This is a genomic window from Clostridioides sp. ES-S-0048-02 (assembly GCF_020658495.1).
In the GTDB taxonomy this organism is placed as follows: Bacteria; Bacillota; Clostridia; order Peptostreptococcales; family Peptostreptococcaceae; genus Clostridioides.
In genome coordinates this window covers 1-51,913 of the sequence record NZ_JACVWH010000018.1, presented here as the reverse complement: position 1 = coordinate 51,913, position 51,913 = coordinate 1, and the positions used below count along the sequence as shown (strand labels likewise).

Here is a 51,913-nt window from a genome sequence, read left to right as displayed (position 1 = left end):
AAATAATAAGTTTATTAGCAAGCATAGAAGGAGTGCATGATATAAAAAATCTACTTATCAATGAAGATATTAAAAACATAATAGTTGATGAAGAAAAAGTTCCTGCTGTTTCAAATGTTACATTTAATATCGAGGTGAGTTAAATTGAAGTTAATTGACCATTTACCAAGTTTTGCAAACAATGAAATTGATATACAAATTCAAGATGCACTTGAAAATGAACTTCTAACATTACTTGATGAAAAGAATGATTTATTAGATCAGTTTTTTATAGATACAGCAACTTGGGGACTTGACGATTGGGAAGATCTATTAAAAATAAAAACAAATTCTAAGTTGGATTTTGATACTAGAAGAAGTAATGTAAAAGCTAAATTAAGAGGTAAGGGTACAACTACAATAGAAGTTATAAAGGCAATCTCAGAGGCTTACGCAAAAACCAATGTTGATGTAGAAGTATTTAGTAATCTATTTAGTTTTACACTTAGTTTTATAACAAATAATTGTAATTATAACACTATCTTGGAGTTAGACAAGAAAATAGAAGAAATAAAACCATGTCATCTTGAACATAAATTCGAGATGATTTTATTCAATAAAAATGACATGTTTGCGGGTTCTACAATGAATACAGGTGAAACAGTTACTATATATCCTTACAGTCCAACAAACTTTGAAAGTTTTGGAGAATTAACTATAGCTACAGGTAATGATAGGAGTATGGAAAAAGTAACTTTATACCCAAAGCAGGAGGTGATATAATTGGCAGAACAAAAATATTATACCCTTTCAACAAAGGTAGGTAAGGCATCTATTGCAAATGCTACAGCACTTGGCAATAAAGTAGATTTAGTTAAATTACAACTTGGCGATGGAGCAGGAACAGAATATAATCCAACAGAAGAACAGACAACACTTAAAAAAGTAGTTTGGGAAGGTTCTGTAAACAATGTAAAAGTAGATGAAGAAAATCCAAACTGGATAGTAATAGAAACTGTAATACCAGGTAGCGTTGGTGGATTTATGATAAGGGAAGTAGGTATATTTGACTCGTTAAATCAATTAATTGCAGTATCTAAATATCCTGAAACATATAAACCAACTGCTGATAGTGGAAGTGTAAAAGACTTAGTTATAAAAATTATTTTAGTAGTATCTAATACTTCAAGTGTAAATTTAAAAGTAGACCCAACTGTTATACTAGCAACACTTAAAGATATACAAGAGTTAGACACTAAAATAGATACAACTAAAACAGAGTTAACAAGCAACATAGAAACTGCTAAGACGGAGATTAACACTAAGATAGGTGATACAACACTACTTGAAACAACAGATAAAACAAATATAGTTAGTGCAATTAATGAGGTAAAAACTAGTGTAGATAGCATAGAAACAACAGCAGAGAAAACAAGCATAAAAGATATAGATAACTTATTTGAAAGTGATAATGTTGAGGAAGCATTAAAAGAAGTTATGCAAGACGTAAAAGGTAATAGAACTAGTATTATATCAAGTATAAATAATAATTTGATACCAATGTAGAAAGGAAGGTGATTTAAATCGGAGATTATAATATTTATAGAACCGTTAGAAAAAGAAAAGGTTATTACTCTGAAGATGATATTCATTCGACTACTTGCTCCTATACAAGAGAAAGTCCTTATAATACTACTTATTATGGTAGTTATAATTTAAGTAAATATAAAACTATTTCTATAAATGAAACTAAAGAATTTAGAATTAAGTCATATGAAGTTTATGTTTATATAAATAACAATAGAGTTGTGTATGAAGGTTATAATATGTACCAGTACACCACTGTTCAAATTGTACCAAATCCATCTATATCCATAAATAATGATTTAGGTATAATTGGCAATGCTTGCAGTATAAAATATAATATTTATGATAGTAATCCTGATGTTAGTTTTAAAATAACTGTAAAATTGAATGATGTTGTAATAAGCGAAAAAGATAATACAGTAGATTCTAATTATACTATAGATTTAACTGATGAACATTTATCCAATCTGGTATTTAATTCTATAAATAATATAACTATTGAGCTTGGTACTGTTGCTGGTGGTAAAATGTTAGATAAAACTGTTACATTTACAAAAGGAAACACTAAGCCAAAATTAAATATATTCTCTTACAATTCAACTACTGCAATATTTACAGCAATAGACACAGATAATAATTTAAGTAAAATAGATTGGTTCATTGATGATGTATTAAAGGAAACAATAACAACAGATTTAACAACAGAAAAAACAATAAACTATGAACTTACAGACAATGCAATACACACATTAAAAATAGTAGCTACAGATGCAGAGAATGCAACTGCTGAGAAGATTCTAAGTATAAGTAAAGAAATAATGCCACTACAAACAGATGCAACTCTGCAAGATATATCTTCTAAATTAGTAGAAATTGGAGAAGGATTTAAGAATGGAAAAACAAGCATTATAAACACTTTAGCACTTAAAAATATAGATGCAAATTTAAATAATACACTTGTTGAGTTATCAGAGAAGATTAAAACGAGCTTTGATAGTGGGGACGCTAGTTTACAAGATTTAATGAAGCAATTAACACAAGCTAATAATACTATAACACAGTTGAACTCTCAATTTAAAGTTGCGAGTGGCACCTCTGCTGTACAAAATAATGATGGAACTAAAGTTGCTTATGAGTATAAAAAATCTACAACCACTAAATTCGGAGGATGGCTTAAAATCAACAGTTTGGCTTTTAAGCCTAATATTTTTGTAGCTGATTGTGAGTACTGGGATAGCGACTATAGAGTGAACTATAAACTTTTTACATTTGCCTGTTGTGGTTTTACTACAAGTGGAGGAAAAGATTTTGTTGCTGTATCAGTCTATGCTTGCCCTAGTGGTAGTGACAAGTACACTGCTGATGGTTTTCTTTATAGCAATAATGAAGGGGATGTATGGTTTAGTACTAATGGAGTTCAAGTTCCTGCGTATTTACCAGGCACAAGCAGAAGCTATAATTATACCTGGAGTGCTATCAAATTTATGAAAGATTAAAGGAGATTATAAAATGAATAGAGCAAATAGAATAATCTATGACCAAACAGGAAAAATATTGTTGCAGACAGGAGAAGCAACAGGAGACGTATTAGAACATAATGAAATAACTGAATTGAATTGGATTGATATAGATTATGGAAGTGTAGATTACACTAAGAATAGAATTACAGGTATAAATATAGAAACTAAACAACCAATCTTAGAAGAAATACCAGTATATATAACAGATGAAGAAAAAAGAATACAAGAATTAGAAAATCAGATTTTATTAAATGAAAATGAAAAAGTAGGAGGATTATTATAATGAATATAAATAATGTTGTAGTAAGAATATTGTCAGAGAGAATACTAAACAAGGGATTAAATCCTTTAAAAAACAGACCTTTTGAATTAGATGATGTTACTAACACAGAGTATAGAAAAGCAGTAGAAGATTATATAATTAAAGAAAGTGGAGTAGTAGAAGGAACAGAACCTACAAAATAGGTAATGTTCTTTTTTTATTCCCAAAAATATATAAATTAATTTACATTTTGCCTACACTTCATCTACACTTTGCAGACGTTTATGGTTTTAAAATTAGGTACAATAAAATCATAAAATTAGAAAGGAGTATTGTAAATTGAAATTTAATGATTTAGTAAGTAAAATAAATAAGATATTAAAAGAAATGATGCAAGAAGTAAAAGGAAATAGAAGTAGTATTATATCTAGTATAAACAGTAATTTGATATCGATATAGAAAGTGAGGTGAAATAATTGGCATTTTATGTTATTGAAAGAACTATTAAAAAAAGAAGGGGTTGTTATTCTGAATCTGACATACACATTAGTCCTTGTTATCTTGAGTCTAGAAATTATTATGCTAGATATAATTTTAGTGATGTTAAAAATATAAATATTCCCGAGACAACTAAGAATGTTATTAATTCATTTGAAGCGTATTATTTAGCAGGTGGAGAATATAATGAAAAAATTATTATAAAGGATTGCACGATTAGACAAGACACAACTATTGAACTTATACCAGACCCTATAATTTCTATAAGTAATGACTTAGGTTATATTAGCTATGCTCGCAGTATAAATTATAAAATAACAGACAGTGACCCTACTACGAGGTTTAAAATAGTTTATAAATTAAATGACATTGTTATAGGCGAAAAGTATAATACAACTGATTCAAACTATACTATAGATTTAACAGAAGAACATTTGTCAAAATTAAGTTTTAAATCTAAAAACAATATAACTATAGAACTTAGCACTAGTGATGGAGGAGTATTTTTAACTAAAATAGTTTCATTTACAAAAGGAAATACTAAACCAAAATTAAATATATCCTCTTATAATTCCACTTCTGCAACATTTAAAGTAATAGACATAGATAATAATTTAAGTAAAATAGAGTGGTTCATTGATGATATGTTAAAAGAAACAATAACAACAGATTTAACATCAGAAAAAACAATAAACTATGAACTTACAGACAATGCAATACACACACTTAAAATAGTAGTTACAGATGCAGAGAATGCAACTGCTGAGAAGATATTAAGTGTAAGTAAAAGTGTAATGCCATTAGAGGATGATTCTAGTTTAGAAGATATAGCAAATAAGATTGATGAAATGAAAGAAGTCTTAAGTAATGGAAAAACTTCAATAGTAAATGTATTGGCATTAAAGAATGTAGAAGCAAATTTGAATAATACACTAGTGGAGTTGTCAGAGAAAATTAAAACTTCTTTTGATAGTTCAGATGCTAGTGTTCAAGAATTGCAGAACCAATTAACAGAGAAAAATAATACTATAAGTCAGTTAAATAATGCTATAACTGATTTAAATAGACAGCTTGGGAACAAATATAATGTTTATACACGTACTATACGTTACAGTACAACAAGTAGTTATGCTACTCCTATTTCAGAAGGAGGTTATAGTGGTAGTGGTTCAAACTATTATATTCTTCTGCCATTTGAGCCTAAGTTCCTTTTTATTATTTCTTCTTCTGCAACTGACTTAGGGAAATATGAACATAATTTCTCTTATGATTTTGATTATAATTATCTTATTCATGGATCTTTTACTAATAATAATGATTATACCACTATTGGTAAATTAACTTATGATCATAGTTCTATCAATAATTGGGCTAAATGCTGCTTGTTTATTAGTACTAATTCTGTAAGTAAAGGTAAGACAATACTTCGTATAGCAACTAGTGATTCTAGTAGTAATTCTTTTGGATGTGTTCTTAATATTTGTGCAATTGGTAAATGATTTATTATCTTTAATATGAACTTATAACTTAGAGATGTTTGAAGTGTAATTAATTTTATGTAAATTAAAATTAATAATATAAATTTCTTATAAGACTTAGATAATTTCTAAGTCTTATTTTAATACAAATAAGGAGGTTTTCATGAATGAAGAACTTTTCAAAGACAATTTGAAACGACATGAGGTAACAATAAATAAACATAATGACGAAATAGACGAATTAAAAGTGGCAAATATAGAATCTAAGGCAGAATTAAAAGCACTATGTGAGAATCTAAACTCACTTACAAGTATGTTAAAGTGGCTAATTGGAACAATGATTACAACATTAGTAGGCTTCTTTATATTTGCAATACAGAGAGGAATATTTTGATTAGGAGGATAAAAGATGGATAATTTAATAAGTTTTATACCAGAGCAGTTACTAATTTTGGTTGCTGCTCTTTATGTTATAGGAGCAGGTTGTAAGAAATATAAACAACTAGATAATAAATATATTACAGTTGTATTACTAGCACTTGGTATAGGTTTCTCAATATGGATGTTAGGACTAAATCCGATTGCAGTCTTACAAGGAGTGATTTGTTGGGGAATATCAATAGGTATAAATCAAACTTACAAACAATTAAAGGATGGTGACAAATAATGAAGGTAGTGATAGTTCCAGGACATACTCTAACAGGAAAAGGAACAGGAGCAGTTGGATATATAGATGAAGGAAAAGAAAATAGAATCCTAACTGATTTAATTGTTAAATGGTTAAAACGAGGAGGAGCAACTGTATATACTGATAAAGTAGACAATTCTAACAACTACTTATCAGAACAATGTCAAATAGCAAACAAGCAAGATGTAGATTTAGCAGTGCAAGTTCATTTCAATGCAAATAGTACAACCCTAAACCCAATGGGTACAGAAACAATATATAAAACTAGTAATGGCAAAATGTATGCAGATAGAGTAAATGATAAATTAGCAACTGTATTTAAAAATAGAGGTGCAAAATCAGATGTAAGAGGCCTCTATTGGCTTAAACATACCAAGGCACCAGCAATATTAATAGAAGTATGCTTTGTAGACAGTAAAGCGGATACAGATTATTATATTAGACATAAAGATATAGTTGCAAAATTAATAGCAGAGGGTATTATAAATAAGAAAATAGATAGCGAAGAGGTAAATAAAATGTATAAACATACAATAGTTTATGATGGAGAAATTGATAAAATACCTGCAACTGTGGTTGGTTGGGGATATAATAATGGAAAAATATCAATATGTGATATAAAAGATTATATTCCAGGAAGAACAGAAAATTTATATGTTATAGGAGGAGAAGCATGTAATAAAATAATGAATATAACTAAAGAAAAATATACTATCATAAAGGGAAATGATAGATTTGATACTCTTTATAAAGCACTGGAATTTATAAAGAAATAACAATGTTAAATTAATATAAAATGTATTATATTAGCTATATTATACATTTTATATTAAAGTAAATAATAACTTATTTTTTAAGTTATTATTTACTTTAATATATATATTATATAGTAACTTATTTTTTGGGTCCTTTATTTCTATTTCTTTTATCATATTCTTTTGAGATTTTATCTATGTTTAATTCTTCTGGTAAATGACTTTTAGTTGCCCTTACATTAGCTCTAATAAATTCATTTATTACTTTATTTAAGGTAGTTTTCTTAAGATGTGCTATAGTTTTCAAAACTTTTAAATCTTCATCATCAATATATAATGTAACTTGTCCTTTTTTAGTCTTTTTATTTTCTTTTAAATCTAGCAAGTTTATCCCTTGAAGTTCTGTGTGTTCATTAAATTTATTTTCAATTTCTTTATTGATTTCATTTTTATAGTCTTTTTTAGGTATAGATATTTCTTCTTCTTCTAATTCAAATTTACTCATTATAATACCCCCTTATTAGTAAGCTCTTCTATTAAATCATTCAATTCTTCTCTAACTTTATGAGCCTTTTTTATCTTCCTACAATAGTCATCTATACTTAATTTATTTAGCACACAATTTTTTACTATAGTGCTTTCACTTATTTTTACATCTGATAAATCTTTTTTTATACTATCAAACCTATCTAAATAATCCATAAATATATCTCCAGAAGTTAACTTTCTTGAAGTAAAAGAATTTATTACAACTGCTCTTTTTGCCTCATTAGTTTCTCCCATATCTTCTAGATCTTCATTGTATTTTTGATAAAATAGTTCACAACCTCTTATACTTGCTATATCTTGAAATTCAAGAGGAGTAATAATACTATCTGAAATGAATAAGAAATTTCTAGCAATCAAATCATATGAAGGAGATAAATCTATTAATATATAATCATAATTTTTAAGAGTAGAAATATTTTTCTTAAACCACTTAAAAGCAACTTTCTCTCTACTAGTTTTTATAGTTAAATACTCTGATAAAACAGATAAAGATAAATCACTTGGTATTAAGTCTACATTTGGATAATCTTTTAATGGAGATTTTATTATTAATTCTTCTGCACTTATATCATCCTTAAATGCATCTAGAATTGTTTTTTTATTATGTACTATTTTATATATGAATTGTGTAAAGTTTGCTTGGGTATCTCCATCAAGTATAAGTATTTTTTTGTCTTTTTTTGATAAATTAAGAGCCATTAGATATGCTAATGTCGTTTTCCCAACCCCACCTTTTACATTAAATAAACTTACTATTTTCATTTTAATCCTCCTGTGAGTTCTATTGATATATGATATTATATCACACTTCCGCCTACATTCGGGTTTTTTGTAAAAAAATTATATAAAACTTATAAATAATTTATCATATAATTTATCATATAATTTATCATATAATTTATAAAACAATTTATTTATAAGTTTTACTCAATTACTCAAAGATAACACAAATATAAAAGGAATAGATAATATCTATTCCTTTTATATTTGTGTTATATGTAAAATTACCTGAAGTTTATTACTTTTTAAAAATATCAATTACAAGTATAAGTATTATTATTAATAATAGAAAATTAGCAGACTGAATTAATATAATTGGCCATTCAAGATATATTATTTATAGTCACCTCATCTTATGTATGCAATATTTTTTTAATATCTTTTTTCACTACTTACTATATTTTTGCTTTCAGAATTTGCTTTTATTGTAGAATGAACTCTGTAGTATCCTCTTCCTATAGTTTTTGATTTAGAAAGAGTACATGAACTATTTCCTGAAGCATTCCAAGTTTGAATTGTTGACCATGTTTTTCCATTGTCATTACTTTTCTGTAACCTAGCAATAATTGATGTACTTTTCACATTTGATGAACCTCTAATGGAACAGATTACTCTCGCTGTGTTTCCTGAAATATTTAAAGTACAAGTACCAGACTTAATATAAGACATTTTTACCATAGTATCATCTATATAGTCTACAGCTGAATATTGTTCAATATTCTTGTCTTTATATTCATCAGCAAATATAGGCATCGCAATTGCTGATGAACATATTAAAGCGCACATACTACTTATAATCATTTTTTTCCAAACCATAAAATCACCCCTTCATTTGCTTTTTATTATTTTTTACTTAATATATAACGAATAAAGAAGTGATTTCTGGACACTTATATAAAATTTTTTATTAAATTTTTATCATAATTACAAAATAGATATTCATAGCTATAATAGTTATAAATACCTAGAATACTATATATTGTAACTATCCCCCAATAAACATATATAAACTTGTAATTATATTAATAAATCATAAATACCCAATTTAGATCAGGTTTTACTAATAAATAGGTTCTTTGAGTTTTAAATCATTTTTCTAATATAAAAGGCTTATTGCTTTGTCTTGTCTTAGTTATAATAGCTAAGATATATTTGTATTTGACTTACATTCCATTTTTTAAACTATAAAAACCACCTCTTTTTCTTATAAATTTTTATAACATCAAATATATAACGAATAAAGAGATGGTTTTTGGACACTTAAGAAATTATTTTATGCTTTTAGCCATTTTTAATAAAATATTTTTATATAATTCTAAATCCTTATTATTTTGATAATCTACATTTAACAGATATATAAAGTTGTTGTCATTCCAAAATACTTGTAAGAAAGTTTCTTTTTCTATATATTTTGCCTTATACCCATTTATAAATATATCTTTAACTTTTGCATTTTCTGTATCTAATATAATAGAATTCGTATCAATTTCAGTACTTGTATATTCTATTCTTATACCTTTTTCATTTTCATATGCAATCATAAAATTATCAACCCTATCTGCTTCTTTGAATCCTTCTGGGATGTATCCTGGTTCTTTAATCTTAAGGTTTTTGATTTCAATATTTTCCTTATTTGAAAATACAAAAGAAGTTAAATCTTCATATACTCTTATTACCAATTCATATAAACGTGTACGCAATGCCTCACTACTCATAGTAATAGTAAATAAACTAGCTAAAACTATTAAAAATACAATAGCTGTTCGTTTTGAATAAAAAATAATCTTATTTGTAAGACTACTTCTTTTTTGCTGCTTAATAAGTTTTTTCATCTTTCGTTCAAAACCTTTTGAAAAAACATGATTTAATTCATCATCTGAAGGAAGGCTGTCAAGAATAATTTTTGTCGCGATTGGGATACTTTCTTGAAGCATATCATCTGTAATATCAAAATCATCTTTTTTATTACTCAATATTTCCAACCTCCATTTCTTCTAATATTTCTTTTAATTTTTTCCTAGCACGTTGAATCCTCTTATATACATTCTCCTCCCCTAAATTTAATGCATTTGCTATTTCTTTATTTGAAAAACCATACTGGAACTTTAAAGAAAGTACTTGAAAGTAACTTTCATTAAGTTTTGCAAGTGCTATAGCTAAATTACTTTCACATACTTTATCTTCTATAGAAAAATTTATCGCCCTGTTTTTATACTCTTCTTCAATATCAGATACTTTTTCCCTTTTTCTTTTTCTGTAAAAGTCTATAGCAATCCTTTCTACTATTATAACGATAAAAGCCTTCGTTCTTGGACTATCTACTTCATCAATTTTATCTATATTTTTAATTATTCTTAGAAAAGCATTATGTACAGCATCTTCTGCTAAATGATCATCCTTTAATATTTTATTGGCCACATAAAACATTATCTGTCTATATTTTTCATATATCTTTTCAAACTTGATTTTATCTTCTTCAAACTCAAGCATTGATAAATAAATTAACATTTATAATTCCTCCAAAGTAAATATCTCGAATCAATATTTTAGAGTCTAATTATAACATATATGCATATATAATTCTATTTAAATAGAGTATTGTTATACCTGTATTTAGAACTAATATTACATGTTTTAAATTATATATTAACTTATAAAATAATTTATTTTTTATATTACTTTATAAATTCTATTATTCTATAAAAAAATAGGTGTTTATTTTTTTATAGAATCTATAGATTGAATTTAAAGTAATGATATTATATAAATATAAATAATTTTATTTAAAGGAGAATCTATATGTTGGAAGTTATAAAAAATAGACGTTCAATAAGAACCTATATAGGTAAAAAAGTAGAAGAAAGCAAAGTAACTGAAATACTAAAATCAGCTATGCAAGCACCATCATCAAAAAACGCTCAACCATGGGAATTTATTGTAGTAGATGATAAATACCTCTTAAAGGAACTATCAGAGTCACAGCATAGAGCAAAGCATATAGAATTCGCACCACTATGTATAGTAGTACTTGGAAATAGAGATAGATTCTTGAAGCCTGGTAAATGGATGCAAGATTTAGGTGCTTGTACACAGAATTTATTGTTAGAAGCTACAAATCAAGGATTAGCTGCTTGTTGGATAGGTGTTTTTCCTAAAAATAAAGTAGTAAATAAGGTTAGACAAACTCTAGATTTACCAGCAAAATTAGTACCTTATGCCATAGTATCTATAGGATATAGCGAAGAAAAAAATGAATTTATAGATAGATTTGATAAAGATAAAATACATATAAATATATATAAAGATAGATAATATTTAGTAATATAAATGAAAATACATAGTAAAAATACCCTTAAAATCTATTTCTTTGGATTTTAAGGGCATTAACTTTATCTGGAATGAGTAAGTACCTAAACATCCATTTTAGGATTAGTTACTTTTTACATTTATTACATAAATTTAATTCTATAAAAAATCAATCTTTTTTTATTTTAATATAATAATATATAAATAAAAGTACATATGCTAAAGGTATTAAAAGTAATATTTTTAAATCAATGTCAAATGTATTAGTATAAAATGATAATGCAAGTGATAATAATACAATTATCAAATTCGGAATTGTTTTTAAAAAAACTTTATAAAGCCTTTTTTTCATATTATTCCTCCTAAAAAAGCATATTTTTTAAGTCTGATAGAACCAATGATCATATCTATAAGTATATGTTGCACCTTGGAAATTCCACTTATCCTCTATATATGATAAAACAATTCCATAATTAGTATTTATACCATTCATGTTAGTAGTTATTATCTTTCCAATAACTACTACAGCAAGCCCTACCCAAAGTTTTGGTAAAAAGCCTCCAAAAGTAGATGCAATATCTGCGCCAGCTTTTATTTTCTTTAAAGTTTTCCCACTTACATAAATATATAAATAGTTTTTACCATTTTTGACAAAGGTTCTGTACTTGTTGTATCCATTTATATACTTTACACGAGAATTTTGATTGATTTTCTTAACATAATCATCAACTTCTTGATTGATTTTATCCAATTTCTCTTGAGTAAATTGACCAGTTTTAATTAACATTTCATCAATTTTTTCATCTGAAAAAATTTTATCTTCAGGCCAGTAATTATGTAACTCCTCTACTTCTTTGTCAGACAACTCTATTTTTACATTATTATCTGATTCTGTCTTTTCCATTGCATTTGCTGTAGTGACAAGCGGTAAAGATATTATCACAGTTGCCATTGTTGTGGATAAAATACGATTAATTCTTTTATTCTTCATTTAAATCCCCCTAACTATAGTGACTTTAAGGTTTTAAAATTAAACCTTTGCATATATAACGTATCCAAACTCAATTTTTGGACAAAAATATTTATATTTTTAAAATTAAATCTTCTAGAAACCTTAATGGTACAGTAATTTAAATGCAAATGGATACAAGACTTTAGTTCTTGTACACAAAATTTATTATTAGAAGCTACTAATCAAGATCTAGCTGCTTGTTGGGCAGGAGTGTTTCCTAAAAATAAAGTGGTAAATAAAGTTACACAAGCTTTAGACTTACCAGTAAGACTAGTGCCTTATGCCCTTATATCTATAGGATACAGTGAAGAAAAAAATGAATTTATAGATAGATTTGATAAAAATAAAATACATAGAAATGTATATAAAAATAGATAATATTTAGTTGGAAAATTATTCATTCATATTTACAATATAAGAAAGTTACTAGTTATACACTGTGAATTGTATAATAAAAAGGGGGGCATTTTATGAAGAAAACACTGTCTATAATATTACCAAGTATGATAATACTTGTAATAACTCTATGGGGCAGAGCTGAAAAAAACATATTACTTGGATTATTTTTACTGTTTCCAATCATCTTTGTTATACAAGGGATAATGTATTCAGATTTCAAAAATGAATTGCTTCTAGGGTTCATTTTATCATCTATAGCATTTATAGTACCTGTAAATTTAATGTATAACATAGGAAATTGTATAGATTTATTAATAGTTTATAATATGTTGGGTATTGGAAGTTTCTTAGTTAAAAAGAAAATATCTTCTAGGCATAGTTAATCCTTTTTAAATTGATTTTTACTAATTTTAACAATAGTCTTTCATGCATGAATTTCACTTTTATAGATTGTATTTTTTATCTTATCTATAAAATTAATTCTAATATTGTTCAGTTTTTAATTGACTTCATAAAAAATAGAATACAACTTATTATATAAGTTATATTCTATTTTTTATAATAATTTGTTTTATAATTTTAATTATAAATTGTTTTTAAATTCATAATATCTTCTTTCATCACATTCAATTACTATTTTTTCTTTAAATTTATAGTTTCTTCATTTCCATTCCAAGATATAATTACTTTATAACTAGATTCTCTATTTGAATAAAGACCTGGTCTTTGTATTTTATTTCCAATTCTGATCGTTCTTCAGTAGTCACAAACTTAGCTGTCCAATGTTCAGACTCTCCAATAAAAATATTTTCATCATCTGTTTTACTAAATATAAAAAATAGAGAGATTGCAAAAACTATAAAAATACCTAAAAAAAGTTTTTTACAATGTCAATCCCTCCTTTAAATAATTACTTGTATTATATCATTAAAATGACTTATTTTTAATATTTTTCTTAATATTCTAAATATTTGTACTTTTTTTATTTTATTACAATGAAGTCTATGATATAATTTTAAAAAGGGGTATTTTCCAATAAAAAAGTTATTTTAAACCTATTATTAAAATTTTGAAAGTTGTTGATGATTATGAATAAAAAAAATATATTCAACGATATGTTTCTTATTATTTATCCAATTATAATATTAATAGCTATGTTCTTTAACTCATTATTACATAAGCAGATAATAAGATTTAATATTAATAAACTTCAATTTATGGTTTTTATATTAGTTTATTTTTTAATATTTGCATTATTTATATATAAGTTTTTTATAAAAAAAGAGAGTTTTCATATAGTATCTTTGATTATAGGCATGTTTTTGATAATAATCATACAAATCCCACAAGTTTTATTAATGATTTCACATAATTTATTCAGTATTGTTTATGGTCAACTTCAATTAGAGATATTTATGTTTGGAACACTTTTAACTTTGTATATAGTTATGATTATAATGTATCATAAAAAAATCATAAAAAAACAAGAGGTTAATACCTCTTGTTTTTTGTTAGATACAAAAACGAACTCTATTATAATTTATGTTATATTAAAGTTACAATTATTATAAGTAATCTTGATTTTTTTGTGTGAATTTTAAAATTATGTAAAATTGTATCTTATTATTAATTTTGTGATATAATAAAAGCAAGAAGAACTACAATCTATTTCGCAGTAGAGTGGAGTTCATAATTTTAAAATTAAAACTATTTTTTGCGGAATTTGATTTTTAAATCAAATTCCCAGCCACTCTTTCGCACAGAGTGGCTTTTTACTTTCGCAAATATTTTACTAGTTAAGTAAAATATCCAACTAGCAATAATGCCAGCAATTACATTAAGTAAAAATTCATTCATACCAACACCTCCTTTCTTCTGGAGGCTATATCTTTCGTTCGTATGAACTCCACTCTATAGATTATATATTTTCTTCTTGCTAAAATTTATTATACCATAATTTGGTACATAACTAACTTCATTTTAATAATGATTAATAAGTTATATATCAATTATATTTTAATTTATTATATAATTTAATTAATAAATTAAAATATAACTTGTTTAAAAAGTTATTCTATCTTTTTCTTTTTCACATTTATCATAGACTACTTTGAATGCCTTGTATTTTTTCTCATCAGGTTTAATTATTCTTTCAAGAAAAGTAACAGGATTCATATCAAGTATTTGCATTTCTTCTAACTGTTCCTCGGTTAAACTCATTTCTATAAGTTCTACTTCAATTGCATTTTCTTTTGCTTTTAAGTAAGATATTTTATTTCTTAAAATCGAAGAAAATAACTCATAATTTGTTGCAACTATTTTAGAAGAGTTGTCCTTTTTTAAAGCAATTTCTTCTGCTTCTAATAATAGTTTATAATATTTTGGTTCACTAAAATTGTATTCTCCAAATTCTATCTTAAACAGATTTTTCAGTTTATCACTCAGAGAGATTTCTTCTGGTATAAAAAACTCTTTTTTATTTAAGTTTATATTTTTATTTTCAAGCCTTTTTTCAATAACATCTTCTTTATTTTCATATGATGTTTCTATATTTTCCTTTTTCTCTCTTATGGAAAATTCTATTGATTCAACACTTCTACCTTTTCTTATTGGTTTATATTCAACAAATATATCTGATTTCTCATTAATCTGTTCTGTACTCTTTTTTAATACATATTTATCAAGATCATAATATCTTTTGTATTTATCTTGTATTTCTAGAAGTTCTTTAAAGTAATCTAATTTAAAAACTATTCCTTGCCTTGTCCCACTCCACTGTTTCAATAATTCATAAATTCTCATAGCAAAAAAGGTTGTGAAGGAATAAATACTAGCAAAATCTAATTTAGTGAAATTTTCTTCTATTGCTTGTATGTATTTAAATATGTGCTCATCTATTATTAAAGTTATTTCATTATAATCCAAATCCCCTTTTATAGCGTACCACTGTGTCCTTATAAACTGATTTCCTATAATTACACGAGGTTGATTATTCTGTATTCCTTCAATTAAATTTTTAAACTCCTGTTTAGTTATATTCTTATCTACTATTCCACTATAGTCTTTGTATATAGTATCAAATTTAAAAGAGATCTCTCTTGAAGAATAATTCCTCTTTTGAATTATTTCAAAAAGCTTATAAACAAATTTCTGTTCAGAAGCAGAAAGAGTATATTTTCCTTGTATAAGATTATTATGTTTTACAAGACTATTGTAGTCTTTAAATATTTCTTTTTTATCATATTTATTATAAATGACTCTTTTTACATTACCCATATATCTTAATGTATTAATCTAAAAGTTAATACATGCCTCCTTCTTTAGTTTCTAATAAAACAATAATACATTTTTAGTTACAGTTATATATTAACCTATTTTTCACGAAAAATATATTATTTTTCGTTTTTAGTTTCCCAAATGCTCGTTTCTTCATTTTTTGAAATAATTTTCTCTAAATTAATTATTAAAAGTTTATCTTAAAATATACCAAAATATTGAAATTTAAAGGTTTTATAAGACTTTTTATTTTTTATATCTACAAAGATTTTATTTTTTACGCTTTTATCTCAAATTAATAAATTCCCAAACACTCGTCATTAAAAACTCCCAAATGCTCGTTGTTAAATTCCCAAACACTCGTCGTTAAACTCCCAAACACTCGTCGTTAAATTCCCAAATACTCGTCGTAAATTCCCAAACACTCGTCGTTAAACTCCCAAATACTCGTCGTAAATTCCCAAACACTCGTCGTTCGACCTCTGTACATAAGTAATTTCAATGCGTCCAAATCGCCTAAAATAATAAAATATAAAATAAATAAAATGTTTTTAAAATAGAATAGAATAGTAAAAGGGAAAACGTGAATACTTTTCTATTCTGTGCTGCTTATAAAAAATATAAATACCTTTCTTTTATAAATTATCAAGTTATATAAATAATATCTAAATTCTTATTACTTATAAAAATATTTTAGATAAAAGGTGCATCTCTCGAATAAATTTAAAAGGGCTTTTTAAAGAGTTTAAAAACGTCTGTAACGTTTTTAAATAATAAATACAATCATTTACTTTATGATAAGGACAAACTACCTTAAAATGGAATACATAATCTATTAGAAAATTCAAAACTATATTTAATTAATTTAATTAGTCTATTAATGAAATAGTTAATAATTTTAAAAAAGGATATGTAATTGAAAAATATTAAAAGATATAATAGTATTTTATCTAAGGATAACTTGAAAAGAGAGGGGAAAAGTAATGCATGGATTATTTGGGGGATTCATTAAGATATATAAATATCAAATGATTTTGGTTATTTTAGTTTATATTTTATTTTTTATACAAAGTAGATTTAAGTTTAAAAATAAATCTTTAAGATTTCTAAAAGATAATAATAATGTATTAAGTTTGATGAATTCATGGGAATGTTTTTTTACATTTTGTATCCCATTTATAGGATATTTAGGTTTTGCATTAGCTATTTTAGGAATGCTTCTTAACTTAGGAGGAGATTTTGAAAAAGAACATGCTAAATATTTGTTAGATGTAATTAAATCTATTTATGATAAAGAAGAAGATATTAATAAGCAATACAAGAGAGAATTTAAGAGAATAGAAAATATTTTATCTGATATTAAAAATCCCTACCACAAGATAGTGGTAGAAAATGCAGTTGTTCTTGATTCTTTTATAAATGAATACAACAATATAAAAGACTATCTTAAAACTGAAAAAGAAAAGATTTATATGTATAATGAAATAAAAACATCTTTAATTAATTTTCTAAAATTTACTGATAATATGGTTAATAATCCTGAAAAAAAAATAGCTTTAGATGAAAAGGAAATATTATTAAAAGATATTAAGAAATATACTAATATGTTAAAAGAATATATGAAGATATAATATATATAATTAATACTTAAGATTTAATAACTTTAAGGTAATAAAAATAACAGTAGAAGAAAAGATTGGAATATATTAATAAAAAACTTTAATTATATTTTATGCTAATTAAGTGAGTAACAGAGTAGTTCTAACTACTCTGTTTTTTGTAATTTAAATTTTAAAATAAATTATTTTTAAAATTAATATATAATTTAAAAAATAATTTAAATAAAAGTTTGTTTATAATGTTTAAAGAACTTAAAAAACAATAAAATGGAATAACTAATCTATTTAAAAATTCAAAACTATATTTAATTATATTAATGGAATGGCTGATACTTTTAAAAAAAGATATGTCATTGAAAAATATTAAAAGATATAATAGTATTTTATCTAAGAATAACTTGAAAAGAGAGGGGAAAAGTAATGCATGAATTACTTGAGGCATTAATTAAGGTATATAAATATCAAATGTTTTTTGTTGTTTTAGTTTTTTTTCTAGCTTTTATACAAAGTAAATTTAAGTTCAAAAATAAATCTTCAAACTTTCTAAAAGATAATATTAATGTATTAGATATAGTAGGTTCATGGACATACTTTTTTGTATTTTGCATACCATTTCTGGGGTATTTGGCTTCTGCATTAGCTATTTTAGGAATACTTCTTAACTTAGGAGGAGATTTTGAAAAGGATCATGCTAAATATTTATTAAATGTAATTAAATCTATTTATGATAAAGAAGTAGATATTAATAGACAATATAAGAATGAGTTTAGAACAATAGAAAGTATTTTATCTGACATTAGAAACCCTTACCACAAAATAGTCGTAGAAAATGCAGTTATTCTTGACTCATTTGTGAATGAATACAAAAATATAAAAGACTATTTTAAAACTGAAAAAGAAGAACTTGATATATATAACGAAATAAAAATATCTTTAATTAATCTTTTAAAATTTACTGATAATATGGCTAATCGCTCTAAAAGAGAAATGGTTTTAGATGAAAAAGAAATATTATTAAAAGATATTAAAAAATACAATAGTATGTTAAAAGAATATACAAAGCTATAATATATATAAGTGATATTTTAAACTTGAATAGTATTAAGGTTTCAAAGAATGTTAAACAAACATATGAAAAATAGTATCAGTAATGAAGATTTTTTCTCATTTAAAGAGATTATTAAGGGGTTGTTATTTTAGTGGATTGTTTAGAAAAAATAAAAGAAGAGTATGATTATATATCTATAAAGGGCAAGGATAAAATAAATTTTAATGATAAATATGAAATTGATTTAAGAGAAAGTGAAGAAGTAAAAACTATATTAGAAGAAATAAATATGAATAATATGGATAATATACTTAAATTTGGAAGTGCATCTTCAAAGAGTGTTACAGAAATATCTGATGGACTGTTATATTCATTGAAAAATTATTGTGAAATTGACATAAATGAAGTATTAAATAAATTAGACAAAGTAATAAATGAATTTGATTTTGATGAACTAAAAGAATCTAATAAATCAAATTTTTTTAAGCAAATATTTAAAAAAAATAAATATAAATTAGATAAACAAATAAGTAAATATACAGTGATAGTAGATGAAGTTGATAAAAGCTATTTTATATTAAAAAAATATGAAATAGATTTAAGAGATCAATTAAAAAAAATGAACATGTTATATGAATCAAACTTTGAATATTGTAGTAGCTTGGAAAATTATATAGCAGCAAGTGGAATTGTTTTAGAGAATTTAGACAAAGAATTGTCCATAGAATTAGAAAAAACACAGTCTTATGAAAAAGTGGGATTTTTAAAGGAGAATAAAGAAATCTTAGAACAAAGAATTTATGATTTAAAGATAGCTCGAAATATATCTTTGCAGAATATAGCATTAATGGAGCAAATTCAAAATTATAATTTTGATTTAATAAATTTAATAAAATCTTCTCTTATAATTACACTACCTATTTTTAAGCGATGTTTAACAAACTCAATAATATTAAAAAAACAGGAACTTTTGTCAATAGGAATAAATAGCGTGCAAAAGTCAATAAACAAATTTTTTATGAAGAATAAAGTAAGCACATCTAAAAATAATTTGAAAATAATTGAGAATCAAACTGACTTATATTCACTATATAAAAAAATAATGTGTGGCATAGAAGAATATAAGAAAATAAAAGTGGAAAATAATATTGAAGATAGTTTTTTTAAATTAGAAAATTTAAAAGAAGAAATGAAATATTAATAATTTTAAATCAATAAAAATAATGGGAGAATAAAAAAATAGTTATGTATCAAGATAGGAGTTTAAATTATATTTTATATTAACTAGGTGGTATGTAAATAAAAAAGAAAAATATGAAATAGTTGGAGATATAGCAACTTTATATTAACTAAGTGGAAAACAGAACAGTTTGAAACTGCTCTGTTTTTTATTTGAATTAAAAATAGAAACATAACTTAAATAAAAATTATATAAATAATTTATAAAATAACTTATATATATAATTATTTATAATGTCTAAATTTAAAAACGAGTAAAAATAATTTTCTTTGATTATTTCTATTACTATATTAAAAATTTGTATTGACTTGTAATTAATTGCACAAGAAAGTTAGAAGTAATCAGAATTGATTTACTTCTATTTTTCTTTTCTTATAATTGATACGAAGTGTTTACTCATATTATATGCAATAACTTAGTATCAATGTTTTTTATTATTCTGTAATATTATTTACCATTAGTTCACTTTCAATAACTGATATTGTTGAAAATATATCTTTCATTGAATCATCATAAAGACGAAAAATACCTCTTCCAGCAGATTTTGCTGCATAAAGAGCTTGGTCTGATTGTTCAAAGAGTATATCATATTGATTGTTTGCTTTTTCAGTAGTAGATATACCCATACTTACAGAGATTGAAAAACCCTCATACTCCCCACAAATAGATTGGAAAATCTGTTCAATAAATTCAAGAAGGTTGTCATTATATTAAAAAAAAACAAGGAATTCATCTCCTCCTACTCTTGCGATAATACCATTATTACTCAAACAATTTTTCAGACATTCTGCTGTATAGCAAAGTATTTTATCTCCAAACATATGACCTCTACTATCATTAACCTGTTTAAAATTATCTAAGTCAAGTATAATCAAAGCAAACTTACTGTCTGGCTCATCTATAAAGCTCTTTTGTATCTGCTCTTTTGCACAAGAATGAGTTAAAAGCTGAGTTAGAGAATCATGTTGTACCAGATGTTGAAGTTTTATAAGCTGACTACGCTCCTCATTAATGTCAATTACTTTTCCAACTGCTCCCATATACTGAGGAGTATCTTCAAGTAGCCATGTGGAATGACAAATAAAATGATACCATCTCTGCTCATCACCTATCTGAATTTGAAAATCATGATGGATGTCTGGAGATTCAGGAGTTGTACTACGTAGTAATCTATCTAACACTCTTAAATTGTTTATACCTATAATATGTTGAAGCTCAGAACTATGATATGGATCTATTGCGCACTTTGTTAAACCCAGTTGTTTGGTACCCCAGTCTGAAAAAGTTACTATATGCGTTGCTTCTATGTATTCAAATTGAATTTCTCTAGACATCAAAGCTAAAAACTGATACTTAGTACGCTCATTTTCTAGTAGTTGCAATGTACGCTCAGATGCCAAAAATTCCTTGTGTTGTAGTATATTTGAAGAAATATTGTGATGTTTTATTGGATCAGTAGTCGCTAAAGGATCATTTTGCAACTTATCTTGAATATGGTCAGAAATATCTATCAGACACTCTAGTAGAAGTGGATTAAATGCTCCACATTCACCATTCAAAATCATTTCGATTGCCTCTTCATGGGGAATTGCTTTTTTATAAACCCTATCACTTATTAATGCATCATATACATCTGCTAGAGCAACTATTTGTGCAGAGATTGGAATTTCATCTCCTTTAAGAGCATCTGGATACCCTCTTCCATCATAACGCTCATGATGCCAATGACAAATTTCATAGCTAACTTTGACAATTGGTTCATTTTTGTAAAAGGGTAATGTCTTCAGCATAGATGCTCCTGCCACAGAATGCGTTTTTATCACTTCAAATTCTTCTGGTGTAAGCTTGCCAGGTTTGTTTAGAATTTCATCTGGAATAGTGAGTTTTCCAATGTCATGAAGAGAGGACGCTGTGCTGATAAGTGAAATATCTGAATATGTTAAATCATATTGATCTGTTTTTTCCACTAAACGATTAAGTAGCATATTTGTCAACGTATAAATATGCAGTACATGCAGTCCACTTTCTCCATTACGAAATTCAACAATGTTACTTAAGATATTTATCATAATCTTGCTTTGCTTTTCATTTTCATAAATCTGATCTGTTACCATCTGAGCTAATTTTTTTTGCTTTCCATAAAGCATAAGAGTATTTACAACACGTCTGCGCACTATTGTTTCATCAAAAGGACGATTGATGTAATCCGTAACTCCAAGTCCATAAGCTTGATTTACATAAGAAGAGGCATTTTCAGCTGAAATCATAATAACTGGTACATCTTCAATCCAATGGTATTGGTTCATTATAGTTAATACTTCAAATCCATCCATTCTAGGCATCATTATATCCAATAGAATAAGGTCAATTTCTGTATCAGTATGCAATATATCTATAGCATGAATTCCGTCTTCTGCTTCTATGATGATATATTCATCTTCTAACATATCAGTAAGGATTGCACGATTAATTTCAGTATCATCAACAATTAATATTTTTTGTTTTTTTTTCATTTGAGTTTCTTTAAATTCATTATTTATCATCATATATCGCCCCCTTTGTGACAACACAATCATTTTTATAATGTTGATTTTAGATATTTTTTAAAACAAGTGTTAAGTTTTTCAAGTTCAATAGGTTTGGTAATATAGTTATCCATACCACAAGCATAGCCTTTGTTAACTTCTTCAATGAAAGCATTTGCGGACATAGCCACAATAGGGAGGTGGTTCATATTATTTTCTTTTTCTAACTTACGGATTTGTTGAGTTGCCTCATAACCATCCATTTTTGGCATCTGTATGTCCATAAAAACTAAGTCATAATATCCTGGCTCAACTGTTTTAATACGATCAACAGCTTCTAATCCATTCCATACCTTTTCTGTGGTTACACCAAAATAACTAATAAATTCTTCTGCAATATCCATATTTATTTCATTATCTTCAACTATAAGGACACGACCTGAATAAGTTTTCTTACTTTCAGCTACATTCACATTGGCTGCTTCCTTTGTTTTTTCACTTGATGTTAAGTTACTCATGATGTGATATAAACGGGATTTGAACACTGGTTTTGATAAAAATGCATTAATGCCAGCTGCCTTTGCTTCTTCCTCAATATCAGCCCAATCATATGCAGTAAGAACAATAATTGGTAATTCATCACCAACTATCTTACGTATCTGACGCGTTGTTTGTAGACCATCCATGACTGGCATTTTCCAATCTATAATAACTACATGATAATCTTGGTTAATTTCATGGGCCATTTTTGTTTTCTCCACGGCTTCAATACCACTAAGTACCCATTCACAATTCATGCCAATTTCCTGTATAATTCTTACTGTGTTTTCACATGCAATTTCGTCATCATCTACAACTAGCGAACGCAAATCGTATAATTTACTATAATCAAATGTTTCTTCTTCACAGGTCTGTAATTTAATAGGAATAGTTACTATAAATGTGGTACCTTTACCAAGTTCACTTTCAATCTGAATTTGACCACCCATCATATCTACAATATTCTTTGTAATGGCCATACCAAGTCCTGTACCTTCTACTCTACTTTTTGTGGAAGTCTCTGCACGCTCAAAAGGTTGGAATATCTTTTTTATAAAATCTTCAGACATACCAATTCCTGTATCACGCATTATAAACTGATAACTGCCATAACCTTTTGTAGTTGGTGGCAACTCTCGAATAGTTAAACCAATTTTACCACCAGGTTGTGTAAACTTCAATGAGTTACCTATAATATTTGTCATAATACGATTAATTTGTAAAGCATCTCCAATCACTTTTTCATGAGAGATATCACTAACATTGATTTCCATTTGTATATCTTTCTCAATAGCTTGTGGATATGTAATACTAATGAAATCATCAATTAGCTCAGGGAGTTTAAAATCTTCGTCATTTAGTGAAACTTTTCCACTTTCAATTCTACTCATATCTAAAACATCATTAATTAGTCCTAACATATGACGTGAAGATGACAATATTTTGGTTAGACAGTCTTTTACTTTATCTTTCTTATCAATATCCATGGCTGCAATTACAGTAAGACCAATAATTGCATTCATTGGAGTACGAATATCATGAGACATATTAAATAAAAATTGAGATTTTGCCAAATTTGCACGTTGTTCTACTTCAAGTTCAGCTAGAGCAGAATTCATTTCTTCTTCAGACTTGTATTTAAGTCTTAGTATGTATTGATAAAAAATAATAGCAATTAAAACTGATACACTAAGAATACTACCCATTATGACCATTACTCTTTTAGAACTGGTAACCAATTCGGAATATTCATTAAGTTTTCTTCCTGCACCTTCTGTGATAGTAACAGATAATGCATCCAGCTTATCTAGTTTTGGTTGTATTTCTTTTGAAAAGTATGCTTCTATATCCTCCTGCGTATTGTTCTGTGATTCCGCCATTTTCAACATCTTTATCTGGTCATTATACAGTTGAGAATAAAGTGAACGCATTGCTGGCACACTTTGTTTATCAGCTAGGTAACGATCATCTAAAAGATTAATTAATTCTGTCATTGACTTATCAATAGAACTGTAATGTGTTTTTATCCCAGTTATTACATCAGAAGTTTGGGAGTAAGATAAACGTTCTGGTAATGCACGTAACAATGTCAGATTAGCTTTGACATCACCTATTGCAACAGACACAGTATATGGATGTTCGCTGACTATGTTCATTTGTTCATTCATAGTATTAGAACTATATATATATTACATAGTATATAATAACTATCACAAATATGATGCCTGACATTATTTTTGATAATAGGTTTATATTCGTTTTTATTAGTTTATGAAACATATATTATCTGTTCCTTTCTTAAAGTTTAAGCTCTATTAGTAGAACCTTGATATTCCTTGATAGAAGCAACTACTGTATTGTAATCTTCACTTACCTGTAAAAAAAATAATGAAGTAGCTTTAATAATGTCTTCTGTACGAAGTGCTTCTGTAATCAAATGAGATGATTCTTCTAATATGTTGAATCCAAGATTTTGAGAAACTCCTTTCAATGTATGTGCAGACCTGAAAGCATCTTCAATATTACCTGTTTCTAATGATAATTTAAGTGTCTGAAAAGACTGATCCTGTAAAAACTTATTAATATATTTTTCTATGCGTTCTTCTGAGCGAAAACGGTTAAATATATCCTGATAAGCTCCACCAAAAGATTGATAACATTCTTTAATTGTCATAATTTCACCCCCCTCTATATTCATATTACTTTATATAATATTATAATCGAATCTAGGCGACAAAAGTATTATATTTAGTTAATAAATCGAAATTTTCATTAGATAATTTATCTTATAATAAATATATAAATTTTCAGTGTACAATATTTTAAAAAGAAATAATGGAATGCTTGAAACAACTAGGTTACAAGGTGTTCCCTAAAAACATAAAAAGCACTACTTGTCGTTTAATGAAATTATTGAAAATACCCAATTTATTTTGGGATTTTATATTAACTAAGTGGGATGTAAATCAAAGTTCAGAAATGCTCATAAATAATAGTGTGAGAATATAATTTAGTCCCCTTCTTGACAAGTGAACAGTTGTTAACTATATTTATTAATGGAGGTTATTATGCAAAAAAAAGTGCGAGATACAAAGAAAGTTATTTTAAAAGTTGCACTAAAATTATTTTCTGAACGAGGCTATGATGGGGTTGGTATCCGCGACATATCAAAAGAAATCGGAATAAGGGAAAGTGCACTTTATAAGCATTACAGTGGAAAGCAAGATATTTTTGACTCAATTCTCAAAGACATTGAGCATCGTTATCAAGAAGAATTTTCTACTATTCTCCCTGAAAACATGACCAATATTTTCTCAGAAGAAAATGATGTAAGAGAGGAATTATTCCGTATTAGCATTACAATGTTTAATTTCTATCTCAAAACGGAGTATGGTTCTCAACTGCGTAGAATGTTGACATTAGAACAGTATAGAACTTCTGAAGCAGGTAAGTTTTTTAGGGAATTGATAATAGATAAAGGTTTATATTATATATTAGGTGTGTTCACTAGTTTAATAAATGATGGAGTTTATATTGATGCTGATCCAATGGTTATGGCCTTGCAGTTTTATTCACCTTTATATTTGTTGTTATCAAAATACGACAATCAGCCTGAAAAATACGAAGAAGCGATATCCTTTTTAGAAAGACACATTACGATATTCAATAAAATCTATTTGAAGGATTGATAAACGATGAAAGGAATTGGAATATTGGTAGCAGAGTGGTTTATAACTGGTTTAATTGTTTATGCAGGACTATCTGGCAAGCAAATATTATTCATTAATGGTCCAAGATCAGCCGTCATCATTTTGGGCGTAATAGGATTTGCAATCTGTATGATTATGCCAACAATCGGTAAATTTATTAGCAACGCACCTTCTCACCCCTTCACAATTATGGGGTACATCTTTGGTACAATCGCATTACTAACTACGATGACACAAATATTTAAATGGAATATTCCTATCATCTATGACCCGAAAACTGCACTTTTTGTAGTTGCTGGTTGCATTGTCATAAAGTCAATCATTGCCAGGTTTGCACTGTTGATAGTTAAATAAAAAGTGTATATATAATTTATATAATAAGTTTAATAAAAATGTAGACACAAGTTTAAATCTTTATGGCTTAAAACAGAACAACGTAAAACTCCTATATAATTATCTTCTAAATTATATAGGAGTTTTAAAATACTGTAAAAACTTTAAATTCATTAAAAGTAGAATAAATCTTCAAATTTTTTGTCTAGAGCAATACACAAAATAAGTGCTAATTTTGCAGTCGGATTAAACTGACCTGTTTCTATTGAACTTATAGTGTTTCTTGATACTCCAACCATTTCAGCTAATTGAGTTTGTGATAACTTTTTCTCTGCTCTTGCTGTCTTTAAGTGATTTTTTAAAATTAGTTCATCATTCATATATTTACCTCAATGATGCTGAAACAAAATTAATTAATGAAGTAATTGTTACAATTAAACTGAAGGTTGCAACAAAAATATATTGTTTTTTACGTGTAAATTGATATTTTGCAATACTCTCAGCAACTATAAATGTCCAAAATAAGGCTGCTACTGTATAGCTTTTTTGGCCAATAAAGGCGTTAAATATTACAATGAAACAAAATACACATGTAAAAGCAATATAGCCTATTTTTCGACCCTTATTTTCAACATACTCTAATCCTTCATCTTTCCTTGATTGGCGACTTTTATTTAGAATTTCCTCTTTATTCATTCGGAGCACCTCCTATTTAGATGCAAAGTTTACTTGGTATCTTTATTATATCATGCCAAGTTTTATTGTCAATAATTTTGAAAAGAAAACTTGGCAAAAATATGCTATAATGAATGTATAATATGTAATGTGCAACATTAAAAAAATAGTTAGAATGGTTGAAAATACAGATTCTAATTTAGGGATTTATATTAACTAAGTGGTATATAAATAAGGTAATTATAGGAGTGGTTTTCAATGTTAATAAATTATTACGATAGAGGTTATTTCAAACAAATTTATATTACAAGTATTCTTGTAATAATATTTTCGATAATATGTGCATTCAAGGCAACATTTCTATTCTTATTACTCGCAGGTTTTTATCTTGAACAAACATATAAATTTTTAATAAAGTATAAAAATAAGCTTTATATTTCAATTACTGATGATGATATTTTGATTGATAATAAATATATTTTTAGAGGTAAAAATACTAAAAATCATATCAACTTTAAAGATATAGTAGGTATAAATAAACAAGATAATATTATCGAAATTTTTACTAATGAAAACTCTTATTGTATATATCTAAAAGCCTTAAGCATTGAGAGCGAAGAATATCTAATAAGTAGACTAAAATCATTTTGTTGATTTCATATATCTTATAAGTAGAAAACAGAGTAGTTAAAACTGCTCTGTTTTTGCAATTAAAATTTAAAAATACACTATAGATAAAATGCATATATACATTATGAAATAACTTATAAATAAAATTATTAATAATGTTTAAAAAAAGTTGTTTTCTATATCTAATTTAATTAGCAAACTGAGATTCTTATTAGATGAATTATGCTATAATATGCAGTGTGCAACATTTTGAAAAAGGATGTTGTAAGGATTGTAAATACTGAGTTGCAACGTGTTTTTAAAAAATACCAAAAAACACTATTTGTGACTCACTGCAATTTTTAATATTTTATATGACTGAAAGTATTGAAAATGCCCGATTTATTTTGGGGTTTTATATTAACTAAGTGGTAAACAGAGTAGTTCTAACTACTCTGTTTTTTATTTGTAAATTTAATAAAATTAAATAAACGGTAAAAATTGGAAATTGATTATTGCAAAAATAGGTACTATGCTTGTAGTATAAAGAATATATATATCGAAATGATATATATAAAACTACGTATAAAAAATACTTTTAAAATAATCACAATCTTTACTTTAATATTAAACTCATATTAGGATATGACATATTAAAGCAAAAAATATAGATTATATTAGTTTTAAAAAACTTAAAAATCGAAGAGGAGAGTCTGTTATTATTCAGAAGTTGGGTAATTACAAAAATATAAATCAGAATATTTTGAAAATGAGGGGCGATTTTATGGGAGAATTAAAATTTGAATCAAAAGTGAATTACATTAAGAATAAGAAAAGAGTTGCTACATCTATACATCAAGTGAAAGAAATCTCTAAAAAGATTATGACTTTTTGACAGATTGCATAGAAACATTTTATATAAAAATAAAAGAGGTTTGATAAAGTTCAAGCCTCTTTTATTTTTACTTATTTTTCTTTTGTAGGAGTTCTATCATTTTTAAGATAGCATCTCTATCTTCTTGTTCTAATTCATAAAGCTTGTTAGTTATTTCTTTCACATCATCATCAATTTCTAAGTCAGCTAGACAATCTTTATAAATTTCACCCTTTCCATTTCTTAGCCATTCTTCGTTTACTTCAAATTCTCTACATATGTCATTAATACTTCTTTCTGTCAAAACTCTTTTTCCTTTTTCTAGCAAAGAAATTTGATCTTGTGATAAGTAAATTCTTTCTCCAAAAGATCTTTGAGAAAGTCTTTCAAGAGTTCTTAGTTCATTTAACCTTTTTCCAATTTCTTTAGATTTTAATTCTTTTGAAACTTCTTCCATTTTTACAATCCTCCCTTGTAATTATTATACTATAAAACCACGACTTTGTCATTGAAATAATAATAATAACGACAAAATAATAATAAAAACAAAAAAATATTGATTTTTAACGACAAAGTAGTTATAATTAAAATAAGTCGGACAACAAAGTAAGCATAGGGGGATGAAAAATGATTTGTTCAAACAAAGAAAAAGTAGAAACAGCTTTGATGATAGACTATTTAAAGAAAAATGAACCCAACAAATGGAGAAGCATAGAAATTTTAATTTCTAGTACATACACATTGAGTAATTTTAAAAAAGGAAATAAGAATGTTATACATCAGAAATAACAATTAACAGTGAATATTTAAAAGGAGTGACAAACTTGAAAATTTCAGATTTTAATAAAGAACATGTAAGCAAAGCAATTCAACTGCAAGAAACAAGATTTAATACCAGCATAGATTGTATTATTACAAAAGTAGAAAAGAATGAAATACTAGTCATGTATTATGAAAAAGAAACAGAAGAAATAACATATAAAACCCTAACTAAAGAAGACCTAATGTTTAATGATTATAAGCTTAAACTATTATCTTAAAAAGGGGCTTCACGAAAGGGGGTGATAAATTTGGAACTCTTAAAGGATGCAAGAAAAAAAGAGTGGTTTTGGTTAGAAAATGACTTGATTGATAGAGAAGATTTGACCATTTATGAAAAAATGATTTACATAGTGCTCGCAAGATATTCTGATGATAATAGTTGTTGCTTTCCAAGTTACAGGACAATTTCGTTAAAATGTGGGTGCAGTGAAAGACAAGCTAAGAATGTAATAAAAATCTTAGAAGAAAAAAGGCTGATTAAAAAAGAAAATAGAATAAAAAGTAACTCAAATGAAAAAGAGAGTAATATATATTTTATTTTAACAGCTAAGTTAGGTAGTGAATATGATGCACAACAGGTAGTGAATATGATGCACAACCCTAGTGCACCTCATGCACAACAGGTGGTGCATGAGGTGCACAGTAAAAAGACTTATAATAAAAAGACTTATATAAAAAGTAATACCACTCCACAAAAAGAACCTAAAACTGATTATTTAGACTTATCATTCTTGGACTTAGATATAGAAAAAGTAAAACTAACTAAAGAGGAATATGACAAACTTATAAGCAAGTTTGGGAAGAAATACATACATGATAAAATTGTTAGTTTAGAAAACTATATCGTTAATGGGAAAGGGAGTAGGTATAAGAGCCACTACAGGGCTTTGTTAACTTGGGGAAATGGAGATGTTAGCAAAGGTATAGTATCAGAGGTTACAAAGGCTAAGAATCCACTTGCTGGCTTCAAAGAACTTTAAAAACTAAATAGACAGGAGAATTGATTATAAAAGATGAAAAGTTAGAACTTACTGAAAAAGACTTGCACTGTATTGCAAGGTATTTGCAAAATGAGGTAATGCAAGTAGCATTTAAAGGAGATAGAGAAGCCCTTAATTGTAACATTTTAAAAATATAGGTTTAGAGGTGAAGTTTGCATGCATGAAAAAACTAAAAGAGTAAAAAGAAAATTATCTGATATTCTGCTTATTTTAATGATAATGAGCCTCTTTGGTGACATTTACTTTATTCATGAAGTTAAAAGTAGAATTAAAGAAATAGAAGAGGTAAAAGAAATTATGCTTGAGGATCTCCAGACAATAGAGAAATATATGGATAAGTTAGAAATAGATTAGGAGGGTGATTAAGTGAATTACTCTTTAGAAGCAGAGCAAAACATTTTAGGAAGTTTTCTTATAAATGACTCAATAACATACAAAATAAGGGAACTAAAAGAAAATGATTTTTACTTTGAATCACATAAAATTATTTTATCTTGCATGAAGAAAATAATTGATTCAAATAAACCTTTAGATATTTTGCTTTTAAAAAATGAATTAGAAAAAATAGATAAATTAGTAGATGTTGGAGGAGTTAGTTACATTACCAGTTTAACAACTATAGTCATAACTACTTCAAACATAGATCACTATATAAAAATCATAAAAGAGAAGTTACTTAAAAGACAAATTTCAGAGTTAGCAAATGAATTAATTAATAATTCAAATTCAGATACAAGTATAAACGAATTGATTGTTGATATAAACGATTTAAAAACACTTGTGACGACGAGCAGTAGCGCAAATGATAATTACATTGATGCATCAAAAATAAAACGTGAAAAAGGCGTACACAAGTCCATAGATACAGGTTTTAATAAATTAAATAATGCTCTAGATGGATTTAGGTATGGAACTCTTACAATTCTGACTGGTAAACCTGCATCTGGAAAATCGACTATAGTTAATCAGTTTATAGCAGAAGCAATTGCGAATAAAGAAAAAGCCTTTTTATATTCTGGAGAATTACCTGCTTTTATGGCTATGGATTGGTTTAGAAAAACTGTGGCTAATGATTATCATATAAAAGAATATCAAAGCGTTTATGGAGGCGCATACACAGATATTCCAAACTATGCAGTTGATTTGATTGCAGACTGGATAAAAGATAAATTTTTTCTCTATGATGAAGATGCAATAAGCGATGAAGTAAACCTATTAAACACCATAGAACACTTGTATTTAAAAAAAGGGGTTAGACTCTTTGTTCTTGATAATCTAATGACAATAAAAACTGGCAATAAGGCAGAGAAATATGATAGACAAGAACAGATAGTAGGCAACTTAAAAAATCTCGCTAAAAAATACAACTTAGTAATAATTTTAGTTGCACATCCTAGGAAAAATATGGGTGACATGAAGCCAACTATGTATGATGTATCTGGAGCAAGTGAGATTGTCAATTATGCAGATTATATTTTATCAACTTACAGAGTTATTGATGAAGAAGAAAAGACAGACGACACTTATTTATTAATTTTAAAAAATAGAATAACAGGAAAACAGAATATAAGTTTTAAAATGAATTTTTCAGAAAGAAGAAAAAGACTTTACACAACCAGTGAGGAGTTAAATAGAGATTACAAATATGATTTAGATAAACAATATGTCCAAGCAGAAATTCCAGAAGATTTATTTTAAAAAGAAAAGAAATTAAGGAGAAAAAATAGGAAATTTAATGAAGTAATAAATTTGAGTAAAATTCAATGTTGAAAAATTTAAAAAGTCAATATTGAAAAAATACCATTTTTCAATATTGAAATTAAAATTTGACAAAGTATTGAAAACCAATATTGAAAAAATTTAAAGAATATAGTAATTGCAATAACTGTCGAATGTGATTGCATTACGCAAAAAACACAGGTTTAAAGAAGTTGTCAAAAACTATTAAAAGATGGTAATGATAGAGAGGAAAAATAAAATTAAAAATTTTGCCAAAAGTGTTATTAAATTATTGCTAAAATTTGTTAATTAATTTCCTCGTAGAAAAATATTATTTCAAATAAATAAAGGAGTGATTTTATGATAGCATTAGAAAAATTTGCAGGTGGAGTTCTGAAAGAAAAGTTTAATACAGAGTTACAAAAAGTTTTAGATAATATTGCAGATCCAAATACAGATTTTAAAAAAACAAGAAAGATTAGTTTAGAGATAGTGTTTAAAGCAAATGAAGATAGAGATCTTGCAGAAGTAGATATAAAATCCAAGGCGACTATAGTAGAGGCAAAAGCAACGACAACTAAAGTTTTAATAGGAAAAGACTTGGAAACAGGAAGAGTTGAGGCATCTGAATTTAAAAATCAACTAGCTGGTCAGTTGTCTCTGGATGTTTCAGACAGTAATGAAACTGAAGAAACAGAAGAAAATAGTGCTGGCGTAATTGATTTTAGAAATGCAAGTTCAAAGTAATTTAAGAGAAGTAATAAAATATAAATTTAAATAAAAAGGAGAATAAAAAAATGATAAAAAATGCAATGGAATATTTAGTTAAGTTAGGAAAAAGAGAAACAGTATGCGTAGATGGATTTAACTACACAACAGATAGATTAGAAATAATAGAAGAGCCAAGGGCTAATGATTTAGAAATAACTACATTAAGTGGGCTAGTGGACTATATAAAAAGTGGCATAGATTATAAAGAGGATGAGCTTTTATTAATACAAGTTCTAACTCCAAAAAAAGTTCTTTTAAGATCTGCTTTAAGAAAAAATAGAGATAGAGAAACATACATTGAGTGTGTTGCGCTACTTCCAGATAAAAGATTTGATAGACCTTTAGATTTAGACACTTTTAACATAATGCTACAATCAGCATTTATAAAAAATAGTGATAGAGATACGCTTTTGAAAATTGCAGGTAATATTCAAGAATCTACAGTAAAAAATGTTGGAGATGATGGAGTTTCTCAATCTGTAACAATAAAAACAGGTGTTGCTAGTGTATCAGAAGCAATAGTTCCAAATAGAGTAAAGTTAATTCCTTATCGTACTTTCCAAGAGATAGAGCAGCCAGAAAGTGAATTTATTTTTAGAATGAGTACTGGACCAGCAGCAGGATTATATGAAGCAGATGGTGGAGCATGGAAGAATCAAGCAATATTAAATATTAAAGCGTACTTACAAGAAGAATTAAAAGATTTTAAAAATGTAAATATAATTGCTTAATTGAAAGTCTAAGAGGGCTTATTATAAGTCCTCTTAGTAAACAAGGGAGGGGATTAGATGAAAAGGATTTGTCATATGAGTATTTTAGAGAGAGCTGAATTTACAGATAAAATAGCCAATGCAATCATGTATACAGATGAAAGTATTGGAAAGGGAGATGCTTTTGTTGATGCAATTGAGGTTGTAAAGCAGATGGAGAGAAGAGAAAACGAAACATATGAGAAAGGAGACATTGCTATATGAATAATACGGTTTTAGTTGGAAGATTAGCAAGAGATCCAGAGTTGAGATATATTCCAGGCTATGGCACTCCAGTTGCCACTTTTGCATTAGCAGTTGATAGGGGCTATGTAAAAAAAGATGGAACTAGGGAAGTTGATTTTATACCAATTGAAGTTATGGGAGGATCAGCAGAATTTTGTGCTAATTATCTAGCGAAAGGAAGAATGGTTTCAGTTCAAGGTCAAATAAGGATAGAGAAATATGAAAAAGATGGAGAGAAAAAAACTTTCACAAAAGTAAGAACAAAAATTGTTAATGCACTTGATCATAAGCCAAAGGATGAAGAAAAAGAAATTGGTTTTCAAGTTCTAGATGATGAAGATATTCCATTTTAAATTGGATGGTGATTATATGAGAAGTTTAGAGGAGAGAAATAAGTTAGTTGAAGAAAATATAAATTTCGTATGGTTTATTATAAGAAGATATTTCAGAGTATTTATTTCAAAATATCCATATCTTCAAGATGATACATTTTCAGAAGGATGTATTGGATTATGTAAAGCAGCGGATTATTTTGATAGTGAAAAACGTATTGAGTTTACCACTTTTGCAGCTGTATGTATAAAAGGTCAAATATTTAAATTCGTAGGTAGATATGTTAAAAAACATTACAGAACAGATATAGATAGTTTTGAAAAATGTATCTATAAAAATACTCATGGTGAAGAAATAAGGATAGAAGATAGGTTGGCTGGTAATGACAATGTAGATATAGAAAATGTTCATGTTATTAGATCTTGTATAAAAAGAAGTAAAATAGAAGATATAGAAAAAATAACGTACTTAAGAGAAAAAGGATATAGTCAAAAAGAAATAGGCGAAGTGCTTGGGACTAACCAAATGGCAATATGCAGGAGACTTGGAAAATTAAAAGCTGAAATTAATATACTAGGAAAATAATATAAGTATTTAAGTTTATTGGAAGTAAAATGAAGATTAAAATAGTTGGTGGTAGGGAAAATGAGTGCCCAATATGTGGTGGCAATGTATTTAAACTTGAAACTAATATTGGAATAGTTTGGCAATGTAAAGACTGTGGATGTATGTATCAAGACTTTGAATGTAAGAAAAATTAAAGGAGAAACAATGTTAGATTTATTAAAAAAATTAATAATTGAAGAATTGATAAAATCAAATATAAAGATGGATATTTTAGATACAAAAGAATTTGAAAAAGAAGTAAAGGAATTGGACATAGGAATATTAATGAGATTGTATGAGCCAATGGTGCACTTACATTGTATGAGAAATGGGAATAAGGAACTTGAAAAAATGAAGGTAGAAGATTTTTTAAGAAATGCTGGTGCAGACATAGAGGAAAAGTAATCTTATTCAAAAAGAAAAGAGGAGCCTTACTTCACGCTCCCGTTTGTCAAAACTCTAAAACTGTCATAACAAAATCATTATAACATAAATGGGAGTGTGAAGTAACATTGGCCAATAAAAAAGATACTTTGTTCAGTAGTACAGAGGGCAAATTATATAGTTATAAAAAAGCAAAAGCAGAAATAGAGAAAATAGGTATCGATATAGAAATAATAAAAAATGACTATAGAGGATGCAGTAGTATTGAAATTAAAGAGAAATCAAGTAGAACATATAACACTAAAAGTGTAGTTGAGATAGAAGTTGAAGAGAAAGAAAGGAAAGTACTATTAAAAGAAAAAGAGAAAAGACATAAGGAATTATTAGTTGAAAAAATAGATAATGCAATGAAGATATTAAGTGAAGAAGAAAAGAAAATAGTCCAATATAAGTATTTTTCAAATAATAGGACATCTTGGGAATATGTCGGTAGAATGATTGGATTTTCAACAAGTAAGTGTAAACAGATGAGAATAGAGATTATAGATAAGATAAAAGGATTACTTTGAAATACATTATTTATAATTAGTAAAAATAAAATTTATAATATAGATAATTAAAAATAATATAAAAATTTATTATTGCTAGTTATGATTTTATATCAGTTGAAGGATAAGAAAAATGCTCAAGATTTATGTAAATAAGATACTTTTGTAAATCTTGAGCATTTTAATGTTTATAAATTAAATGGAAGAAGCTATTTATAGTGACTATATTGTGTAAATAGTCTTAAGATTACTAGAAGAAGTAAAGAAATACATCTTATATGTACTAGAGTATAAAAGAGATTGGAATCAAAGTCGAGTAAATTAATTAGAATTATTTTTATTCATATTTAAACTATTCAAATTGTTTTCCCAGTTTTTTATCTCCTTTTTAATTTCTTCACTTAAAGTATTACTTGAAGACATTTTCTTTAATTTATCGTTCAAGGATTTCTTTTGTTCCTCTGAAAGATCTGTTTTTATTGTAGGATCAATAATATCTATTACATCTTTTACATCAAAATCAACAAATTTGCACAATTCTTCTAAATGATCAATTAGAAAACCTAGACCTTCATATGACCATTCTTTATAATTTTTCCCGTTCTTTAATATGAATTCATTAACTTCATAACTTTGATTTGCTAATTCAAAGAATGAACCTGAAGGATCCATTATATCATTTATAGAGTTTTCATAGTTAACAATATTAATTTGTCTTATTAATTTCTCTTTTTCTGTTAAGTTACTATAATTCTTGTTAACAAAAGCAACTAATCCAAATTCAAAATTTAAAATTGAATCTTTACGCTGTTTTACTGAATCTTCTCCAAATTCTCTAAGACCTTCTAAATTTTTATCAATGGCCTTGTCTCTAATCTCTATTAATTGTTCTATACTTAAATCTTCTAAGTTTTTAGGCACTATTTCTTCATTATTTTTAGTAACTTCTTTTAATTTATCATTTGTATTTCTATTATTGAAAACAAATATAGCAGTGAATAAACTTAAAACTATTACCAATATAATTAAACTTATGTTTTTCTTATTTAGCATATTAATCCTCCTTTATGGCAATGTATATATAATTATAACGAAGAATGAATTGATTTTTAGACACTTTTATATAATCTTTAAAAATTTTATATATTAAGTAGGACTTGATTGCAATTAACAGAAATAAAACTATAACTTATAAAATAAACAATCAAAAATGGTGTAAAAACTAATACTTTTTGTTAATATTAATAGATAAAGATAAACTAAGGTGGTGATTAAACTGACAATAGAAGAATACAAAAATAAATACTCTACTGGAAATAAGATTATACTTTCCTTAAAGAGTTTTGATGATAAAGAACTATACTATCATGAAACTTATAACATATTAAATTCAATAGATGAAATAGATAGATTAACATCAAGCAAGATATTTAAAATAATAGAAGATAAAAATGATTTAGCCTTAGAGTCTTATTATTCTAGTGTAATTGAAGGTGCCTTTTCAACTAGAAAGATTGCAAAATCTATAATTAGAGGAAAGATGAAACCAAGTAATAAAAGTGAGTACATGATTTACAATAATCATAGAGCCTTAGAATATGGATTAGATAATTTAGATAAGTTATATAGTCACAAATTTATATATGACTTACATCATATATTGGGTGAAAACTGCTTGGATTCAGAAGAATATGAGTATAGAACTGAAAAAGTATATGTATGTGATTCAAAAGGTGAAATTATACATACAGGACTGGATCCTTTGGAAATATATAATTTTATGGATGAATTAATAACTTTTATGGAAAATAGTAAGGTAAATGATTTAGTAAAGAGTGCAATAATTCATTTCTATTTTGTATATGTTCATCCTTTTAGTGATGGTAATGGAAGAACATCAAGAGCCTTATCTTATCTATATTTAATTGATAAAGGATATGATACTTTCAAGGAGTTTTCAATATCATATATGATATCTAAAAACAGAACTAAGTATTATAAGGCTATACTAGATGTAGAGAATAAGGGATATAATTTAACTGTATTTATAGAGTTCATGTTAAAGTCCATAATACAGTCTATAAATGAAATGAGAGACATGCATGATAGAAAGTCTTTAGAGAGTGTATTGAAAGAAGAGTTATTTGAAAATGATATTACTCTATCAGCAACAGAAGAACATATATTAAAATATATCTGTAGTAAAGATAACTATTCTATGACATTGGAAAACTATATTAAAAAGAATAAAAGTAGATACTTAAAGGCTGGAATAAAGGAAATTGAATTAGTTGACCAGTTGATGGAAGTGCTTAATAATCTTGAAGAAATAGAACTTTTATCAAGAGAAAAGGACATATATAAAGTTAATGAGAAGTACTTAAAAATGCTTGAAATAAGTTAAATTGATAGTATATAAAAATAGAAAATGTACATGGATATATAATAATAAACCCTCTAAGAATGAGTTTTCTTAGAGGGTTTTATTTTTTACTCTTAAAATAAAAAAGATTTTTATTTTGTCCAAAATTCATTTTATTATGCGTTGTATATACTGAAAGAGTAGGAGATGGTATAAAACTAGCAAATAACTAGGAGGAAATATATGAATAATAAGAAAAAAGCATTCTTGATTTCTGGCGCTATAAACGTAATTTTATTAATCATTGTTTTTGCATTGTTTAGTTATAACATTATAGAAAATAATACAAGAAATATGATAATAACTGTAATCTTAATTTTTATTTTTGAAATGATAAAAATAAAAATCATAGAGAAATATTATAACCTATAAATAAGAAATATTTTTCCTAAGAGCATATTGTAAAGTATGCTCTTAATTTAGTTATATAGATTTAAATGTAATAATGTCTTTTTTGTAGACGATTTATGTACGATTTATGACCGATTTGTGTACGATTTATGTCTTTTAATCATGATAATATTGTATTATGAAAAAATATATTTAATAAAAAATGGCTTGGAATCTATATTCTAGGTCTTTTTTTATATAAAAATTCAATCATTAGATTAGGAGGGCGTAGTATGTTGAAAGTTTTGCAAGAGAAAAATATAAGAATGATATGGTCAAAGGATGGTAGTGAGGTTTGGTTTAATGCAAATGATGTAGGAGAAGAATTAGGCATAGTAAATATTCGTGATACGTTAAGAAATATAGATAGAGAATATAAAAAGAAATTTAATGAGTCTACTGTCGGAGATTCCGACACTAGAAATTTTAAAAGCAAATTGCCAAACTTTGGTACTATCTTCATTACAGAAGAAGCAGTATATAATATGTCATTTAGAAGTAATAAACCAGAGGCAAAACTATTCACAAAGTGGGTTTCTAAAGTACTTAAACAAATTAGAATACATGGTTATTACATTGCTACAGAAAAGGACCAAGAATGGATAAATATAAGAACAGAAGGTAAAAAAGTAAGAAAAGATTTTACAGATGAAATACAAGAGTTTGTTTATTATGCTATTAACCAAGGTAGTAATAATCCTCAAATGTATTATAAACATTTCACTGAACTTGTAAGAAAAAACTAGGAATACCAAAAGATGTAAAAAGAGATGAATTAAATCAAAGTGAATTGTTTGATATACAAGCACTTGAAAGAGTCATATCTATGAAGTTGCCTAAGTTAATAGATAAAGATATGAACTATAAAGAGATATATAGGAAAATTAAAGAGTTAATAGAGATAATTTAATGCTATCTATATAGATGGTATTTTTTTATGCAATAAAACAAGTATTTTTAAAAGAGGTGTTTGAAATTAAACGAGATATAACAGAGGAAATTTTAAGTGCAGCATATGTACCAGATAATCTAAAATATTATGACAATGTAATGAAAGAAACTCCTGGTATGTACGGAAGAGAATGTTCTTTAGATTTTATAAGGAAAAAACAAGAAAAACTCCTGAAACTAAAAAAGAAGGTTAAAAGTAACTATCATTCCAAGATTGATAAGTTAGATTTGTATTTAAAAGTTTTAGAAGAAAGTATAATTGATGAATCTGATCATGTTGAATTAGTTACGTTTAAGTTATATTTGCAGTTAGAAAATGTGGTGAAAGTAACTAGAACTGTAAATGACTTAGGATTTAGAATAAAGACCAGTACTTATTCAAAAGAGAGAAGATACACTACAAATGATATAACCTCTATAATTACAGATTCTTTTGCTGATGTAGATGAAGATTTAAAGATGTTAGTACAAGAAAGGCAGAGAAAAAATTATTATGGGAATAAGGAGTGTTTTTAATGAATGGAAGCACATAAAGGACAAAAAGTTAATCCTATAAAAGATATTGAAGATGTATTTAGACTTTTAAATTTTTTAGAGGAATGGAATGAAAGAAATTACTTATTAGCTCTATTTGGAATGTGTACTGGACTTAGAATAGGGGATATATTAGCACTTAAAGTTGCAGATGTAACAGACATAAAGTTAGATAAAAAAGGGAAGAAGATAAGAGTATCTAAGGATTGGATTAGAGTTATAGAGGAAAAAAGAGATTATGACAGAGAAGTTTTCTTATCTGAAGTAATAAGAAGTGCTATAGAAAATTATACTCAAGATAGACCTGGAGAAGAGTTCTTATTTAAAAGTAATAAGAGACAGAAATTTAATAGACCCATACAAACAAGACAAGCAGGAAGAATAATAAAAGGAGCAGCAGAAAAGGTAGGAATAAAAGAAAATGTTGCGACACACTCTTTAAGAAAGACATTTGCAAGACATATTTATGATGAGGAGGAAAATAAGACTTATGCTTTAGAACTTATAAGAAAGATATTAGGTCATAAGACAATAGAAGTAACAAGAAGATATATTGGAATTGATAAAGAAGAAGAAGTAAAAGCAATAACTAAATTTACTAATAAATTAAAGAAAAGAAAAAGAGATTAGAATTGTTGTAAATTAGATCTAAATTTCATATGTTACGTTTTTCAGCAATAGGACATTACAAAAGTGTAAAGGCCTTTAATAATAGAATTTCCAAAGAATAGAATAGATTTATTAAGAAGTCTGAAAATCACTATTAGAGGACATTTTTTTGATATTAAACTAAATGTAGATATATTAAATATTAGAGTAAAGGAGTGATTTCTTGAGTGAAAAAGATGTTGATATAGTTAATACAGGATATAGAAGATTAGAAGAATTAAATCAAGAAGAATCAAAGTTAGTATCTCTCTTGATTTCAGGCTTTAACGTGACAGATGCTGCTAACTTAATTGGTATCAGTAGACAAACTGTTTATAACTGGATGAATAGAGAACATGTTAGGAAAGAAATGGACAGGCGTAAGCAAGAGCTGGCAAGCCAGGGGAACTCAATAATATTAAAAGATATAGAATCCTATGTTAATAATATTAAGGCATTGGCCAAAGATAATAGTGATAAGAGAGTAATGTTAGCAGCCAATCAATATCTTATAAATCGTATTTATGGTAATCCTACAAATACAGTTATACAAGAAGATAATGGTAATGGTATGGAAACTGGTGAAACAGAAATAGAAGCAGCCATAGCTAAGATAAGAATAAGAACAAAAAAATAATTCTTAATAAGCATTATTTTGATTAAAAAACTACCATTTTACAAATATTTATTGTAAAAATAAAGCATGGTGTAAATTTACATTGTAAAATATCTATTTTGATGTAAAAATAAAATTAAAAACGTAATTAATTTACAAAAAGAAGGATAAGTCTTTGACTCTAATTTTACATTTATGCTATAATATTATTTATAGAGTAAACATAGGTGGAGGGATCAAAGATGGTAGTAGGTTATATGAGAGTTTCAACAGCAGAACAAAATGAAGATAGACAATTAGTTACAATGAAAAAGCATAATACAGAAAAAATATATCAGGAGAAAATAAGTGCCAAAGATACTAAGAGATCACAACTAAACGCAATGTTAGATTTTGTAAGAGAAGGAGATACAATAATTGTACATGATTTTAGTAGACTTGCTAGAAGTACTAAAGACTTATTAGAAATAGTTGAGCTCTTAGAAAAGAAACATGTAAAGTTAATTAGTGATAAAGAAAATTTAGATACAAGTACACCTACAGGAAAACTTATGCTTACAATGCTTGGTGCAATATATGAATTTGAGAGAACAAACATGCTAGAAAGACAAAGAGAAGGTATCGCTATAGCTAAAGAACAGGGTAAATACAAAGGACGTAAAGAAGTTAAGATAGAGAACTTTGGTAGTTATTATGATAGATATAAGACTAGAGAACTTAATAAGACTCAATTGGCTAAAGAATTGGGAGTAAGTAGACCAACATTAGATAGATTAATAAAGAGCCATGAGAGTAACTAAGAAGAGCAATATATATGCTTAAGTTAATTTTAGTTGGGCAAATTCATAGAATTATGCCCTTTAATTATGTCTGAAATAATTATAAATAACTGTTTTTTAGTATAGGGGGGGGGGATACTTCTATTTCAAAAAAAGTATTTTTTATAGAAAATGAGTTCTAGAAATTTTCTAGTAAAATTTAAAAACCAGAGACATATTTCAAAGAGGGTGATTTTATTATAGAGAAAATTGTATTGTTCATTTTATTAACTATATTGCTAACTGAACCTAAAAAGAAAATAGAAGAGATAAAAGGATGTAAATACGAGTGGATAATTTAGAAAGAAATATACAATTAATATTTAGTTATCTAGCAAAGACTTTTATAAGAAATGGAGCAACTATAAAGGATGCTGAAAAAGAATCAAATGAGATCATAAAAGCAAATGCAAGTAATATTTTTGGTGTTAATGGCCTTGCCTATCAACTTGGGAAAATAAATTTAGAATTTTTCTGTATGTACTTTATGCAAGATACCTATCTACCAAAAGAAGATAATGCTGCTGCACCTATAGCTAAAGTTCATCATGAGTTATGGGAAGATATACAAGAATCTATAATTGGAGATGGATCACAACAATTAGGAAGAATTTATCAAAGAGGTACAGGTAAAAGTGCATTTGGAGATTTGGCAACAACTGTATGGTCACACTGTTATAAACATAAAATGTACACATTAATTTGTTCAGATATAGGTTCTACAGCAGAAAAATTTGTAAAAGATATAAAGAATGCTTTACTTGAAAATGAGTACATCAAAAAAGCATTTGGAGTACTTTTAAATGATAATGATAGAAAATATATTTGCAATAGTACTCAACTAGAATTAACTAATAAAACCTTTATTGAAGCAATATCATCTTCATCACCAATGAGAGGAAGAAAATACAATAATAATCGTCCTGATCTTATCATACTTGATGACTATCAGTCAGAGGAAAATGTTAGAACAGAAGATGCTAGAGAAAAAAAGTTTAAAAGATTTTCTGATGATGTAAAATATGCTGCACAAAAACCAGTTATAAGAAACGGTAAAACTATAAAAAGAGGAACAACTTTTATAGCATTAGGAACTTTGCAACATAAAGAATGTTTCTATAGTAGGCTAAAGAATTTACCAACATGGAAGTTTAAATGTGAAAAAGGAGTTTTAGTTGATAATGTAGATGAATTATTTAACTCTGGATTATGGCTAAAATTCAAAGAACTATTATTTGATTTTAAAAATACAAATCATCTTGAAGATGCTAAAGAGTTTTACTGGGATAATGAAAAAGAAATGAAATTTCCTATATTGTGGCCAAGTTTTTGGGATTGTTTAGACATGGCTTTAAGTTATTATGAAAATCCAACATCTTTTAAACAAGAGGTACAAAATGATGTAAATTCGATAGGTGAGAAATGGTTTAAAACAATAAGAACTGAATCTAGAGAATATATAGAAATTCATACATTTAAAAAGACAATGCTATTATGTGATCCAGCATCTGCAGGTGGGTCTAAACATGACTATAGTGCTTTTCTTGTTGGAAGCGAATCAGAAAATGGTTTACTATATGGCAGATTGGCAGAACTAGCCAAAATAAATGCTAGAACTGATTTTGATAAATATATAGACCATATGATTTATTTATTAAAAGTGTATCCAGATATAACACATGTTTATATAGAAAAAAATACATTTAATGGTGCAGATGCTAATCAATTAGAACTTAAAATAAAAAATGATGATATTCTTTACTACAGAGATATAGAAATCATTAATGATCACCAAAAGAAAAATAAAGATGATAAAATCTCTACTTTAATACCTGTTTTAAATAAAGGTCAAATGATTTTTGCAGAAGAAAATAAGGAATTTATACAGCAAATCCTTGATTTTACAGGACAAAAGTACTCTCTACATGATGATGCACCAGATATATCAGCAGAATTTATAAATAGGATTTTTAATATTAAAGTAAATGAAAGTATTACACTATTAGATAGAAGAAATTTAGGTCTTTGATTGTATGGAGGTGATGCATTAAGTGAAAATAGATTTAAATTTATTAAGAGAGATATATGATGATTGGAGTTTAAAAAAGCAAGAATACAACACTATGTATAAGTATTATAAAGGTGAAACAGATGCTATTAGTAACTATAAAATGGTTACCAAGAGGTCTAATAATAAGATAAACACTAATTTCTTAAAAAAGTTTATTAATGAAGAAGTCGCTTATTCTCTTGCAAATAAAATTACCTATACAAGTAGATTGGGTGATGAGAAGATTATAAATGATTTAGAATACTATACTTGCCATTGGAGTAAAAAGCATGATTCAGATTTATTAAGATACACACTACTATTTGGATTTTGTTATGAACTTTACTATGTAAAAAATAATGAAATGAAAGTAAGAATAATAAAACCAACAGATGGCTGTCATTATGAAAATGAAGATGGAGAGATTATCTATTTCTTTAGAGAATTTAAAAAAGATTTTAAAGATGATATTTATATAGATATATATGATAAAGAATACATCTATCATTTTGATTCAAACTTTAAAGAGATAGAAAAACCCACAGTAAACAATATATTTGATGGTAATGTTCCAATATCAATTTGCAAAAGAAGTGAAGAACTAGGAAAAAATACAATATTTAATGATATAAAAGGGTTACAGGATGCTTATGAAACTAATTTAAGTGATATAAGTAATGAAATTAGTGATTTCAGAAATGCATATCTAACTTTTTCTGGCTGCAATATTAAAGAAGAGGATTTACCAAGAATGAAGGAACTTGGAATACTTCAAGTTAATGGAGAAGGTAAAATAGAGTGGCTTATTAAAGATATGAATGATACATTTGTTCAAAATACATTATCTTCAATAAAAGAAAATATGTATGAAATTACATCCCATATAAATCATAATGAGAAAATGCAAAGTAATACATCAAGCCTAGCAGTTATAGCAAGATTAATAAGTACTGAATGGATTTGTAGTCAAAATAATGATAGTATTGCAGATACTTTATTTAATAGGTACAAATTATTGTGCATTTGGCTTAATAAAAAATATGGTTTTGACTATGATTATAAAGATATTAAGGCTAAATTTACCCCTAAGATACCACGTGATGATTTAGTTGTAGCAAATATATTAAGTCAACTTGGAGATAAATTATCTACTGAAACCGGATTATCTCAACTAAGTTTCATTGATAATCCTCATGCAGAAATGGAAAAGGCTAAAAAAGAACAGGAAATAGTTTCAGAGGGAGAGATTTTATTAGATGAATCAAAAGATTATAACTAAGTTGACTGAAGATATATATAAATCTGCTGAAAATAGGACAAAACAATTTTATAAGTATCAAAGAGAAAACAGAGATAAACTTCTATTAGAGATAGCAAAGATATTGCTAACACATGATATTATCAATGAATATTTAAACATTAATAATAAAGATAAGAAAAATCTAAGGTCAAAACTTAATAAAATTATAAATGAGTATTCTAACAATTATGATGATGAAGTCAAGGGTATAGAAACTATTTTATCTGATTTATCTAAGAAGAAATATTCAAATTTGATAATTTTATTAGGAGTAATACTGAAAATAAAAGATATGAACAATAAAGTTATAAATAAGATAGTGAATAATAAGGTTGATGGAAAACATTGGAGTGACAGACTTTGGAAGAATAAAAAAGGTATAGAAGAGTCTTTAAAAAAAGAAATAAAGAGTTTTCTAAATGGAAAAACTTCTGTAAATAAGATAGAAAAAGCAATAAGAGATAAGTATTCAACTGGAGCAAGTCAGACAAGGCGATTAGTAGAATATGAAGTATCTAGGTGCCAAAGTGAAGTAAATGAGTATTTTTTCAAAACACAAGGTATTATAAAAGTAATGTATTGTGCTGATTTAGATTCTCATACATGTAATGATTGTAGTATTTATAATGGATTAACCTTCTATGTAAATGAACCAAGACCATCACTACCACAACATTGTTTTTGTAGATGTGAATATATACCTGTTATCTAACACATATTGATTTGATATGTGTATTTACTATATCCAAATTTATAAAAAGGAGAAAAATATGCAAAAAAGAGAAATGATAGAACTATTACAAAATATAGAAGACGAATCAGAGATAGATTCTTTATTAGAAAATTTAGACTTGTTTAAGTCAAAAGAACCCAAAAGTCCCACAATAGATGAATTTAAATCCTTAATTTTAAGTGATTCAAACTTTAAGTCTTTTATGGATAAAGAAAACAGTAAATATTATAGTGAAAAGTTAGAGCATTTCAAGAAAAATGATATGCAAACACTTATAAATGCTGAAGTTCTAAAAAGAACTTCTACAAATGAAACAGAGGAACAAAAAGCTATAAGGGAACTAAATGAAAAATTGGATAGATTAGAAAAAGAAAAAAGACACACAGAAATGATTTCTAAATATAAGGATATTTTAGTTGAAAAGAAAATACCTACAAACTTAATTGAATATCTACTATCTGATGATGATGAAAAAACAAATGCAAATATAGAAATATTTGAAAACTCAATGAAGCAATATATCCAGTCTGGAGTAGATGAAAGAATTAAAGATGGCTCATATACACCACCTGGAAAAGAAGGAGATAATGAACTATCAGAAGTTAGAAAGCAGATAAAACAAGGTTTGAATAGTTTCTAAAAAAGAGAGGATGATTTTATAAATGGCTAATGTATTACAATATGTAACGCTTTTTCAACAAGAATTGGATTCACAAATAGTGGTAGGTTCAACTACTGGATGGATGGAAAGAAACTCTGGTCAAGTTATATATGATGGAGGTAGAGAAGTAAAGATTCCTAAAGTGTCTATGGATGGTTTAGAGGATTATGATAGATCTAAAGGATACGCTCCAGGAGCAATAACACTTGAATATGAGACTAGAAGAATGGAAATGGATAGAAGTAGAGAGTTTATGCTTGATTCGATGGATGTAAATGAAACAAATTTCGTTGTAAACGCCTCTTCTGTAATGGGATTATTTCAAAAGCAACATGTTATACCAGAAATAGATGCATATAGATATTCAAAGATATTTTCAGAAGTTTCTAAAGTTGATGATCGTGTAAAATATTCTTATGGAGCCTCTGCTGCAAGTATTTTAAGTGAATTAAAATATCAGATAGCATCAATTCAAGATTCAACTGGTGATATACCTCTTATTATTAGTATGTCTAGTATAGTGGCAAGTATATTAGAACAGTCTACTCAACTTGATGATATTGAATTTGGTGATGGGGATATAAAAAGAATTGTAAAATCTATAGATAATGTACCTATAATAAAAGTTCCATCAAAAAGAATGAAAACAGAATATATATTCATGGATGGAAAAACATCTGGCCAGACAGCAGGAGGTTTTAAAGAAGGACCAAAAGCACTAGATATAAACTGGTTAATAACTCCATCATCTGCTCCAATTGCAATATCTAAGACAGATAAACCAAGAATATTTACTCCAAATCAAAATCAATCAGCTGATGCTTACAAAATAGATTATAGAAAGTATCATGATTTATGGTTATTAGATGAACCAATAAAACTTCGTAGAGCATGTGTAAAGCAAGCAAAGGCTACTCAAGAGTAGAGGTGAAATAAATGTTTGTATTAAAAAAAGATAATGTTATTAGGCTTGCTAATAATGAATATGAAAGTAATAATCTAGTATCAAAGGGATTTAAAATATATTTAGAAGAAGTGACTAAAGAGAATATTGAGAAAAAAGAGGGAAAAACCGAAAAAGTTAAATCAATCTCTAATAATTTGTTTAATCTATCTAAACCAGAACTTATGGAAATTGCTAAAGGCAAGAATATAAAAGGATATTCAACTAAATCTAAGGAAGAATTAATTCAGATATTAAATGAATACAATGTTTGATAATATTAAATTGATTTTTGGTTTAGAAGATGATAAATATGATAAGTTAATAACTCTTTATATGAATAAGATAAGTGAAATGGTTTTGGAGTACTGTGGTAGAGTTGAACTAAGTATTGCATTAGAAGGATTTGTGGAAGAAAAAGTAATATCTATATTATCTTCAAGATTTGAAGAACTTAAGAAAAATAGTGGCCTTGATAATATAGACAAAGGGGTAAAAGCTATAACTAGAGGTGACACAAAAATAGAATATAATACTCCAACATTACAAAATATCGAAACTAATATAAGTTCATCATCTTTTCTAACTGATGTTGATAAAAAATTTCTAAGCCCATTTTGTATTGTTGGTATGTATTAGGAGGAGATAAAATGACTGAGGCAGATATACTAGAAATGACTTATTTTGATAGTATGACTATTATTAGGAAACTAAAAGTATGGAATGAAGAAACATGCTCTAGTGATTTTAATGATGTTATTATAGCTGAAAATATCCCTTGTTCAGTCTCAAGAAAAGAAGAGGCTATTATAAGTGGTGATATTGGAACTATAGTGGTAAATAGAAAGTTGTTTTGTAGGCCAGAAGTTGATATAAAAGCAGGTGATACTATAAATGTAACTTATAGTTATGGAGAGAAATCTATATTTAAAACTTCTAAAGTTAATGTATATTTAAGCCATATGGAAATACCTATCGCAGAAATGGAGAGGATATAATGGGAATAGAAAATCTAGGAGTTTTTGAATCATTAGCACTAGATTTAAAATTAAATGCATCTAATTTCAATAGAAAAATTAAGAAGTTTACAAATGAAACAGGTAAAGAGTTAGCAGAAAATATAAGAGATGAAACTCCTGTAAAGACTGAAAAGTTAAAAAGTGGCTGGGAAGAAGAACAACCAAAGTATGATACTTATATTGTTAAAGATGAAGTTGAATATGCCACACTAGTAAATGATGGCCATGCAACTAAAAATGGTGGAATTGTTCCGGGTGTATTTATGGTTGAAAAAGGGATTGAAAAAACAAAGGAAAATATGACAAGTGCAAAAGCAAATCTATTTGATTGGTAGGTGTTAAATTGCTTACAAACAGAGACATTATAATAGCAGTTAATAAAAGAATCGAAAATGAATTTAGAGATATAGATATTTTTATTAATGAAGATAACACACAAGGCTTTGAGGAGGCTTGTTTTTTTGTGCAACTTTTACCTGTGTCTAATAATATTGGAAATAAAGTTTTGGATATAAAGAAGATATTCATAGATATTGAATATTATCAAAGAGCTAGAAAAAATAAATTAAATCTATATGACATACAAAGTATATTAGAAAAAATATTTAATAGAAGCATTAGAGTTAAAGATAGGAGTTTAACTATAGAGAATATATCTCCATCAATTGTAAAAGATTCTGTAGGGTATAAACTAACTTTTCTAATTACTGTATCTTATTTTGAAGCGATTTACTTTAGTAAAGAAACATATGAAACAATGGAAAACATAGATTTAAAGATAGGAAGTGATTAAATGGGTTTACCAGAAATTAATATATCCTTTATTCAGGCTGGAAAAACTTTTGTTAAACGTTCTGGTGGTATTGTAGCACTTATTTTAAAAGATATAAAGAATACAGGATTGATTGAAATACAGGAAATAGAAGATATTCCAAATGGCTATTCTGCTGACAATTTAGACTATATAAAAATGACAATGAGAGGAAATATATATCCTCCAAATAAAATATTAGTTTACACATTAGATGTAGATGAATTAATAGATGATGCTCTAGACTTTCTTGAAACTTGTGAGTTTAATTACCTTTGTATGCCAGAGGAAACAGAGCAAGAGTTGCCTAAAATCAATGCATGGATTAATAAGATGAGAGAAGATAATAAAATGACGGTTTGGTTCAATAACTTAAGTGAACCAATAAAAAGAGTTATCACTAATGTAATACTTTCAGTTGGAGCATTTGGCGTACTTTTACTAACTATAGGAGCAGTATCTTTAATTGTTTCAAAGGCTATAGGAGTATTTAGTTTCTTCGTTCCAATAATACTAAGAGCAAAAGTTGCTTTCAGAGCTTTTGTAATTGGGATGAAACCATTAAGTGCAGTATTTTTGGCTGTAATGGGTCCTATAGGATGGACTATAACAGCTATAATTGCATTGTCAGTAGCATTTACTGTTGCTTATGCTAAGTCTGAAGTCTTTAGAAATAAAGTTAATTCATTAGTAAAATCATTTGTAGAATTCGCAAAACCTATAGTAAGTTTTTGTATGCCTGCACTTAAACAATTAGGTGAAAAATTTAAAGAATTATTATCTTCACTTGGACCATTATTTGCATCTATATTAAATTTAGGTAGTGTGATAATGAAGGTGTTAGGGCCTGTCTTAATTGGTGTAATAGGGTTTCATATAGCAAAATTAGTTTTAATTTTATCTACTTTGGCAACGGCATTTAGAGCTGTTGTAGATACTATAACTAATGTATTAAATGGTCTAGCATCTATTTTAAGTGGTATTTTTGATTTAATTATAGGTATTGTCACAGGCGATAGTAAAAAAATGATGGATGGAGTTAAGCAAATATTTGATGGTGGAACTAAAATTATAAAATCAATTTGGAAAGGTTTCATAGATTTTATAACTGCTCCAATAGAAGCAGTGGCTGATATTGTAGATAGTTTATTTAAGGATAAAGCGAAATGGCTTACAGACAAATGGAGAGATTTAAGAACCTTCTTAGAAAATCCAATTGAAGCAACCGCGAAAATATCTACTAAAACAAATGTGAATATACCTGGAAGTAAAGCAGCAGATGCAGCTGGAAAATCTACACCAAATACAGGTGGATTAAAACAAACAATGGCAAATTTAAAAGGTTCATTTAGTGATTTTAAAACTTTTATTAAACCTATGACAGATTCTATAAGTCAAGGAGTTGAATCTGGAAAAACTAAATTTACAGAACTGCAAAATAAGATATTAAATGATGTTAAACCTGCACTAAAGGTTCTAGAGGATTCTGGAGTAAGTTTTAAGAATAAATTCAAGGAATCAATAACTTCAATAAAAGATAAATTTAATGAGTTAAAGGATATATTAGTAGGAAATATCAAGACAAATATAGATAATCTAGTAAAAGCATTTGAACCTTTAAAGCCACACTTAGATAATTTAAAAGAATGTTTTGATAAGGTTAAACAGGCGATTACTGATTTTTTTACTCCAGCTAAACAAGTTGGAGATACAGTAGACTAGGTAAGCCAACCAATGGACAATATGAAAAAGTCTACTGATGGCATAAAGTTAGCATTTCAAAACTTAGGTCAAGCACTTGCCCCTGTTAAAGCTTGGTTTCAAGGATTTATGCCTTTCCTATCACAAATAGGGCAACAATTATTACCAGCTATAGGAATAGCAATAGCTGGTGTTGTTGGTGGAATAATTTTAGCATTTATATGGTTTTTAAATACATTAACAGCAATAATAACAACTGTTTCTGGAATTATAAACGGAATTATATCTTTTATATCTGGAATTATAAATGTTGTAATGGGACTTATAACAGGAAATGCTGACCAGACAATGGATGGCCTTAAACAAATATTTGATG

65 protein-coding genes and 2 pseudogenes are annotated in these 51,913 nt (G+C 26.8%); 51 read left to right on the top strand and 16 right to left on the bottom strand.

What is annotated here, in order from left to right:
- The first annotated feature begins 144 nt into the window (after positions 1-144).
- The 9 genes from IC173_RS16990 to IC173_RS16950 all read left to right on the top strand — a co-directional run bounded on the left by IC173_RS16990 (position 145) and on the right by IC173_RS16950 (position 6,788).
- Complete coding sequence (locus tag IC173_RS16990; RefSeq protein ID WP_227855924.1) at positions 145-762, top strand: putative phage tail protein; 618 nt, start codon at positions 145-147, stop codon at positions 760-762.
- The gene (locus IC173_RS16985; RefSeq protein WP_227855923.1) at positions 763-1,545 is read left to right on the top strand and encodes a phage tail protein; all 783 of its coding nucleotides are present in this window, start codon (positions 763-765) and stop codon (positions 1,543-1,545) included.
- Between the two features lie 260 nt (positions 1,546-1,805).
- Positions 1,806-3,062: a hypothetical protein gene (locus tag IC173_RS20785; protein WP_413927107.1), complete on the top strand. Its 1,257-nt coding sequence runs from the start codon at positions 1,806-1,808 to the stop codon at positions 3,060-3,062.
- 13 nt (positions 3,063-3,075) lie between these two features.
- Entirely contained in the window at positions 3,076-3,369 is a 294-nt protein-coding gene (locus IC173_RS16975) for a hypothetical protein (protein WP_227855922.1), read from the top strand.
- Entirely contained in the window at positions 3,369-3,551 is a 183-nt protein-coding gene (locus IC173_RS16970) for a hypothetical protein (protein WP_227855921.1), read from the top strand. The genes IC173_RS16975 and IC173_RS16970 overlap by 1 nt, the downstream gene beginning before the upstream one ends.
- A 273-nt stretch (positions 3,552-3,824) precedes the next feature.
- Entirely contained in the window at positions 3,825-5,345 is a 1,521-nt protein-coding gene (locus tag IC173_RS16965) for a hypothetical protein (RefSeq protein ID WP_227483710.1), read from the top strand.
- Between the two features lie 142 nt (positions 5,346-5,487).
- A complete protein-coding gene (locus tag IC173_RS16960; protein WP_021384792.1) occupies positions 5,488-5,718 on the top strand; it encodes a hemolysin XhlA family protein in 231 nt (76 codons plus the stop codon).
- 15 nt (positions 5,719-5,733) lie between these two features.
- Positions 5,734-5,991, top strand: coding sequence for a phage holin family protein (locus IC173_RS16955; RefSeq protein ID WP_227855920.1), 258 nt, complete (start codon positions 5,734-5,736; stop codon positions 5,989-5,991).
- Positions 5,991-6,788, top strand: coding sequence for an N-acetylmuramoyl-L-alanine amidase (locus IC173_RS16950; RefSeq protein ID WP_227855919.1), 798 nt, complete (start codon positions 5,991-5,993; stop codon positions 6,786-6,788). Before IC173_RS16955 ends, IC173_RS16950 begins: the two co-directional genes overlap by 1 nt.
- Before the next feature lie 118 nt (positions 6,789-6,906).
- Here IC173_RS16950 and IC173_RS16945 read toward each other — a convergent pair whose 3' ends face one another.
- The 5 genes from IC173_RS16945 to IC173_RS16925 all read right to left on the bottom strand — a co-directional run bounded on the left by IC173_RS16945 (position 6,907) and on the right by IC173_RS16925 (position 10,604).
- The gene (locus IC173_RS16945) at positions 6,907-7,272 is read right to left on the bottom strand and encodes a hypothetical protein (RefSeq protein WP_227437158.1); all 366 of its coding nucleotides are present in this window, start codon (positions 7,270-7,272) and stop codon (positions 6,907-6,909) included.
- Positions 7,272-8,078: a ParA family protein gene (locus IC173_RS16940; protein ID WP_021382772.1), complete on the bottom strand. Its 807-nt coding sequence runs from the start codon at positions 8,076-8,078 to the stop codon at positions 7,272-7,274. Before IC173_RS16940 ends, IC173_RS16945 begins: the two co-directional genes overlap by 1 nt.
- Positions 8,079-8,468: 390 nt before the next feature.
- A complete protein-coding gene (locus IC173_RS16935) occupies positions 8,469-8,912 on the bottom strand; it encodes a hypothetical protein (RefSeq protein WP_227437160.1) in 444 nt (147 codons plus the stop codon).
- Positions 8,913-9,364: 452 nt separating this feature from the next.
- Complete coding sequence (locus tag IC173_RS16930; protein ID WP_227437162.1) at positions 9,365-10,069, bottom strand: DUF4367 domain-containing protein; 705 nt, start codon at positions 10,067-10,069, stop codon at positions 9,365-9,367.
- Positions 10,062-10,604 (bottom strand): RNA polymerase sigma factor, encoded by a 543-nt coding sequence (locus IC173_RS16925; protein WP_227437164.1) that lies wholly within the window; start codon positions 10,602-10,604, stop codon positions 10,062-10,064. Before IC173_RS16925 ends, IC173_RS16930 begins: the two co-directional genes overlap by 8 nt.
- Positions 10,605-10,895: 291 nt before the next feature.
- Here IC173_RS16925 and IC173_RS16920 point away from each other — a divergent pair, with 291 nt between their 5' ends.
- Complete coding sequence (locus IC173_RS16920) at positions 10,896-11,408, top strand: nitroreductase family protein (protein ID WP_227829913.1); 513 nt, start codon at positions 10,896-10,898, stop codon at positions 11,406-11,408.
- A gap of 163 nt (positions 11,409-11,571) precedes the next feature.
- On the opposite strand, the gene IC173_RS16915 is transcribed toward IC173_RS16920, so the two are convergent.
- Complete coding sequence (locus tag IC173_RS16915; protein ID WP_227437169.1) at positions 11,572-11,754, bottom strand: hypothetical protein; 183 nt, start codon at positions 11,752-11,754, stop codon at positions 11,572-11,574.
- Between the two features lie 27 nt (positions 11,755-11,781).
- Positions 11,782-12,393, bottom strand: coding sequence for a hypothetical protein (locus IC173_RS16910; protein WP_227855918.1), 612 nt, complete (start codon positions 12,391-12,393; stop codon positions 11,782-11,784).
- 153 nt (positions 12,394-12,546) lie between these two features.
- Between IC173_RS16910 and IC173_RS16905 the strand changes: the two genes are divergently transcribed.
- A complete protein-coding gene (locus IC173_RS16905) occupies positions 12,547-12,792 on the top strand; it encodes a nitroreductase family protein (protein ID WP_227437256.1) in 246 nt (81 codons plus the stop codon).
- A gap of 92 nt (positions 12,793-12,884) precedes the next feature.
- Complete coding sequence (locus IC173_RS16900) at positions 12,885-13,196, top strand: hypothetical protein (protein ID WP_227855917.1); 312 nt, start codon at positions 12,885-12,887, stop codon at positions 13,194-13,196.
- Between the two features lie 1,324 nt (positions 13,197-14,520).
- Here IC173_RS16900 and IC173_RS16895 read toward each other — a convergent pair.
- Together IC173_RS16895 and IC173_RS16890 are read right to left on the bottom strand one after the other, a co-directional pair.
- Positions 14,521-14,670 (bottom strand): type I toxin-antitoxin system toxin, encoded by a 150-nt coding sequence (locus IC173_RS16895; RefSeq protein ID WP_227855916.1) that lies wholly within the window; start codon positions 14,668-14,670, stop codon positions 14,521-14,523.
- Positions 14,671-14,874: 204 nt separating this feature from the next.
- A complete protein-coding gene (locus IC173_RS16890) occupies positions 14,875-16,089 on the bottom strand; it encodes a replication initiation protein (protein WP_227855915.1) in 1,215 nt (404 codons plus the stop codon).
- A gap of 983 nt (positions 16,090-17,072) precedes the next feature.
- Between IC173_RS16890 and IC173_RS16885 the strand changes: the two genes are divergently transcribed.
- From IC173_RS16885 to IC173_RS16875, 3 genes are all read left to right on the top strand, one after another.
- Positions 17,073-17,720, top strand: coding sequence for a hypothetical protein (locus IC173_RS16885; RefSeq protein ID WP_227855914.1), 648 nt, complete (start codon positions 17,073-17,075; stop codon positions 17,718-17,720).
- A 408-nt stretch (positions 17,721-18,128) separates the two neighbouring features.
- On the top strand, positions 18,129-18,776 hold the full coding sequence (locus IC173_RS16880; RefSeq protein ID WP_227855913.1) for a hypothetical protein: 648 nt from the start codon (positions 18,129-18,131) through the stop codon (positions 18,774-18,776).
- A gap of 131 nt (positions 18,777-18,907) precedes the next feature.
- Complete coding sequence (locus tag IC173_RS16875; protein ID WP_227855912.1) at positions 18,908-19,957, top strand: toxic anion resistance protein; 1,050 nt, start codon at positions 18,908-18,910, stop codon at positions 19,955-19,957.
- Positions 19,958-20,430: 473 nt separating this feature from the next.
- On the opposite strand, the pseudogene IC173_RS16870 reads toward IC173_RS16875, so the two are convergent.
- The 3 genes and pseudogenes from IC173_RS16870 to IC173_RS16860 all read right to left on the bottom strand — a co-directional run bounded on the left by IC173_RS16870 (position 20,431) and on the right by IC173_RS16860 (position 25,258).
- Positions 20,431-22,509, bottom strand: a pseudogene (locus IC173_RS16870) (diguanylate cyclase domain-containing protein).
- Between the two features lie 65 nt (positions 22,510-22,574).
- Positions 22,575-24,728, bottom strand: a complete 2,154-nt coding sequence (locus IC173_RS16865) for a response regulator (RefSeq protein WP_227855911.1) — start codon at positions 24,726-24,728, stop codon at positions 22,575-22,577.
- Positions 24,729-24,865: 137 nt separating this feature from the next.
- Positions 24,866-25,258 (bottom strand): Hpt domain-containing protein, encoded by a 393-nt coding sequence (locus IC173_RS16860; RefSeq protein ID WP_227855910.1) that lies wholly within the window; start codon positions 25,256-25,258, stop codon positions 24,866-24,868.
- A gap of 370 nt (positions 25,259-25,628) precedes the next feature.
- Here IC173_RS16860 and IC173_RS16855 point away from each other — a divergent pair, with 370 nt between their 5' ends.
- Together IC173_RS16855 and IC173_RS16850 are read left to right on the top strand one after the other, a co-directional pair.
- Complete coding sequence (locus IC173_RS16855; RefSeq protein WP_227855909.1) at positions 25,629-26,249, top strand: TetR/AcrR family transcriptional regulator; 621 nt, start codon at positions 25,629-25,631, stop codon at positions 26,247-26,249.
- 6 nt (positions 26,250-26,255) lie between these two features.
- Positions 26,256-26,624, top strand: coding sequence for a hypothetical protein (locus IC173_RS16850; RefSeq protein ID WP_227855908.1), 369 nt, complete (start codon positions 26,256-26,258; stop codon positions 26,622-26,624).
- A 152-nt stretch (positions 26,625-26,776) separates the two neighbouring features.
- On the opposite strand, the gene IC173_RS16845 is transcribed toward IC173_RS16850, so the two are convergent.
- Both IC173_RS16845 and IC173_RS16840 read right to left on the bottom strand, forming a co-directional pair.
- Positions 26,777-26,983 carry a helix-turn-helix transcriptional regulator gene (locus IC173_RS16845; protein ID WP_227836451.1) on the bottom strand — a complete coding sequence of 69 codons (207 nt, stop codon included), beginning with the start codon at positions 26,981-26,983 and terminating at the stop codon, positions 26,777-26,779.
- 4 nt (positions 26,984-26,987) lie between these two features.
- On the bottom strand, positions 26,988-27,299 hold the full coding sequence (locus tag IC173_RS16840; RefSeq protein WP_227836450.1) for a DUF6442 family protein: 312 nt from the start codon (positions 27,297-27,299) through the stop codon (positions 26,988-26,990).
- A 237-nt stretch (positions 27,300-27,536) separates the two neighbouring features.
- Here IC173_RS16840 and IC173_RS16835 point away from each other — a divergent pair, with 237 nt between their 5' ends.
- Positions 27,537-27,932: a hypothetical protein gene (locus tag IC173_RS16835; protein WP_227845762.1), complete on the top strand. Its 396-nt coding sequence runs from the start codon at positions 27,537-27,539 to the stop codon at positions 27,930-27,932.
- A 917-nt stretch (positions 27,933-28,849) separates the two neighbouring features.
- Here the strand turns inward: IC173_RS16835 and IC173_RS16830 are convergent.
- Positions 28,850-29,218, bottom strand: a complete 369-nt coding sequence (locus IC173_RS16830; protein ID WP_227855907.1) for a helix-turn-helix domain-containing protein — start codon at positions 29,216-29,218, stop codon at positions 28,850-28,852.
- 170 nt (positions 29,219-29,388) lie between these two features.
- Between IC173_RS16830 and IC173_RS16825 the strand changes: the two genes are divergently transcribed.
- The 14 genes from IC173_RS16825 (at position 29,389) to IC173_RS16760 (ending at position 35,961) form a co-directional block, all read left to right on the top strand.
- The gene (locus IC173_RS16825; protein WP_227845759.1) at positions 29,389-29,550 is read left to right on the top strand and encodes a hypothetical protein; all 162 of its coding nucleotides are present in this window, start codon (positions 29,389-29,391) and stop codon (positions 29,548-29,550) included.
- Positions 29,551-29,585: 35 nt separating this feature from the next.
- Entirely contained in the window at positions 29,586-29,801 is a 216-nt protein-coding gene (locus IC173_RS16820) for a hypothetical protein (RefSeq protein ID WP_227845758.1), read from the top strand.
- Positions 29,802-29,831: 30 nt separating this feature from the next.
- Positions 29,832-30,563 (top strand): helix-turn-helix domain-containing protein, encoded by a 732-nt coding sequence (locus tag IC173_RS16815; RefSeq protein ID WP_227845757.1) that lies wholly within the window; start codon positions 29,832-29,834, stop codon positions 30,561-30,563.
- 20 nt (positions 30,564-30,583) lie between these two features.
- The gene (locus IC173_RS16810; protein ID WP_227855906.1) at positions 30,584-30,721 is read left to right on the top strand and encodes a hypothetical protein; all 138 of its coding nucleotides are present in this window, start codon (positions 30,584-30,586) and stop codon (positions 30,719-30,721) included.
- Between the two features lie 19 nt (positions 30,722-30,740).
- Positions 30,741-30,938, top strand: a complete 198-nt coding sequence (locus IC173_RS16805) for a hypothetical protein (RefSeq protein ID WP_227845756.1) — start codon at positions 30,741-30,743, stop codon at positions 30,936-30,938.
- Positions 30,939-30,950: 12 nt separating this feature from the next.
- Entirely contained in the window at positions 30,951-32,282 is a 1,332-nt protein-coding gene (locus IC173_RS16800) for a DnaB-like helicase N-terminal domain-containing protein (RefSeq protein WP_227855905.1), read from the top strand.
- A 381-nt stretch (positions 32,283-32,663) separates the two neighbouring features.
- On the top strand, positions 32,664-33,050 hold the full coding sequence (locus IC173_RS16795; RefSeq protein WP_021382783.1) for a hypothetical protein: 387 nt from the start codon (positions 32,664-32,666) through the stop codon (positions 33,048-33,050).
- Between the two features lie 50 nt (positions 33,051-33,100).
- Positions 33,101-33,805 carry a hypothetical protein gene (locus IC173_RS16790; RefSeq protein WP_227855904.1) on the top strand — a complete coding sequence of 235 codons (705 nt, stop codon included), beginning with the start codon at positions 33,101-33,103 and terminating at the stop codon, positions 33,803-33,805.
- 57 nt (positions 33,806-33,862) lie between these two features.
- Entirely contained in the window at positions 33,863-34,048 is a 186-nt protein-coding gene (locus IC173_RS16785; protein ID WP_227825439.1) for a hypothetical protein, read from the top strand.
- The gene (locus IC173_RS16780; RefSeq protein ID WP_227845859.1) at positions 34,045-34,422 is read left to right on the top strand and encodes a single-stranded DNA-binding protein; all 378 of its coding nucleotides are present in this window, start codon (positions 34,045-34,047) and stop codon (positions 34,420-34,422) included. The genes IC173_RS16785 and IC173_RS16780 overlap by 4 nt, the downstream gene beginning before the upstream one ends.
- A gap of 16 nt (positions 34,423-34,438) precedes the next feature.
- Positions 34,439-34,987 (top strand): sigma-70 family RNA polymerase sigma factor, encoded by a 549-nt coding sequence (locus tag IC173_RS16775; RefSeq protein WP_227855903.1) that lies wholly within the window; start codon positions 34,439-34,441, stop codon positions 34,985-34,987.
- 29 nt (positions 34,988-35,016) lie between these two features.
- Complete coding sequence (locus IC173_RS16770; protein WP_227855902.1) at positions 35,017-35,163, top strand: hypothetical protein; 147 nt, start codon at positions 35,017-35,019, stop codon at positions 35,161-35,163.
- A 10-nt stretch (positions 35,164-35,173) separates the two neighbouring features.
- Positions 35,174-35,413, top strand: coding sequence for a hypothetical protein (locus tag IC173_RS16765; RefSeq protein WP_227855901.1), 240 nt, complete (start codon positions 35,174-35,176; stop codon positions 35,411-35,413).
- A gap of 107 nt (positions 35,414-35,520) precedes the next feature.
- Positions 35,521-35,961, top strand: coding sequence for an RNA polymerase subunit sigma (locus tag IC173_RS16760; protein WP_227831813.1), 441 nt, complete (start codon positions 35,521-35,523; stop codon positions 35,959-35,961).
- 300 nt (positions 35,962-36,261) lie between these two features.
- On the opposite strand, the gene IC173_RS16755 is transcribed toward IC173_RS16760, so the two are convergent.
- A complete protein-coding gene (locus tag IC173_RS16755; protein ID WP_227855900.1) occupies positions 36,262-36,993 on the bottom strand; it encodes a hypothetical protein in 732 nt (243 codons plus the stop codon).
- Positions 36,994-37,207: 214 nt separating this feature from the next.
- On the opposite strand from IC173_RS16755, the gene IC173_RS16750 reads away from it, so the two are divergent.
- The 19 genes and pseudogenes from IC173_RS16750 to IC173_RS16660 all read left to right on the top strand — a co-directional run.
- Positions 37,208-38,344 carry a Fic family protein gene (locus tag IC173_RS16750; RefSeq protein ID WP_227855899.1) on the top strand — a complete coding sequence of 379 codons (1,137 nt, stop codon included), beginning with the start codon at positions 37,208-37,210 and terminating at the stop codon, positions 38,342-38,344.
- 201 nt (positions 38,345-38,545) lie between these two features.
- Positions 38,546-38,734: a hypothetical protein gene (locus IC173_RS16745; RefSeq protein WP_227845852.1), complete on the top strand. Its 189-nt coding sequence runs from the start codon at positions 38,546-38,548 to the stop codon at positions 38,732-38,734.
- Positions 38,735-38,985: 251 nt separating this feature from the next.
- A complete protein-coding gene (locus tag IC173_RS16740) occupies positions 38,986-39,498 on the top strand; it encodes a Bro-N domain-containing protein (protein WP_227855898.1) in 513 nt (170 codons plus the stop codon).
- Between the two features lie 178 nt (positions 39,499-39,676).
- Entirely contained in the window at positions 39,677-40,219 is a 543-nt protein-coding gene (locus IC173_RS16735; RefSeq protein WP_227855897.1) for a hypothetical protein, read from the top strand.
- Between the two features lie 3 nt (positions 40,220-40,222).
- Complete coding sequence (locus IC173_RS16730) at positions 40,223-40,867, top strand: tyrosine-type recombinase/integrase (RefSeq protein WP_227855896.1); 645 nt, start codon at positions 40,223-40,225, stop codon at positions 40,865-40,867.
- A gap of 202 nt (positions 40,868-41,069) precedes the next feature.
- The gene (locus IC173_RS16725; protein WP_227437234.1) at positions 41,070-41,522 is read left to right on the top strand and encodes a helix-turn-helix domain-containing protein; all 453 of its coding nucleotides are present in this window, start codon (positions 41,070-41,072) and stop codon (positions 41,520-41,522) included.
- 221 nt (positions 41,523-41,743) lie between these two features.
- A complete protein-coding gene (locus IC173_RS16720) occupies positions 41,744-42,301 on the top strand; it encodes a recombinase family protein (RefSeq protein ID WP_227483675.1) in 558 nt (185 codons plus the stop codon).
- A 307-nt stretch (positions 42,302-42,608) separates the two neighbouring features.
- Positions 42,609-44,348 (top strand): hypothetical protein, encoded by a 1,740-nt coding sequence (locus IC173_RS16715; RefSeq protein ID WP_227855895.1) that lies wholly within the window; start codon positions 42,609-42,611, stop codon positions 44,346-44,348.
- A 22-nt stretch (positions 44,349-44,370) separates the two neighbouring features.
- Positions 44,371-45,648 (top strand): phage portal protein, encoded by a 1,278-nt coding sequence (locus IC173_RS16710; RefSeq protein ID WP_227855894.1) that lies wholly within the window; start codon positions 44,371-44,373, stop codon positions 45,646-45,648.
- Positions 45,626-46,381, top strand: a complete 756-nt coding sequence (locus tag IC173_RS16705) for a minor capsid protein (protein ID WP_227855893.1) — start codon at positions 45,626-45,628, stop codon at positions 46,379-46,381. The genes IC173_RS16710 and IC173_RS16705 overlap by 23 nt, the downstream gene beginning before the upstream one ends.
- Positions 46,382-46,439: 58 nt before the next feature.
- A complete protein-coding gene (locus IC173_RS16700; protein ID WP_227855892.1) occupies positions 46,440-47,042 on the top strand; it encodes a DUF4355 domain-containing protein in 603 nt (200 codons plus the stop codon).
- A 22-nt stretch (positions 47,043-47,064) separates the two neighbouring features.
- Positions 47,065-47,988 carry a hypothetical protein gene (locus IC173_RS16695; protein WP_227855891.1) on the top strand — a complete coding sequence of 308 codons (924 nt, stop codon included), beginning with the start codon at positions 47,065-47,067 and terminating at the stop codon, positions 47,986-47,988.
- A gap of 11 nt (positions 47,989-47,999) precedes the next feature.
- Positions 48,000-48,281 carry a Rho termination factor N-terminal domain-containing protein gene (locus tag IC173_RS16690; protein ID WP_227855890.1) on the top strand — a complete coding sequence of 94 codons (282 nt, stop codon included), beginning with the start codon at positions 48,000-48,002 and terminating at the stop codon, positions 48,279-48,281.
- Positions 48,265-48,645, top strand: a complete 381-nt coding sequence (locus tag IC173_RS16685; protein WP_227855889.1) for a phage head-tail connector protein — start codon at positions 48,265-48,267, stop codon at positions 48,643-48,645. Before IC173_RS16690 ends, IC173_RS16685 begins: the two co-directional genes overlap by 17 nt.
- Before the next feature lie 11 nt (positions 48,646-48,656).
- Complete coding sequence (locus tag IC173_RS16680) at positions 48,657-49,004, top strand: hypothetical protein (protein WP_227855888.1); 348 nt, start codon at positions 48,657-48,659, stop codon at positions 49,002-49,004.
- On the top strand, positions 49,004-49,360 hold the full coding sequence (locus tag IC173_RS16675; protein ID WP_227855887.1) for an HK97 gp10 family phage protein: 357 nt from the start codon (positions 49,004-49,006) through the stop codon (positions 49,358-49,360). Before IC173_RS16680 ends, IC173_RS16675 begins: the two co-directional genes overlap by 1 nt.
- Before the next feature lie 8 nt (positions 49,361-49,368).
- Positions 49,369-49,818: a DUF6838 family protein gene (locus IC173_RS16670; protein ID WP_227855886.1), complete on the top strand. Its 450-nt coding sequence runs from the start codon at positions 49,369-49,371 to the stop codon at positions 49,816-49,818.
- Positions 49,819-51,558, top strand: a complete 1,740-nt coding sequence (locus IC173_RS16665; RefSeq protein ID WP_227855885.1) for a hypothetical protein — start codon at positions 49,819-49,821, stop codon at positions 51,556-51,558.
- A 12-nt stretch (positions 51,559-51,570) separates the two neighbouring features.
- Positions 51,571-51,913: pseudogene (locus IC173_RS16660) on the top strand (phage tail tape measure protein); the annotation flags it as partial.

Bases quoted from the DNA above. Each gene is read 5' to 3' on its own strand.
- IC173_RS20785 (WP_413927107.1), top strand. From the start codon at position 1,806: ATGTACCAGTACACCACTGTTCAAATTGTACCAAATCCATCTATATCC.
- IC173_RS16975 (WP_227855922.1), top strand. From the start codon at position 3,076: ATGAATAGAGCAAATAGAATAATCTATGACCAAACAGGAAAAATATTG.
- IC173_RS16970 (WP_227855921.1), top strand. From the start codon at position 3,369: ATGAATATAAATAATGTTGTAGTAAGAATATTGTCAGAGAGAATACTA.
- IC173_RS16960 (WP_021384792.1), top strand. From the start codon at position 5,488: ATGAATGAAGAACTTTTCAAAGACAATTTGAAACGACATGAGGTAACA.
- IC173_RS16955 (WP_227855920.1), top strand. From the start codon at position 5,734: ATGGATAATTTAATAAGTTTTATACCAGAGCAGTTACTAATTTTGGTT.
- IC173_RS16950 (WP_227855919.1), top strand. From the start codon at position 5,991: ATGAAGGTAGTGATAGTTCCAGGACATACTCTAACAGGAAAAGGAACA.
- IC173_RS16945 (WP_227437158.1), bottom strand. From the start codon at position 7,272: ATGAGTAAATTTGAATTAGAAGAAGAAGAAATATCTATACCTAAAAAA.
- IC173_RS16940 (WP_021382772.1), bottom strand. From the start codon at position 8,078: ATGAAAATAGTAAGTTTATTTAATGTAAAAGGTGGGGTTGGGAAAACG.
- IC173_RS16935 (WP_227437160.1), bottom strand. From the start codon at position 8,912: ATGGTTTGGAAAAAAATGATTATAAGTAGTATGTGCGCTTTAATATGT.
- IC173_RS16925 (WP_227437164.1), bottom strand. From the start codon at position 10,604: ATGTTAATTTATTTATCAATGCTTGAGTTTGAAGAAGATAAAATCAAG.
- IC173_RS16920 (WP_227829913.1), top strand. From the start codon at position 10,896: ATGTTGGAAGTTATAAAAAATAGACGTTCAATAAGAACCTATATAGGT.
- IC173_RS16915 (WP_227437169.1), bottom strand. From the start codon at position 11,754: ATGAAAAAAAGGCTTTATAAAGTTTTTTTAAAAACAATTCCGAATTTG.
- IC173_RS16910 (WP_227855918.1), bottom strand. From the start codon at position 12,393: ATGAAGAATAAAAGAATTAATCGTATTTTATCCACAACAATGGCAACT.
- IC173_RS16900 (WP_227855917.1), top strand. From the start codon at position 12,885: ATGAAGAAAACACTGTCTATAATATTACCAAGTATGATAATACTTGTA.
- IC173_RS16895 (WP_227855916.1), bottom strand. From the start codon at position 14,670: ATGAATGAATTTTTACTTAATGTAATTGCTGGCATTATTGCTAGTTGG.
- IC173_RS16890 (WP_227855915.1), bottom strand. From the start codon at position 16,089: ATGGGTAATGTAAAAAGAGTCATTTATAATAAATATGATAAAAAAGAA.
- IC173_RS16885 (WP_227855914.1), top strand. From the start codon at position 17,073: ATGCATGGATTATTTGGGGGATTCATTAAGATATATAAATATCAAATG.
- IC173_RS16880 (WP_227855913.1), top strand. From the start codon at position 18,129: ATGCATGAATTACTTGAGGCATTAATTAAGGTATATAAATATCAAATG.
- IC173_RS16865 (WP_227855911.1), bottom strand. From the start codon at position 24,728: ATGAATGAACAAATGAACATAGTCAGCGAACATCCATATACTGTGTCT.
- IC173_RS16860 (WP_227855910.1), bottom strand. From the start codon at position 25,258: ATGAATATAGAGGGGGGTGAAATTATGACAATTAAAGAATGTTATCAA.
- IC173_RS16855 (WP_227855909.1), top strand. From the start codon at position 25,629: ATGCAAAAAAAAGTGCGAGATACAAAGAAAGTTATTTTAAAAGTTGCA.
- IC173_RS16850 (WP_227855908.1), top strand. From the start codon at position 26,256: ATGAAAGGAATTGGAATATTGGTAGCAGAGTGGTTTATAACTGGTTTA.
- IC173_RS16845 (WP_227836451.1), bottom strand. From the start codon at position 26,983: ATGAATGATGAACTAATTTTAAAAAATCACTTAAAGACAGCAAGAGCA.
- IC173_RS16840 (WP_227836450.1), bottom strand. From the start codon at position 27,299: ATGAATAAAGAGGAAATTCTAAATAAAAGTCGCCAATCAAGGAAAGAT.
- IC173_RS16835 (WP_227845762.1), top strand. From the start codon at position 27,537: ATGTTAATAAATTATTACGATAGAGGTTATTTCAAACAAATTTATATT.
- IC173_RS16830 (WP_227855907.1), bottom strand. From the start codon at position 29,218: ATGGAAGAAGTTTCAAAAGAATTAAAATCTAAAGAAATTGGAAAAAGG.
- IC173_RS16825 (WP_227845759.1), top strand. From the start codon at position 29,389: ATGATTTGTTCAAACAAAGAAAAAGTAGAAACAGCTTTGATGATAGAC.
- IC173_RS16805 (WP_227845756.1), top strand. From the start codon at position 30,741: ATGCATGAAAAAACTAAAAGAGTAAAAAGAAAATTATCTGATATTCTG.
- IC173_RS16795 (WP_021382783.1), top strand. From the start codon at position 32,664: ATGATAGCATTAGAAAAATTTGCAGGTGGAGTTCTGAAAGAAAAGTTT.
- IC173_RS16790 (WP_227855904.1), top strand. From the start codon at position 33,101: ATGATAAAAAATGCAATGGAATATTTAGTTAAGTTAGGAAAAAGAGAA.
- IC173_RS16785 (WP_227825439.1), top strand. From the start codon at position 33,863: ATGAAAAGGATTTGTCATATGAGTATTTTAGAGAGAGCTGAATTTACA.
- IC173_RS16780 (WP_227845859.1), top strand. From the start codon at position 34,045: ATGAATAATACGGTTTTAGTTGGAAGATTAGCAAGAGATCCAGAGTTG.
- IC173_RS16775 (WP_227855903.1), top strand. From the start codon at position 34,439: ATGAGAAGTTTAGAGGAGAGAAATAAGTTAGTTGAAGAAAATATAAAT.
- IC173_RS16770 (WP_227855902.1), top strand. From the start codon at position 35,017: ATGAAGATTAAAATAGTTGGTGGTAGGGAAAATGAGTGCCCAATATGT.
- IC173_RS16765 (WP_227855901.1), top strand. From the start codon at position 35,174: ATGTTAGATTTATTAAAAAAATTAATAATTGAAGAATTGATAAAATCA.
- IC173_RS16755 (WP_227855900.1), bottom strand. From the start codon at position 36,993: ATGCTAAATAAGAAAAACATAAGTTTAATTATATTGGTAATAGTTTTA.
- IC173_RS16745 (WP_227845852.1), top strand. From the start codon at position 38,546: ATGAATAATAAGAAAAAAGCATTCTTGATTTCTGGCGCTATAAACGTA.
- IC173_RS16740 (WP_227855898.1), top strand. From the start codon at position 38,986: ATGTTGAAAGTTTTGCAAGAGAAAAATATAAGAATGATATGGTCAAAG.
- IC173_RS16735 (WP_227855897.1), top strand. From the start codon at position 39,677: ATGGTATTTTTTTATGCAATAAAACAAGTATTTTTAAAAGAGGTGTTT.
- IC173_RS16730 (WP_227855896.1), top strand. From the start codon at position 40,223: ATGGAAGCACATAAAGGACAAAAAGTTAATCCTATAAAAGATATTGAA.
- IC173_RS16720 (WP_227483675.1), top strand. From the start codon at position 41,744: ATGGTAGTAGGTTATATGAGAGTTTCAACAGCAGAACAAAATGAAGAT.
- IC173_RS16705 (WP_227855893.1), top strand. From the start codon at position 45,626: ATGAATCAAAAGATTATAACTAAGTTGACTGAAGATATATATAAATCT.
- IC173_RS16700 (WP_227855892.1), top strand. From the start codon at position 46,440: ATGCAAAAAAGAGAAATGATAGAACTATTACAAAATATAGAAGACGAA.
- IC173_RS16695 (WP_227855891.1), top strand. From the start codon at position 47,065: ATGGCTAATGTATTACAATATGTAACGCTTTTTCAACAAGAATTGGAT.
- IC173_RS16690 (WP_227855890.1), top strand. From the start codon at position 48,000: ATGTTTGTATTAAAAAAAGATAATGTTATTAGGCTTGCTAATAATGAA.
- IC173_RS16685 (WP_227855889.1), top strand. From the start codon at position 48,265: ATGAATACAATGTTTGATAATATTAAATTGATTTTTGGTTTAGAAGAT.
- IC173_RS16680 (WP_227855888.1), top strand. From the start codon at position 48,657: ATGACTGAGGCAGATATACTAGAAATGACTTATTTTGATAGTATGACT.
- IC173_RS16675 (WP_227855887.1), top strand. From the start codon at position 49,004: ATGGGAATAGAAAATCTAGGAGTTTTTGAATCATTAGCACTAGATTTA.
- IC173_RS16665 (WP_227855885.1), top strand. From the start codon at position 49,819: ATGGGTTTACCAGAAATTAATATATCCTTTATTCAGGCTGGAAAAACT.